This window comes from Bifidobacterium sp. H6bp9 (genome assembly GCF_032193695.1).
Lineage (GTDB): Bacteria > Actinomycetota > Actinomycetes > Actinomycetales > Bifidobacteriaceae > Bombiscardovia > Bombiscardovia kimbladii.
In genome coordinates this window covers 57672-115342 of record NZ_JASTZY010000006.1, presented here as the reverse complement: position 1 = coordinate 115342, position 57671 = coordinate 57672, and the positions used below count along the sequence as shown (strand labels likewise).

Genomic DNA, 57671 nt, shown 5'->3' with positions numbered 1-57671 from the left:
GCCTTCGGCAAGACCGCCGACGAGGTCCGCGCTGAGGGCACTCCCGAGGCCATCGTCCCGGCCCGGGTCTTCACCGGCAACAGGCCCACCACCTCCATCTTCGGCGATGCGCTGACCCCGGCCGCCCTGGGCGAGCTGATCGCCCTCTACGAGCACATCACGCTGACCGAGGGCACGGTCTGGGGCATCGACTCCTTCGACCAGTGGGGCGTTGAGCTGGGCAAGAAGCTGGCCCGCGAGATCACCCCGGCCATCTCCCGGGACGACCAGGCCCTGGCCGAGCAGGATCAGTCCACAAAGTCCCTGATCGCCTTCTACAGGGCCCACCGCCGCTGATGTCATGCCGGGTCCCTGCGGGTCCGGTTGGTGGTATATTATTGGACAGTTGTTTGCCGGAAGGGCAGCTGCCGCATGGGCTCCCTTCCTTTCAGGTCCAGCCGGATGCTCCGGCGGATCGGCACCCCCGACGGCAGACCGCCGGGTTCCGTCCAGGATCGCTTCCTTTGATGGTTGCGGTCCATGTCATGGGTCGATGTGCGGCGGCCATGGAGGAACAGCATGAACGCGATTCAGGAATTTGACGCCAGCCACATGAAGCCTGCGGAGCAGATCCCAGACTTCCGCCCCGGCGATACCGTCGAGGTCAACGTCAACATCACTGAGGGCAACAACTCTCGTATCCAGGCTTTCACGGGCGTGGTGATCGCTCGTCAGGGCTCCGGCGTGCGCGAGACCATCCTGGTGCGCAAGGTCAGCTTCGGCGTGGGCGTCGAGCGTCGCTTCCCTCTGCACTCCCCGCAGATTGACTCCATCAAGGTACTGCGCCACGGCCGTGTCCGCCGCGCCAAGCTCTACTACCTGCGTGGTCTGCACGGCAAGGCCGCCCGCATTGTCGAGCGCCGCGACAACAAGGCCGAGTCCAACAAGTAGGATTCAGCCAGGGCGACCCAGCCCAGGCCAGGCCGCTAACACCCGGGATGTAATGCTCCCGGGTTTTTCCATGCTTGGGTGTGTACGCTATGAGGCATGCGGAATCTGTTTGTGGGCGGGTTCCAGCGGATGACAAGGAGTGGATATGGCCTTTCGGGATGAGGAAGCGACCTCGTCGGGACTTTGGTACCCGGACGGCAGACAGGCCACCTCAGCCCCGGTGCCGCCCCGTCATGCCTTCGACCGCCCCGGTGGACGCGGCTCCACCAAGGGCAGCCACCCGCGTCTGGGCGAACGCGGTTTCCTGCCCGAGTTTCTGTTCGAGCTGGTTGCCTTGCTGGCCGTCGTTGCCGTCCTGCGCATATTTTTGTTCAGCATCTACGTCATCCCCTCCGGTTCCATGGAGAACACCCTTGGCATCGGAGACAGAATCCTGACCACTCACCGGCTGACCAGATCCATGGTGGCCCCCCGTCGGGGGGATGTGGTGGTCTTCACTGATCCTGCTAACTGGCTAGGCGAAGAGTCCACACCCAGCTTCCGTGGCAGTCACCTGGTCAAACGCCTGATCGGCATGCCCGGCGACACAGTGGCCTGCAAGGGTCATGGCGCCCCAGTCACCGTCAACGGTGTCGCCTTGGATGAGAGCTCCTACCTGCGCCCAGGAGTGGAGCCCAGCTCCTTTGCCTTCAAGGTCAAGGTGGACCCTGGGTACGTCTTCGTCATGGGCGACAATCGTTCCAACTCCGCCGATTCCCGTCTGCACAAGGACGACGGACACAATGGCCTGGTCCCCATGGACAACATCAAGGGCACTGCACTGCTGACCTATTACCCGGTGGGCAGCTGGAAGCTGCTCAACAACCAGCACAAGGTCTTCGACTCTGTGCCCGAGCCTACCCAGGACTGAACCGGCTATGAGGCGGATCCTGCCGACCCTGGCCACCGAGGCTGCCTTGGCTGACCAGGGAGCCGAGTATGTGCTGGGCCTGGATGAGGTCGGCCGCGGAGCCCTGGCGGGTCCGGCCATGGTCGGCGTGGTGGCGGTCCATTCCGCTGACCTGCCCCATTTGAAGGTCCCTGAAGGGGTGGCGGATTCCAAGATGCTGACCCCTGCGCGTCGGCTGGCCATGTACCGTGACCTGGAGGACTGGGCTGCCGGCTGGGCGGTGGGGGCCTGCTCCAACCATGAGATCGACCAGTGGGGCATCGTCCATGCCCTGGGCATCGCCGCCCTGCGTGCACTGGCTGAATTAGAGCAGGGGATGGACCTGGGGCCCGGCCGCCGTCTGGCCGCCATCCTTGACGGCCCCAATGACTACATCACCCCGGCCGCCGACAGTTTTGACGCCCCCGACCTTCCGGTTCTGCCCAAGGTCTCCACCCAGGTCAAGGGCGACGCCCACTGTGCCAGTGTGGCCTGCGCAGCGGTCATCGCCAAGGTCACCCGTGACCGGCTTATGGTCCGTCTGGCCGCCTCCGACCCCGCCCTGGCCCCATACCAGTGGGAGCACAACAAGGGCTATGGCTCGCCTGCACACCTGGAGGCCATTCGCCGTCTGGGTCCCAGCCGTCTGCATCGGGTCAGCTGGCATTTGCCCTCGTCCGGTCCCGGCAGGGGCTAATATCGGAACGGTCGACACGGCTATCGTACGGCTATTGGAAGAAGGTCACATGCCCGCAGGCAGCGGGGGCAGGTCACGGTCCAAGCGCCCCTCCATGTTCGAGGTTGCCCGGCTGGCCGGGGTCTCCCACCAGACCGTGTCCAGGGTCATCAACAACTCCAAGGACGTCTCGCCGGCCACCCGGATCAGGGTTCAGCAGGTCATCAGGAAGCTGGGCTACCGACCCAGCAACTCTGCGCGGGCCCTGGCATCCAGCCGCAGCCGGACCATCGGACTGGTGGCCGGCGGAGTCAGTCTCTTCGGACCTGTTTCGTCAATTACGGCCATCGAGACCGTGGCCCGTTCCCATGGACTGTTCATGTCGGTCATGATGGTGGACGAATCAGCCTGCACGCTTGCCGGATTCCAGGAGCTCTGCGGCACCTTCCTGGAGCAGAACGTGGACGCCTTCATCTTTCTGACCCCCACCGACACCATGTTCCAGGCCGCCTGCCAGGTTGAGGTGAGCCAGCCCCGGGTCATCGTCACTTCCACTCATGGCATCACCAGTGTCGAAGAGGCCCTGAGCCGCCGGCGGGGCGACGGTCAGATAGCCCTGACCGGAATCGACCAGTGGGGTGCCGTGCAGCGCCTGGCCCGGCTGCTGGCCTCCCGGGGCCATCGGCGAGTGCTCTATATGGCCGGTCCTGCGCAGTGGCGGGATGCAGCCACCCGGCTGGCCTCCTGGAAGGTGGCCTGCGCCCGTTGCCGCATACGAACGGCCGTGGTCCACGCCCGCAGCTGGGAGGCCGGGGAGTCCTACACGCTGATGAACCACCTGATCGATCAGCGGGGCATGAGCGGCACCTCCCTGCCCTCGGCCGTGGTCACCGCCAACGACAACCAGGCCGTGGGCGTGGCCCGGTCCCTGAAGGAGCATGGCATCCGCATTCCCAGTGACATCAGTCTGGTGGGCTTCGACGACGTGCCTACGGTAGACAACATGTTCCCGCCGCTGGCCACGGTCCGTCCCCGCTTTGAGGATCTGGGGGTGGCCACCATGCGGCAGGTCCTGGCCCTGCTTCACCAAGGGCAGCCGGTGGATTTCCCGGTCACCCATCACGGCGTGGGGCTGATCCAGGCGGACGTGATCCAGCGTCGGTCCCTGGGCTACGCAATCAAGCGCCTCTGACCACTGTCGGCCCGCATCCCGTGAGCTTGCCTGATGCTCTGGACTCAGTTACAATCGGAACCAGACTATGTGAGCGTTAACATATCAGGCAAAGGAGCAGACATGGTTGTTGGCGAACAAGGCGTCATCGTGAGTGAATTAAAGGAGGGCGCGACCAGTCTGGGCATCGAATTCGGCTCCACCCGCATTAAGGCTGTGCTGATCGATCATGACTACCGGACACTGGCCACCGGGGATGTTGAGTGGGAGAACCGGCTGGAGGACGGCCTCTGGACCTACTCCATGGACCAGATCCACCAGGGTCTGCAGGCGGCCTATGCGGCCATGGCCGAGGATGTCCGTCGCCAGTACGGGGTGACGCTGACCAAGATCGGCGCCATGGGGATCTCGGCCATGATGCACGGCTACCTGGCCTTCGACAAGGATGGCCAGCTGCTGGTGCCTTTTCGCACCTGGCGCAACACCAACACCCGCCAGGCCCATGAGGAGTTGTCGCAGGCCTTCAGGATCAATATTCCCGAGCGCTGGTCCATCGCCCACCTCTACCAGGCCATTCTGAACGGCGAAGAGCATGTGCCCAAGGTGGCCTACATCACCACCCTGGCCGGCTACATGCACTGGAGGCTCTCCGGTCGCAAGGTCATCGGCATCGGCGATGCCTCGGGCATGTTCCCCATCGACTCCTCCCGCAAGGAGTTCGACCAGGGCCTGCTGGACATCTTCTCCCAACTGCCCCGAGTCCAGGCCCAGCCCTGGGACATCCACGACCTGCTGCCTGAGCCATTGACCGCCGGCAGCGACGCGGGCGCACTGACCGCAGAAGGGGCCGCCCTGTTGGATCCCAGTGGCCAGCTGCAGCCCGGCGTGCCCATGGCCCCGCCCGAGGGCGACGCGGGAACCGGCATGGTGGCGACCAACGCGGTTCGTCCCCGCACCGGCAACGTGTCTGCAGGCACATCCATCTTCGCCATGGTGGTCCTGGAGCATCCCCTGCGTGACTTCCACCCCGAGGTGGATCCGGTCACCACGCCGGCTGGGGATCCTGCCGGCATGAGCCATGCCAACAACTTCACCTCGGATCTGAACGCCTGGGTGGGGCTGTTCGGGGAATTCGCCAAGGCCGCCGGTCTGGACCTGAAAGGGGATGCGCTCTATGCCACCCTGTTCAACCAGGCCCTTCTGGGAGATAAGGACGCCGGCGGGCTGATCAACTACTGCTTCTATTCCGGGGAGTTCCTGGCTGGCCTGGAGGAGGGCCGGCCCGTCTTTGCCCGCGGCCCCGAGGGACGAATGACCCTGGCCAACTTCATGCGGGCCCAGCTCTTCTCGGCTTTCTCGCCGGTCACTATCGGCATGGATGTGATGACCCGCCAGGAGCATGTCCGGGTGGACACCATGGTCGGGCATGGCGGCATTTTCGCCACGCCTAAGGTAGCCCAGCGGATCCTGGCTGCCGCCTTCAATGCCCCCATCAAGGTCATGTCCACCGCTGTGGAAGGGGGCGCCTGGGGAATGGCTGTCCTGGCCGACTATCTGGGCCATGCCGACCAGACCCTGGCCGACTACCTGGATGCCAATGTCTTTGCGGGTGTCCAGTCCACGACCGAGCAGCCGGATCCGGCCGATGTGAAGGGCTTCAGAACCTTCTTCGACCGCTTCACCAAGGGCCTGCCCATCGAGCAGGCGGCTGTGAAGGCCATCCCCCTGCAGGGATGAGACCGGGAGCCGAAAAACGTCAAGCGGCCGGATCAGCGGGATCGGGCCGGGAAAAGGAGTTGCTGATGGTGTCCTTGGCTGATTATTCGCCCGAGGTACGCGACGAGGTGAAACTGGTACGCGAGCAGGTGGCCACTCTGCATGCGCAGCTGACCAGGTGGAATCTGGTGGTCTGGACGGCGGGCAACGTCTCGCAGCGCCTGCGCTCCGCCGATCTGATGGTCATCAAGCCCTCGGGGGTGCGCTATGAGCACCTGACCCCGGGATCCATGGTGGTCACCGATCTGGATGGCAATGTGGTTGACGGTGCCGAGGCTCCCTCTTCGGACACGCTGTCCCACGCCTATATCTACCGGCACATGCCCGAGGTCTACGGCGTGGTCCACACCCATTCCACCTATGCCACCGCCTGGGCGGCCACCGGCAGGGACATTCCCTGCGTGCTGACCATGATGGGTGATGAATTCGGCGGTCCCGTGCCTGTGGGTCCCTTTGAGCTGATTGGCTCCGAGGCCATCGGCAAGGGCGTGGTTGATACTTTAAAGGATCACCCTGGCTGCCCGGCCGTGCTCATGCGCAACCATGGGCCCTTCACCGTGGGAGCCGATGCCGAGGCTGCCGTCAAGGCGGCGGCCATGACCGAGGAGGTGGCTCACACGGTCTGGGCAGCCGAGCAGATCGGCACGCCCAAGCCCATCGATCCGGCCGACATAGCCAAGCTCAACGATAGGTACCAGCACGTCTACGGCCAGCACTGAGCTGGAAAGCATAAGCAAAGGAGCAGGAAGTATGAGCATGAAAAATCCCTTCGAGGGCAAGGAGCTTTGGTTCGCCGTTGGTTCGCAGGACCTTTACGGCGAGGAGACCCTGCGCCAGGTGGGCGTCCAGGCGGCGGACATCGCCAAGTCCCTCAATGACTCGGGTCGGATCCCGGTCAAGCTGGTCTTGAAACCCACCCTGAAGGATTCGGATTCCATCCTGAACTTCATGGTCGAGGCCTCGTCGAACCCGGCCTGCATCGGGGTGGTGGCCTGGATGCACACCTTCAGCCCGGCCAAGATGTGGATCAGGGGTCTGGAGAAGCTGCGCAAGCCGCTGCTGCAGCTGAACACCCAGCATCATGTGGAGATCCCCTGGGACACCATCGACATGGACTTCATGAACCTGAACCAGTCGGCCCATGGCGACCGTGAGTTCGGCTACATCCTGACCAGGCTGGGAATCCCGCGCAAGATCGTGGTCGGCCATTACACCGACCCCGAGGTTGCCGACAAGATCGGCGTCTGGGCGCGCGCCTGCGCCGGCTGGGATGCCGCCAACAACATGAAGGTCTGCCGCTGGGGAGACAACATGCGCGACGTCGCCGTCACGGAGGGTGACAAGACCGAGGCCGAGCGGGTCTTCGGCGTCTCTGTCAACACCTGGCCGGTCAACGAGCTGGTGGAGCATGTGAATGCTGTCACCGACGACCAGGTCAAGGATCTGATCGAGGACTACAAGCGCAGCTATGAGGTGGCTCCCGAACTTCTGGACTCCCGGTACGACTCCCTGGTGGTGGCCGCCCGCGAGGAGCTCGGCATGCGGGCCATGATGGAAGAGGTGGGCGCTACCGCCGCCGTGGATAACTTCCAGGACCTGGGGGGCCTTCGTCAGTTGCCCGGCGTGGGAGCCCAGCGGTTGATGGCCGACGGGTACGGATTCTCGGCAGAGGGCGACTGGAAGACCTCGGTTCTGATCCGGATCGGCAACGTCATGGGCTACGGTCTCAAAGGCGGCTGCTCCCTCATGGAGGACTATTCCTATAACTTCGTGCCCGGCCATGAGGAGATCATGGGCGCCCACATGCTGGAGGTCTCGCCCACTCTGCTGACCGAGGGACGGCCCCGCCTGGAGATCCACCCCCTGTCCATCGGCGACAGGGAAGACCCAGTGCGTCTGGTCTTCACGGCCACTCCCTGCACTGATGCCGTGGTCGTCTCCCTGGCGGATGTACGCGAACGCTTCCGTCTGGTTATGAACGTGGTGGATGTGGTCGAGCCCGGCGGGTCCCTGGCCAAGCTGCCTGTGGCACGTGCCCTCTGGAAGCCCCGGCCCTCGCTCAAGGTCTCGGCTGAGTGCTGGCTGCGCGCCGGCGCGGCCCACCATACCTGCATGACCACCACCGTGGGTCGCGAGGCCTGGGAGGACTTCGCCCGGATGGCCGGCGTGGAGCTCGCCGTCATCGACGAGAACACCGAGCCGCGCCGTTTTGAGGCCGATCTGCGTGCAGCCGAGCTCTACCATCGGCTGGACAACCGGCACTGATCGCCTGTCTTAGGACAGATTGCAAGGCCCTGCCACAACACACGTGGTGGGGCCTTTGACATTCGGCTTGTCGGTTTGCGTTGTCCCTACTTTGTCGGTACAGTGATGATTAGGCAATGGGAACAGTGGCATGTCCCAAAGTTGACATATTGCCCACCCCCCTGAGTCGGGGAAGTGATCGGTTGGGGAGGCGAAGATGTGCCTGGCCATCCTGTGCCTATTAACAAAGAAGGGAATGCGTGCATGCACATGCAACGAGATAATGAAGGGATAAGGCTCCCTAAGCTTTTAGGCTTGGCGGTTGCCGGAGCGACGCTCCTGGCGGGCATGGTCGTTTTGCCAGCCACCCAGGCTTCGGCCGCTACTGACTATGGATTTACTGCTGAAGATGACTTCGTAGCAGGCGATCTGGATACCACCAAGGTTCCTCAGTTAACGGTTACCAAGTATCTGTCACTGGGTGATAGCTATGCACCTACCGGTTCAGCCAAAGATGTCGATCAGCTGAACAAAAATAACGATCTGACTCCTGCTAAAGGCATACTGTTTAAAGTTACTGAAGTGCAGCCATTACCAGGCAAGAGCTGGGCTGATATCGATGCAAAAAACGACACTACTTATACCCCTAAGGAAGGTACTACGCCATTCGCTGGTGTGACTGACGGTCATGGTGTCATTGACACGTGGTACTCGGCTAATTCAGACGGGTCAGTAACTATTGATTCCACCACTGGGAATATAACTGGTACGAAAGCGGCTTTCCCAACAGGCCCCAATCATTACTACATCCTGTCTGAGGACCAGGATCATTCTCCTGCTTTCTCCGAAGACAACCCACACAAGCTTGACAAGAAGAATTACAAGCCTGCGCAAAATTCTTTCTTCGGTCTGCCTTATGCAACTAATGGGTCAGATCAAGACAAGACGCGTGGTTTTATCTATCACCTGCACCTGTATCCAAAGAATATGAATTCTCAACAGTTCGCCAAGACTGTGCAAAGTGTGAAGGGTCCCAACAAGGCTGTCAAGAATCAAACCACAGCAACTGCGGGTGATACGATTACCTACAAGCTGTCTCAGAAGATCTACAATGATGGTAGTAATTCTGCTACAAACGATGGAAAGCTCGATATCAAGGAATTGGCGGGTAAAAACGCCGATGTAAGGCTTGCCGATCGTATGTCTAGCTCGCTGAAGGGCGATCCATCCACCATCAAGGCTTACATTCGGGGTATTGGTTCTGATGCTGCGCCGGTAGAACTGACCGATACCACTGACTTCTCAAAGGATATAGATACTAATAAAAATCCAGCTCGTTTGAATGATCCTACACAGAAGATGTTTGCAGATGCACCTTCGACTAATGTAACTTACTGGGTATTCAACTTCTTTACAGCAACCGGCGTTTCAAAAGTGAAGTCCGTTGGAACACCAGTGATGGAGCTTGAAGTCACCTATGATGCATTGGTCACCGGCGATGGTGATTCTACAGGTACCGGTGGTGTAGTTAACGATGCAGCATCTGACTTTAGCGATAATAGGAATACTAACGGTGATCCACAGGATCCTGTACCATCTCATACAAACGTTACCAATGCAGTGCTAGCTTTTGGCTCTGTGCAGAGTGATCATCAGAATCCGAAGTATGGAGCTTTGCCTGGTACGGAATATCGTCTGGTTAAGGATGACAGTTCGACAGATAAATATCTGGGTTCCGATGGTAACTTCTATGGTTCGCAACAAACCCCCCCCTGAGGGCGTTCAGATTTACAAGGCTACTGCCAACGATAAAGGCTTGGTTGTCTTCGCGGGATTGCCTATCTTCGAAACTGGTACAAAGGCAGCTGATAAGACAGTCCAAAATACAAGCTGGAAGTTGGTCGAAACCAAGACTCCAGATGATTGGCGCAACCCTGGTGTCCCCTTCGGAACGGTTACTTTTGGGGACGTGGGCTTAACTGAGGAAGCTATTGTTCAGAAATATGGCAATAACGCTACTTTGCAGCCAGACTACTCGAAACTGAGCTTCGGACACTTTGACGTGCCTGTAGGTTCAGTGCCTGCTGATAGTCAGATGCAGTTCAACAATGTTGCAATCTCTAAGTATCTGGCCCACTACAAGACCAATGACGCTGATGCGCCTCTGGCCCTGCCTCTGACTGGTGGTCGTGGCATCCTGCTGTTGCTGGTTGTCGGCGCCCTGATCATGGGCGGTGCCCTGTATGCCCGCAATCGGCGCAATAACGCCGCCCGGGCCTGATGATCACGGTCACATCAAGAATCATGTGAGGTGACCCGATGGCGGACGGTTCCTCCGTGAATCGTCCGCCATTTTCATACGGATCGTTGAACTTCTACGATCCGCACATGTCGGGATGCTGGTCTGGTTTTTGGATCAGCAGAACTGACGCAACCACGTCGTCGAAAGGCGGCCTTGGAAGGGAAGGTTTATGAAGGGAATTGCCTTGCCGAAATGCCTCACCCACCGGGTCCTGCCCTGTCTGATCGCGGCCTTGGCCTGCTTAGGTCTCACCGCTTTCGATATGACGCCGGCGGCAGAGGCGGAGACGGTCAACCCGACCCTGACGGTGCAACTCAAGAGAGGACATTCAGGTCAAGGTGGTCAGAACGACATCCTGCCGAGTGCTCCTGTATCTGCTGGAGCAGGGTATGTCTTTCGCGCCTTGAGGCTGGATGCCGGTACTCTGAAGAGCCGGGTGGAGGCACTAGACCACAATCCTGGCGCTGATAAGGCACAAGCGGCCATCAGCAACGAGGTGGCAGCCAACCCAGATGCTTTCAAGGACAAGACACAACCCGCTGAATACTACGGTGTCTCTGATCAAGAAGGCACCATAACAAACGCATCCGAAGCGAAATCGCAAGGTGTTTGGCTTACAGGAGCTCAGCTCGATTCAGATGTACCCAGTCTGACAGGCGGAAGTCCTGCTGTTTTCGACGGTGACTATTTCCACGCCTCGTACTGGCTGGTCACTCTGGTGGCCACACCCAAGAATGCAAAGGTAAAAGCCGACCCAGTGGTCGTGCAGTTGCCGCTTTACCGCGAACAGGGAGAAGTCCATCCGCTTTATGATGTGACTATAAGCCCTAAGCTTGTGGACGTGCCTCAGGTCGTGCCAGTAGTGCGACCAGGACCAGGCAAGCTTGCCGCTACCGGCGTATCCATGGTAGCGCCTGGCATTCTGCTTATGATCTTGGCCATGATGGGCCTCTACTTGGGGGTTGTCGCCCATTCCTGGAACAGGGATGAACACTAGGTATTTTCGTGCCCATGTCGGTGTGATGCCATCAAAAGGCATTGTAGGCATCTGTGAGGATGCGTAAGGACCGGCGGTATCATATAGGTGCCGCCGGTTCTTGTATGTCAAAAGCTATCAACTGGACTATTTGAAGTGCAGCACGAGGAAGGCTATAGATGGACCAGAATACTGACTCCGCTACTATGAGCCCAGTTCATGCCATCGGCAACGGTGATGTTGCCTATGAGTCCATTCCGACTGAATCGTCCTCGTCTGACGAGCCTGCTGAGCAAGTGAACATGCCGCCTACCTATGCTCCTAGTTCCGATCTGCCGCCTTCCTATCCGCCGTCGGCAACCCCTGAGGATCGCGGAGCTTCGAAATCGGATGATGCAGATGCTATTGCAGCTCCTGTGTCTGTCCCAGGTCAAGCTACAACGTCGGCTCCAATAATTGTCGTTTCAGGCAATCATGCTCAGGACGCAGGCCAACAAGGCGACGTTGGTCAGGCAGCTGCGACTGCATCCAAACAGGCCAAGAACGGTGGCAAGGCTGGCAAGTCAGGGCGGGGATTCGGCCTCCTGGAGACCTTGGCCTTCCTGATTGGTCTGGCAATCTTCCTATACCCGCTGTTGGCGGCCTATGTGAACTATTCCAAGGATTCCTCCGCAGTCGACAACTACGATCAGATCGTGGATGCACTCTCGCCCGCGCAGCGCAGAGCCATGTGGCGTGATGCCAAGAAGTACGACGAGGAATTAGGCAAACCTACGCTGAGGGACCCCTTCAAGTACAAGGAAGTCAAGGAACCACTGGGCCGCTACTACAAAATCCTCAATGTAGATGGCAAGGGCATGATGGCCTATGTGGAGATCCCCAAGATCAATGTCAAGCTGCCCGTGCGGCACGGCACCAGTGATGCCGTGCTTAAGGACGGCACTGGGCACATTGCCACGACTCACGTGCCTACAGACAACCGAACCATCCACTCCGTCATCACCGGGCACACCGGCGAAGTCGGCTACATGCTATTCGATAACCTGACGCAGCTGCGCAAGGGGGACGTCTTCCAGATACGAGTGCTCAAGCGGCATATGAGCTACAAGGTGGACCAGATTAAGATCATCTTGCCTACCGATGTCAGTGCACTGCAGCCAGTCCAGAATTCCAACTATGTGACCCTACTGACCTGTTATCCCTATGGCGTCAACTCCCACAGACTGATCGTGCGTGGTCACTATATTGGCGACGACGTGCCTCCCACCCAACCTGAAGGGGCGCCCATTTACATGGTCTGGGTACTTCTGGCCCTGTTCCTGGCCTGCCTGGTGGGTTGGTACCTGCTCTCACGTCGCCGGCGCAACTGCCGTCACGAGCTGGAGCAAATGGAGCATCTGGAATCTCGAGCGACCGGACCGGGGACCATGGGGGAGCCGCTGGCCACGATCATGGTCAGCCATGAGCAGGAGACCCGTTCAGAAGCCACCCGTCGTCGCCGGCTGATCAAAACCCGACGAATCTGCAGCGCCTTCATGTGGCTGTTGGCTGTGCTCGGCCTGTTCTTCGCTTGGGGCACGGTCGGCATGATGATGAAGATCAGCCTGCTGCCCGTATTCGACCTTGGCTACCACTGGTTCGATACCCACGTGCTGTACTTCTTCAGCATTAGCAAAATATAAGCCGGTGTATGAGCGGGCAGGTTTGACCACATAGGCCTGTTCCGTTGTAACCGGGCTTTTGCCTGGCTCTAAAATGGAGCGAGCACGGCCCGGCAGACGGCTGGGCAACATCCTGGGAAGGTGTGGACCATGACAGCAGTTCCTGACATTCTATTGTCTGACGGCAATCGCATTCCGCAGGTGGGTCTGGGCGTGCTCAGGATCGACGATGATCAAACCGCTGGAGTAGTTCGCTCTGCCTTGGAACTGGGTTACCGCCACATCGATACAGCAGCGGGCTATCTCAACGAAGGCGGCGTGGGCCGTGGTCTTAAGGCCTTCGGCTGCCAGAGCGGACCTGAGCGTGCCAACCTATGGCTGACCACCAAGCTGCGTGACTCCGAACAGGGCTATGACAGCGCTCTGCGCGCTTTCGACCGCCAGCTGGCTCTGCTGGGCACCGACTATGTCGATATGTATATGATCCATTGGCCCACGCCGTTTGATTGGCGGGCCGACCAGGTTTGGCGTGCATTCCATCGGCTGCGCGATGAGGGGCGGGTGCGAACCCTGGGGGTCTGCAACTTCCTGCCCGAGCATCTGGAACGGCTGCACCGGGAGACGGGGGAGTACCCTGCCGTGGATCAGATCGAGCTGCACCCCAGCTGGCAGCAGCGCACGGTAACGGCCTTCTGCAAGGAGCATGGCATCGCCGTCCAGGCATACTCGCCATTGGCGCGTGGCGCAGACCTGACAGCCGGGGGCGGAAGGCTGGAGCAAATCGCCCAGGCCCACGGGGTCACGCCGGCCCAGGTGGTGCTGCGCTGGCACATCGAGAACGGGACCATCATCATCCCCAAGTCCGTCCACCGGGAAAGGCAGGCGGAGAACCTGGACCTGTTCGGCTTCAGCCTGACCCCTGAGGAGCATGCCGCCATCGATGCCATGGACTCCCCGGTGCGTGCAGGACACGACCCGATGACCTACGCCTACGCCTGACCGCTATGATGGATGATTCATGCAAGCAGTCGACATAGGAGGTATCGGCGGTAGATGAGCGGCCCGAGACGCAGAAGATATCGGTATCGAGGCCGCAGCCGGTATGGTTCTGTCTGGCGCACTCCCGCACCGGCCCGCTTCCGTCGCGAATCGCTCACGGAACGGGTGCTGATTCTTCTGGTGGTGGCTGTGGTCCTAGGCATCACCATCGGCCTGATATTGCCAAGGGTCAACAGTGGAGTCGGACGGCTGACCGGCCGATATACGGCAACCGGCGATGCGGCCCAGACCCTGCAGGGTCTGACAGTGGACGATCATTCCCGCCCTGGCCGCCAGTACCGGCGTGAGTCCTTCGGCTTCAAGGAGACCGATGAGGACGGCAACGGCTGCAATGTGCGCGAGGATGTGTTGACCCGCGACCTGACTGACCTGCGTACCACTACTCCCGGCGGGTGCAAAGTGGCCAGGGGTCGTCTGCAGGATCCCTATACCGGGCGAACCATCGAATTCGTCAGAGGGCCGAAAACCAGCTCGGCCGTGCAGATCGACCATGTGGTCGCTCTGGAGAATGCCTGGCGGTCAGGAGCCAGCAAGTGGGACACGGCCCGCCGCTATCGGTTTGGCAACGACCCCTACAATCTTCTCGCCGTGGACGGCCCGGCCAACCAGGCCAAGGGGAGCGCCTCGGCCGACTACTGGCTGCCCGAAAACAAGGATTATCAGTGCTCCTATGTGGCCCGTCAGATTGCAGTCAAGGACAAATACTCCCTGAGTGTCACCAGCTCGGAAAAACAGGCCATGCTGGCCGTTCTGCACACCTGCCCGGGCCAGCCTCTCCCGCAGGATCGCTGATCGTCGGTTTTTGGAGGATAGGCAGAATTGAATGCTAGGTAAGTGCTTATTCGCATAGGAGCTCTATAGTCCGACTCTCTGCACTGAGTTGGATCGTTTAGGTTGTGTTAGTATTATTACTGTTTGATACACAGTTGTATCAACTGCATAGATTTCGATTTGATCAGTGTCTATGACCGCAACTATCAGCAACAGAGAGGTTGACTATGAATGAGAATATTGGCTCGGATATACCCGGAACCGGAAACCGTATTCGGGATCATACGCTGGCAAGGCACAGATTGGCCGTTCTTCTTATCGCTCTAGCGATGATTTTGGGCTTGTCCTTTGGAGCGCCAAAGGCGGTTGCTGCTCAAGGAGCAGGGCAAAAGTCCGATTCTGCAGGCGGAAGTGGGCTGATCGTCAATGACCGTTTTTGGGATGACGCTGACGGTCATCCAATGTATATGCAGGGCGGAGGGATTTTCGATTTCCCGGATCCTGCGACGGGGAAGGTCTCTCATTTTTGGTACGGTGTTCACTTTTCCCAGGCCGAAGCTTATCGCCAGGACCCAACACATGCGCTCACTGGCAATGATTTCATCTCTGTGGATGTCTACAAATCCGCGAATCTGACCGATTGGCAGTATCAAGGCGTGGCGTTGGACAGGGCGCAGGCTGATGCATTCGCCAGTGACTTTGGCGGTCGTCGTGCGGGTTGGGTGTGCAGAATGGGAGTTGCTTATGTCCCTGAGTTGTACACCTATGCCATGCTTATCCAGCATGAAATGCCTACGGATGCAACGGGTCGCAATTTCGACAAAAAGGTGATGATCGCTACAGCCGATTCGCCTGCTGGACCGTTCAAAGCCCAGAGGCGTATTGACATGCGAGATTACGGGCTGGGCACCAGCAATACCGGTGACCAGAGTGTCTTCCAGGATGAGGACGGCACAGGTTATCTGATTTATTCCTATGGCCGTGGCCGTGGCAGTGTCTGGGCGGCCAGAATAGGGGCCAAGGGGGGTAAGGTGGATTTGCTTGAACCTACCAAGCTCTACCAGGGCTTCGGGCGTGAAGGCAATGCGCTCTTCAAGCATGCTGGCCGGTATTATCTGGCTGGTTCCGATCTATTCGGGTGGGATGCATCCCGAATTCATTTTCAGGTAGCAGATCATCTGTTTGGTCCCTATCAGCCCGTCAATCAGACGGTGATCATGGATGGCAGCCGAGCGGATTTCGGCCACATCACTCAGACCGGTTTTTACTACACCTTGCACGGCAGCCGAGCAGAGACCGTCATTCACTGCGGCGATCGATGGGCTGACTTTGCGGGTAATGGGCTTGGATACAACCAGTGGAATCCGCTCAGTTTTGATGATTCCGGCACGCCTCGCTTCAATTCCATGAGTCGGTGGAAGCTGGATGCCGATACCGGCCTTTGGTCGGTTGACGATGCCAATGACTATGTGCTCAACGGTTCCTTCGAAGCGGACAGGGTTTCGGTGGGTGAACAGGGGTATCGGGACAAGGACGGCAACGTGATTGCCGATATCGCCGGATGGCGGCGGGTCAATCCAGATGCCGTGAACAATGTAGCCGATGCTTATGGGCGAGTGGGCGACTATGATCTGCGATTCGCCCCTGGACGATCCCGGAGCGCCTCCATTGTCCAGGATTTGGATGAACCAGGTCATGTTCCCCTGCACGCCGGCCGTTTCCTTTTGAAACTCTCCTATGCGAACCCCAAAGGCATGGATCAGGCCAGGATAGCGATTAAATCCGGCGGGAAGACCTCGGAGATTAACCTGGCTGCCTCTACCGGCACAGACTGGAAGCAAGCCTCCTTGCTGGTCGAACTGCCCGGCGGGCATACCAAAATCACTATTGAAGCCTCCGGCAGTTTGGGCCAGACCCTGCATGTGGATGACGTGTCCCTGACAGGTGTGCCTGAAAAGGGGGATGAGACCAATGACGTGGTCGATCACGACGGAAATGGTACGCCGGCAGGCACTGGAGGTTCCGCGTCCGGTTCTGTGAATTCAGACCAATCCCTACCCGTCCGTCCTGCAGCTGGCGGCGGCGGTCTATCCTCCACTTTGGCTGCAACGGGCATCGCTATCGGCCGCACTCCAATTTTCGTAGCGAGCTGCCTGTTGGCGGGCATTCTGTTCATGGTCGTGGCCGTCTACGGTCGGCGGCGTCTCATTGAGCGGAATTGACAATCCAAGGCTATGGATTATACTGAGAAACACGTTGGTACACAGTTGTACCAACGATTGGAAGGAGCAGGGCGTCAAAACCTTATCAAGGACGTGGTTTTTACAAACATCGAAAGGTTCATCATGAATTCTGCAAGGAAAATCCTGACCATGGGCGTCACCATGGTCGCCTTGGCCTCGTTCGCTGCCTGTGGAAGCAGCGGGTCTGGATCAACATCGAAGCCAGCGGACACCAGCAAGGCCTCTGGGCGCATAGTCTTTTGGGGCTGGGGCAATGGTATCAAGGAGACCATTGCTGCTTTTGAAAAGGCCAACCCCGGCATCACTGTGAAGTACAACAACACGGGCACTGCCGGTGACACCCAAGTGGCCTTGTCCAACGCAGTCGCTGCAGGCAAGGGCATCCCCGATGTCACCATGCTGGAGGATCCTACCGTCCAGCAGTTCGCGATTGAAGACAACCTGGAAAACCTGTCGGATTATGGGGCCGACAAGTTTGCTGACGACTTCGCCCCAGGGCCCTGGAACAAGGTCCAGTACGATGGCAAGCCCTACGCTCTGCCTATTGATGCCGGTCCCGAGGTTTTCTTCTACAACAAGGCGGTCTTCGACAAGGCTGGTATTCCCGATCCCCCAAAGACCTGGGATGAGTACTATCAGGATGCCAAGAAGATCCGAGCTGTGGGTTCTTACATCACCAACAACGCCGGCGACAAAAACGCCTATCAGCCATTCACCGCACAGGCTTGGCAGGCTGGGGCCCACCCATGGAAGGTCGATGGTGACAAGATCACCATCAACATGACCAAGGATGCCGGCATGAAGCGGTATATCGACTTTCAGCAGAAGCTGATCGACGAAGACCTGCTCGATACCAAGACCGCCAACTGGTCCGATGACTGGAACAGGGCGCTTAACGATGGGTCGGTGGCCTCGCTGACCATCGGTGCCTGGATGCCCACCAATTTGGAGTCCGGTGCACCCGACCAGAAGGGCAACTGGAGGGTCGCGCCTCTGCCTCAGTGGAAAGAGGGAGACAGCGTGTCCGCAGAGGACGGCGGTTCGGCTCTTGTTGTGCCCAAGAAAGCCAAAAACAAGGCGGCCGCCTGGAAGTTCGCAGAATACCTGACGCACGGCAAGGGAGCTCAGGTCATGGCCGACCAGGGCAGCTTCCCCTCGCTGAAACGCATCCTGAGCTCGACTGAATTCACCAGCAAGAAGAACGAGTACTTCGGAGGTCAGGAAGTCAACAAGGTTCTGACCGAGGCAGCCAACCTCAAGGTCTCCAAGTTCCAGTATCTGCCCTACAACCCCTTCGCCCAGTCGACCTATGGAGATTCCATCGGCAAGGCCTACATGAAGCAGACCACACTGGAGAAGGCTTTTGAGGACTATCAGCAGAAGCTGGTGGATCACGGCAACCAGCAGGGGTATCAGGTCAATAAGTGAGTGATTATGGAGGCGGCTGACCATGGCCGTCTCCGGGCAGCGACAGGAAAGAAGGAGAGGCATCATGAGTGAAGTCGAAGGTTCGACTGTGCGGGTTCCGGCCCCCGCGCGGGCTCAAGGCCCTGGCGGAACCGGTGGGAGTCGCACTGGGGAGCGGCCTCACAGGCCCGACTGGCGTGGATGGAAGTTCATGGGGCCCTTTGTCCTGGTCTTCGTATTCGTTTTCGTCCTGCCGGTGCTCTATGCCATCTACCTGAGTCTGTATGAGAAGCGCATGATCGGAGGGAACGTCTTTGTGGGTCTGGCCAATTACGCCAGGCTGATCAAGGACGGGCAGTTCTGGTCATCAGTTGGCCGTGTGGCGCTCTTCACTGTGGTTCAGGTGCCCATCATGCTCCTTCTGGCGGCATTGATGGCGCTGGCCCTGGACTCGCTCAAGCTGCACGGCACGCGCTTCTTTAGAATCACCACCTTCTTGCCCTATGCGGTGCCTGCTGTGGTGGCGGCTCTGATGTGGGGGTTCATCTACGGCACCAAGTACGGAATGGTGGGTTCCTTGAATCAATGGCTGGGCACGCATATCGATGTTCTGCAGCCCAGCGTGCTTCTGGCCGCCATCGGCAACATCAATACCTGGGAGTTCACGGGCTACAACATGCTGATTTTCTATTCCTCGCTGTCGACTGTGCCGCACTCGCTCTATGAGGCAGCGGCCATCGACGGGGCCTCGGAGTGGCAGATCGTGCGCAGCATCAAGGTTCCTGAACTCAAGAGCTCCCTGGTCATCACGGTCATCTTCAGCATCATCGGCAGTTTCCAGCTCTTCAATGAGCCCTCGGTGTTGCAGACCATGGTTCCAGGCAATGCGATCACCACCTATTACACCCCCAATATGTATGCCTACAACCTGAGCTTCATGGGCGGTCAGAGCAATTACGCGGCGGCCTTGGCCATCGTCATGGCCATCATTACCATGGTCGCTGCCTACGCCGTCCAGCTCAGGGGAATGAAGGAGCAGATGCAATGAGCACGGTTGATTCGAGGACTGTCGACGGGGCCAAGGCTGAGCGTATGCGTGCTCGACGCGTCGCACGTGATGAGCGCGCGGAACGTCGAAGGGCAGCTCGAACGGGATTCTCCAATCCGGACAATCCGCGGCGCAGCTGGCTGTTGACCCTGGTTGCGGGAATCTTCGCGCTCTATTGCCTGTTTCCCCTGATCTGGCTGGTCATCAATGCCACAAAGACCCAGTCGGACTTCATTGGCACCTTCGGCTTGGCCTTTGGGCACAAGTTCGCCCTCTGGGACAACCTGCGTGAAGTGTTCACCTATGAGGGCGGGATCTTCGGGCGTTGGCTGCTCAACACCCTGCTTTACGTGGTTGTGGGAGCCGGTGGCGCCACCTTGCTGGCTGTGCTGGGTGGATATGCCCTGGCCAAGTTCCGTTTTCCTGGCCGTCGCCTGGTCTTTGCTGTAGTCATCGGAGCCATCAGCGTGCCGGGTATTGCTCTGGCTGTGCCTCAGTTCCTCCTCTTTGCCAAGATCGGACTGACCGATACGCCTTGGGCCATGATCATTCCCAGTCTGATCTCGCCCTTTGGGCTATACCTGATGTGGATCTTTTCCGACCAGGCGGTGCCTACTGAGCTGCTGGAGGCTGCCCGAGTCGACGGGGCCGGGGAGTTCCGTACTTTCTGGCAGGTCAGTCTGCCTCTGCTGGCCCCTGGCATCGTAACCACGGCGCTTTTCACTATTGTGGCCACTTGGAACAATTACTTCCTGCCCTTGATCATGCTCAAGGATTCCAATTGGTATCCGCTGACAATCGGGCTCAACAATTGGAAGGATCAGGCATCGACAGCTGGTGCCCATGCCATTCAGAACCTGGTGGTGACGGGCAGCCTGGTCACCATCATTCCCATCATCGTCGCCTTCCTGCTGCTGCAGAAATACTGGCAATCCGGCTTGGCTGCTGGTGCTGTCAAGGAATAGCAGAAACACGCAGACGGGATTAGGCATGAGCAAAACGGACCATCATGACCGTCGGCAGCCCCAACCATATAGACCTTACCGATGGCCGAAGGAGCCCAACGGTCATTCGGGAGGAATCTGGTTCGGCGGGGATTACAACCCGGACCAATGGCCAGAGCAGGTATGGACCGAAGATGTTGCGCTGATGAAACGGGCCGGCGTCACCATGGTGACACTGGGCATTTTCTCGTGGGCACGTCTGGAGCCCAGTGACGGAGTCTGGGATTTCGGATGGCTGGATCGGGTGGTGACCTTGCTAGGAGAAGCCGGTATCGCCGTAGACATGGCTTCAGCTACGGCCACGGCCCCATACTGGCTTTACCAGGCACATCCTGAGGTGCTGCCCGTGGAGGCGGATGGAACCCTGGTCCATCCGGGGGCTCGACAATCCTGGAGGCCCACCTCGCCTGTTTTTCGACGCTATGCCCTTCGCCTTTGCAGGGTCATGGGAGAGCACTTCCGCGACAATCCGACTGTGGTTGCCTGGCATGTAGGCAATGAATATGGATGGAACAACGCTGCTGACTACTCGCAGGATGCTTTGAAGGCCTTCCAAGGCTGGTGCCGCCGGCGCTATGGCAGCATCGAGGAGCTGAACCGGGCCTGGGGCAACGATTTCTGGTCCCAGCGTCTGCAGAACTTCGATCAGGTTCCCCTGCCTGAACATGCTGGCGTGCGTGATGCCTTCATCAATCCGGCGCTGCGTCTGGATTTCCGTAGATTCTGCTCAGATGCGCTGATGGATTTTTTCTGTGCAGAACGTGATCAGCTGCAGGAGCTCACCCCTGATAAACCGCTGACTACCAACTTCATGGTCTCGACAGACCAATGCGTCCTTGATTATGAGCGTTGGTCCCGCCAGGTCGATTTCGTGGCAAACGACCACTATTTCGCCCATGGACCTGGACACCTGGATGAGCTGCTCTGCTCGGATTCACTGGTGGATGCCTATGCCCAAGGTCATCCTTGGTGCCTGATGGAGCATTCCACATCAGCCGTCAACTGGCGCAATTTCAACGCCTCCAAGCGTCAAGGCGAACTGATCCGGGACGCTCTGGCCCACGTAGCTATGGGGGCGGATGCGATCAACTTCTTCCAATGGCGGCAGTCCGCCTTCGGTGCGGAGGCCTTCCACTCGGCCATGATCCCCCACGCAGGGCCGGATTCGGCGATTTATGCACAGGTTGCCGATTTGGGAGGCATTTTGCGCGGACTTTCCCGGAGCGGACTGGCCGGGACTCAATTGGAACCCTCGTCCATTGCCCTGCTTTTTGATGCCGACTGCCAGTGGTCTATGGCTGATTCGACTCTGCCCGATTGTTCTGTAGATCATTGGCAGCAGGTTTATACCTGGTATCAGGCTCTGCTTGATGCCGGATACAGGGCGGACGTAATGCCACTGAGAGGGCAATGGGCGCGCTATGACGTGGTGGTGTTGCCGGCTCTGATTCTGCTGGATCAGGAGCAAGCCGGCCGTCTGCACGATTATGTGAGCAGGGGTGGCCGGCTGGTGGTGGACTTCGCCAGTGGCATTATGGACGACCATATGCATGTTGGCTTGGGCGGATATCCTGCGGTTTTGCGTGATTTGACAGGTATCGCTTCCCAGGAGATGATCGCCTTGGGCACGAGTGACCAAGGCGGTGGATCCATCCTGGTATCAGAGGGCATTGAGGGCAATATATGGGTCAACGAGCCCTTGAGCATAGAGGATTCGGTAAGGGTGCTGGCTCGTTACCAAGGACGTCGTTCCTTTGATCTCGACATGGCTGGGAAGCCTGCGGTGACCATCCATGGTTACGGTCAGGGCAGCGTTCTCTATCTGGGGACGGGCTTCACCAAAGAATCGCTGGTCTCGGTGATCAATCGGATTGTTCCTCCTGATTTCCTCACTGGCGCAGCAGGGGCAGGGTTGCACAACGGACGTGACGGCGACCCGCGGTTGGTGCACCTGATCAGATCCGGGCCACAGGGCCGTTATCATTTCTATTTCAACCGGGGGTCGACAGTTGTCAGAGATGTGTCCACCATGGGTGAGGCTTTAGTGGTTCAACGAGCAGCCCGGTGCAGTGGGGGTGGTTTATCCGGCAATCGGTACACTATAGGAGTGCATGGTGTGGTGGTCACCCGTCAGTAGATGTGATCGCCATAGTGCCTTGGAGGTTGTCGCATTCTAGGGGGTGTCTATGGCTACGGATGAAGGTCGTCCAGGTAAACGGATCACCCTGCGCGAGGTAGCCAGCAAGGCGGGTGTCTCGCTGAAGACCGCATCCAACGTGATCAACGGCAATGGCCGTATGTCCAATGCGACCCGTGCGCGAGTGCAGCAGGTGATCGACGAATCGGGATACAAGGTCAATGCTGCGGCCCGTAATTTGCATCGGAACAAAACCGGTATCATTACGCTGGCTGTGCCTTCGCTGACACCTCCCTATCTGGCCGAATTGGCTAATAGGGTCATCGACAGCGCTCGCCTGCGGGACTATGCAGTGTATGTCAGCACATATGCCGAGGGGTCTGCCAAGGGAGCGCATGAGATTCTGGCCTCCTTTAACAGCACTATCAGCGACGGCATAATCCTGTCCATGTCGGAGCTTGAGCGGTTCGCCGTGGAGGATCTGGATGTGCGCTACCCCCTGGTTTGCGTAGGCGCGCGGACTACCCATGGGGTGGCGGATCATGTCATGGTCGATGATGCCGAGGCAGCTCGGATGGCCGCAGAGTATCTATTTGATCGGTCGGTGCGTTCACTGGCGGTCATCGGTCTGCATGCGCCGCTTGACCAGAATCAATTGGAGGCTGCAATCGAAGGTAATGCCGAGTTAAGGATGAAAGGCGTGCTTAAGGCGGTTCACGCAAGAGGACTGCAACTGGATGACCGGCTTCTGGGTGTAACCGGTTATGACTGGACCTTGGGCAGCGGGTACCTGACCATGCAACGGATATTAGAGGCGGGCGTGCCCTTCGATGGGGTGGTCGCTCTCAATGATCAGCTGGCTATCGGTGCATTGTCAGCACTGACTGCTTACGGCAGAGCCGTACCTGACCAGGTCCAGATCATCGGGTTTGACAACATCGAGGAGTCAGCTTATCTGCAGACTCCGCTTACTACCATGGATTCCTGTTTGGGGTGGATCTCACGAACCTGCGTCGACCGCGTCCTGGGACGTATCGGAGGCAGAGCTACGGCACCCCAGGATCTTGTTGTCGGATCGCAAGTCATAGCCCGCAAAACCACCAGGTGATCAGTCCTGGGTTTTGGAGTCGGCGGTGGAGGCGGTGACGGCAGGAGCGTCGGTGTGGATGATGTGCATGTGGCGCAGAAGCATACGGGTCATCTGGCGTCCGGAGCCGGCGCCGTTTCCGCGAACGCCGAAGTAGACCAGCAGGACCATGCCCAGGCAGATCAGTGCCGAGATGCGCAGGGCCCACTGCACGCCGAAGATGTTGGCTGCGATCTGGGTGGAGTGACCGCCGCCCAGGGCGTTGTGGCGCAGGGTGGTGATGGTCTCCATGAGGATGACCAGGATGGGTGCGCCGACAGCGCCGGCGATCTGCCGGGCTGTGTTGGTGACGGCCGAACCGGCTGAAACGTCCTTGGGAGCCAGGTTGTTCAGGGACCAGGTGGTCAAGGGCATCAGGGTGAAGCCCATGCCGATCTGGCGGATGAACTGGCATATGGAGACCAGGCCGATCCAGGTATTGGCGCCGATCAGGCTCATGGCGATGGTGCCCAGCAGCAGGACCGAGCAGCCCGTCATAGCCACGGGACGTGCGCCCCAGCGGTCCAGCAGCCGGCCGCCGAAGAACTGGGCGATGGCGGTGCCGATAGCTCCTGGAAGCATGACCAGACCGCTCATGGTGGCCGAGAAGCCGCGGTCAGTCTGGATGTACATGGGCAGGATGACGGTGACCGAGCTGAAGGCGAAGAAGGACATGGAGGCGATGATGGTGCCCACAGTGAAGTTCTTGATCCGCAGCACATGCAGGTCCAGCAGGGGCTTGTCGTGGTGGAGCTGGCGCAGAACGAACCAGACGATCCCGATCAGGCCGACCAGCATGAAGGGCCAGGTCATGAAGGAGGTGATGGGGAAGTTCTCGATGTTGGTGAAGCCGAACATGAGGCCGCCGAATCCGAAGATGGACAGGGCCACTGAGAAGAAGTCCGCCTTGACGCTGGTGTCGCGCTGGCCGAAGTTGCGCAGGCCGAAGATGGACAGGAGCAGCGCCACGGCCCCGCAGATGCTCAGCGTCAGGAAGATGGAGCGCCAGCCGTTGGCATCGGTCTGCCATCCGCCCAGGGTGGGGCCGATGGCCGGGGCCACGCTCATGGCCAGGCCCACGGTGCCCATGGCCATGCCGCGCTTGGACAGAGGATATATGGAGAAGACGGTGATCTGCAGGACGGGCCACATGGTTCCCGTGCCTATGGCCTCAAGGATGCGGCCCAGCAGAACCAGGGCGAAGGTCTGCGACTGCCAGCTCAGCAGGGACCCCAGGGTGAAGACGGCCATGGAGGTGATGACGATCTGCCTGGTGGAGAAGCGTTTGGTCAGAAAACCGGTCAATGGCACCATGACGCCCATGACCAGCTGGAATACCGAGGTCAGCCACTGGCCGGTGGTCAGGGTGATGTGGAACTCGTCCACAATGGTGGGCAGGGCGGAGGCCAGCTGCAGCTGGGTGAAGTTGCCCAGGAAGGTGATGACGGTCAGGATGGCCAGCGACAGGAAGGCCTCATGGGTGAGCTTTCCGTTGACGAAGGCTCCATCCTTGCTGAGGGTCCGCCCTTGCTTGGCGAGCTCCTGCTTCCTCATGCAACCACCACTTCCTTTGGGTTCGGTTTTCACTGCGCATACCGCTCCCTGCGGTGCCGTCCTAGAAAGCAAATCAGGGCATACCGATACCGGTGACACTAAGAAAAGAACAAGAGAGCTAAGCGTCTGACAATGACCTTATAATATACCCAGTTGTGGATTGTGATGGGGTTTTTCCACATGGCTGACGCGGATGTGGCGACCTTGTCCGGCAGTCAGCGTTTCCAGTATGCTGTGTGAGGCGAGCTTCGGTAATGTGAATACGTGAGGATCCAACACGGACTGATGAGGACGGACGTTTGAAATGCAACGGCGGTCAAGGTAGGTAGCATGCACGTACATGGTCGTGGTCGTGGTAGATTCCCGGCCCTCCTCATGTCCCTGGCAATGATGATTCCCCTGGCGGCCTGCGGTGACAATGTCCCTGCCGCAAGCAGCGGAACAGGCAATACTGCAGATCAAGCACTCTTCCAGGGCGAATTCGCCGGCTCTGGCGCATCCTCACAGCAGAGCGCCGACGAGGCCTGGATAGCCGGTTTCCGCAAGCAGCATCCTGGGGCGCGCATCTCCTATGATCCGGCAGGTTCAGGTGCTGGAGTCACGGCTTTCCTGTCAGGCTCGACCATCTGGGCCGGTTCCGATGCACCGCTGACAACAGAGCAGCTTGAGCGCTCGCGTCAGGTCTGCGGTTCCGGCACGGCCATTGACCTGCCCGTTTACGCCACCCCGATCGCCGTGGCCTACAATCTTCCTGACCTGTGGCCCAAGGGCTCAGGCGGCCATCTGCGGATGGACCCGGCTCTGATCGCCATGATCTTCTCCGGAAAGGTCACCAATTGGCGGGATCCACGCATCGCCGCCCTCAATCCGCGAGCCAATCTGCCTGACTTGGACATCACCGTGATCCATCGTTCGGACAAGTCCGGCACTACGAAAAGCTTCCTGTCCTATCTGCACGACACAGCCGGGTCTGCCTGGCCTTATCCAGCGGGCGAGAATTGGCCCAACGACCTGGGGCAGGGCGCCAAGGGCACTGCCGGAGTGGTCATGACCATGAACCAGGCAGAGGGCACCTTCGGCTATGCGGACGCAGCCCAGACCACCGGGCTGGGCACTGTGGCCGTCCAGGTGGGGAAGACCTGGCAGCCGCCTACAGCAAAGACCACAGCCAACCTGCTTGATCTGGCCCAGCGGGATCCCCAGGCCAGCCAGCCCGGACGGGTGGTCCTGGCTGTGGACCATCGCACCAGCCGGGAGCATACCTATCCCATCGTCCTGGTCTCTTACGATGTGGTCTGCACCGCCTACCGACATGATCCGGACGGATCCAAGGCTCGGTTCGCCAAGGCCTGGCTGACCTATCTGCTGAGCGAGCAGGGTCAGCGCATGGCCGCGGCCAATGCGGGCAGCGCCGAGCTGGGGCAGGGGCTGCGCAGTCAGGCCATGGCCTCGGTGGAGACCATCGGAGGGAAGGCATGAGCGAGAAACCGGAGGAGACCGCAACCCTGCACCAGGCCAGACGGGTGGACCGGATCTTCAAGGCCTGCGCCACAGGGGCGGGAATTCTGATCCTGCTGGCCCTGGCTGCGGTCACCCTCTTTCTGATCCTGCGGGCCTTTCCGGCCTTCACCGGGGACCCGGATTCCCGCACCCAGGCCATCCTCTCCCTGAGCGGGGGACGGGCGAGCAGTTTCCTGGGCTATGTGGGGCCCCTGGTTTTTGGCACCATTCTGATTGCCGGTCTGGCCCTGCTCTTGGCCTTCCCTGTCTCCCTGGGCATCGCCCTCTTCATCGGCTACTACGCTCCCGCCCGCCTGTCCACGTTGCTTAGCATGGTAATCGACCTGCTCGCCGCCGTGCCTTCGGTCATCTACGGGCTCTGGGGGGCTCTGGTTCTGGTTCCCAACATCACCGGCTTCTGGCGTTGGCTGTCCGTTCATTTGGGATGGATTCCGCTGTTTTCCGGCCCCGTTGCAGCCCCGGCCCGGTCCGTGGCCACCGTAGCCCTGGTGCTGGCGGTCATGATTCTGCCCATCATCACCTCGGTCACCCGCGACATCCTGATCCAGGCCCCTCGACTCCAGCAGGAGGCCGCCTTGGCTCTGGGCGCCACCAAGTGGGAGATGATCCGGCTCGCGGTCCTGCCCTTCGGTCGCTCGGGGATCATTTCTGCTTCCATGCTGGGGCTGGGCCGCGCCCTGGGCGAGACCATGGCGGTGCTGATGATCCTCTCGCCGGGCCTCAGCTACTCCCTTCGGCTGCTGCAGGCTTCGAAAAGCCAGACCATCGCCGCCAACATAGCCGCCCAGTTCCCGGAGGCGGACTCCCAGGGCGTGGCCCTCCTGGTGGCCACCGGTCTGGTCCTCTTCATCATCACCTTCATCGTCAACTATCTGGCGCGCAGGATCACAGCAAAGGCGGGTGCATGATGGCAAGCCGAACTGATCGCGGTCCAGTTATCGATTTTGACCGCTTCAGGCCAACCAGGTCCTCCATCCGGGCGCGCAAGCGCAAGGACCGGCTGATGACCGTCCTGATCGGGCTCTCCTTCCTGGTGGCCCTGATTCCGCTGGTTTCGGTGCTCTGGGTCAGCCTGTCCAAGGGGGTGCGACGGCTGACACCGGACTTTCTTACCCACAACATGAGCGGTGTGGTAGGGGGCAACCCCACGCCGACCGGAGGCTATGGCGGCATCCTGCACGCGGTAATCGGGACCCTGGAGATCACCTTTGGATCCATGGTCATATCCATTCCAGTGGGCGTCATGTGCGCGGTCTACCTGGTCGAGTACGCCCACGGAGGTCGCCTGGCCAAGGCCATCAGTCTCATGGTGGACGTGATGAGCGGAATCCCCTCCATCGTGGCCGGCCTCTTTGCCTTCTCCATGTTCGCCATGGTGGTCGGACCAGGTACCGTCAACGGACTTGCCGGCTCGGTGGCCCTCTCGCTGCTTATGCTGCCCACGGTGGTCAAGACCTCTGAGGATATGCTGGCTGTGGTGCCCAACGACCTGCGCGAGGCCGCTTATGCCCTGGGGGTGACCAAGCAGCGTACCATCACCAGCATTGTTCTGCGCACGGCCCTGCCCGGCATCGTCTCGGGCACCATCCTGGCTGTGGCACGGGTCATCGGTGAGACGGCGCCCTTGCTGATAGCTTCGGGCTTCATCGCCACCACCAACCCCAACCTCTTCTCCGGGAGGATGACCACCCTGCCGGTCTTCGTCTACAACGAGTATTCCCAGGGGCTGGCCGTCTGCGGGCCAGGTGCCGACCCGGGATGCCTGACCGACATCCACATGCAGCGGGCTTGGGCTGCGGCCCTGGTGCTGATCCTTATCGTCCTGCTGCTCAACCTGCTGGGGCGGCTGGTCTCGCGCATCTTTGCTGTTGGGCGGACCCGTTGAGCGCCGCCATGAGAGAAACGGAGGCCGGAATATGGGCCAACGCATAGACATCAGCCATCTGAACGTCTACTACGGCGACTTCCTGGCCGTTGAGGACGTGAACATGCGCATCCAGGCCAACAAGGTCACCGCCTTCATCGGTCCCTCCGGCTGTGGCAAGTCCACGGTTCTGCGCACCCTGGACCGCATGCACGAGATCACTCCGGGGGCGCATGTGAGCGGGCAGGTGCTGCTGGAGGGTCGCGACCTCTATGGACCGGATGTGGACCCGGTCGAGGTGCGGCGGGATGTGGGTATGGTCTTCCAGAGGGCCAACCCCTTCCCGACCATGTCCATCCGGGAGAACGTTCTGGCTGGTATCCGGCTCAACAAGAAGCACATCGCCAAGTCGGACGCCGACGACCTGGTGGAGTGGGCCCTGCGTGGGGCCAACCTTTGGAATGAGGTCAAGGATCGTCTGGACAAGCCGGGCATCGGGCTCTCGGGCGGTCAGCAGCAGCGGCTCTGCATCGCCCGTGCCGTGGCCGTGCACCCCCAGGTCCTGCTCATGGACGAACCCTGCTCGGCCCTGGACCCCATCTCCACCCTGGCTGTGGAGGATCTGATCAACGAGCTCAAGCGGGACTACACCATCGTCATCGTCACCCATAACATGCAGCAGGCCGCCAGGGTCTCGGACTATACAGCCTTCTTCAATCTCAAGGCCGTGGGTCAGCCCGGCCATCTGGTGGAGATGGACGACACCACCACCATCTTCTCCAACCCGCACGAGCCGGACACCGAGCGCTACATCTCCGGTCGCTTCGGCTGAGACAGAACCGGTCTGCGCCTCCGCCCGTCAGGTATCATGGTTCCGGCATCCACGGAAGGAGCGAGGGCATGGGAGTACTGCTGGAACCGGCCACCCTCTTGGGCATCATCCTGGTGGGCTACCTGTTCAAGCGTTTTGGGCTCTTTCGCCCGCTGGACTACCGGGTGCTGCAGACCGTGGTGTTCGACCTGGTCCTGCCCGGGGCCATCATCTACTCCTTCGCTACCAACCCTCACGATCCCAGCCTGCTTCTGGTCTCGGCCTTCGCCTTCGTGGCCGCGCTGATTCCGCCCTTGGCCATCTTCCTGACCAGCAGGCATCGGCCTACGGCTCAGCGGGCTTTTCTTATGCTCAACGGATCGGGTTTCAACATCGGGTGCTTCTGCTTTCCTATGCTTCAGTCGCTGCTTGGCACAGCGGCTCTGGTGCCCGCCGCCATGTTCGACATCGGCAACTCGGTCATGGTCTCTGCAGGAACCAACGTCATGACCCAGGGGCTTCTGCATATTCGACCGGGCCAGTCCCTGGATCCCGATGCGGGGGAGCCGGTCAAGCTGGATGATCCGGATGCTCGCAAACTCCATCGCAAGGCCGCGGCCATCTCCATATTCAAAGGCTTCTTGAGCTCGCCCTCCTTCGACACTTACCTGGTTATGGTGGGCTTTACGCTGGCCGGAATCTCGCTGCCAGACTGGTCGGCCCAGATCACCCGCCCATTATCGGCGGCCAACGCCTTCTGCTCCATGCTTATGGTGGGCATGCTCATGGACTTGCCTGGCGGAGGGGATGATGTCAAGTCCGTATTGCAGATCCTGGCCTGGCGACTGCCCTTCGGCATCCTGTTCGCAACGGCCGCATGGTATCTGCTGCCCTTCGAACCCTTGATTCGTCAGGCGGTGGCCCTGTGCTGCCTGGCTCCGACGGCGGTTTTTGCCACCATGTTCACCGACAAGGTCTTGGGCAACGCCCGTCTGGCCGGATTCACCCTGGCCCTGACTGCGGTGATCGGCGCGGTCCTCATGGTTTTGGCGCATCTGCTGATGGGCGCCATCTAAAGATTCAGCCCTTCTTCTTGTCCTTCTTGTCGTCTGTGCCCTGGCCGCGGCGCTCCTGCTCCTGGCGCAGGGTGCGGCCCTCACGGGTGCGCTGCTTGTTGACCGTGGCTGCTGCAATCCGCTCGGCAGCACGTTCATCCTGTCCGCGATCGACTTCGCTGTCGTGTACATGCTGATACTGCTTCTGATCGTCCGGATCCCAATGATTGTTCCTGGCCATATACCCCTCCTTGAAAGCGCCGTGCCCTTTAACGCATCCCATGTGGGACGTCTTCAGGGCCGTGCCGGTATGCCGATTATAGGTGGGCGGACAGCTCTGCGGCGGTATTGGAACTCGGGCTATACGCCAAAATGCGTGCGTTTTTCATCCTCTAAGCCCTTATCGGGGTAGGGCTAGAAGCGTCCAGTAGATGCCTGCTCTCCTTAGAAAGCATGAAGACACCGGATTGCCTGGCCTGGGCTACCAGCACAGGTCGCACCCAGTGGCGGTGCTAGCGGTGCGGGGCCCCGATTCCCACGACTAACAATCTGCTCGAATCATGAACTAACGACTGCGCGCCTTGCCCAGGAACCACAATGGGCTGGGCTCGGAACACGAAATCAGAGCCATCTGCCAGCGGGGTCATCAACACGCCGCCGACCCCCAGAGAGATGTCCGGCCGGCCACCCACACTTGCAGTGACCAGAATTTCGAACGGTTGAACGACCTCGCTTGGCAACACAGCCAACAAGATCTGCACCAAGCCACCGCTATCGACTGGAACGAACTGCACACTCCATCAGATACCTCAGCAGCACCGACTAGCCTGCGAATATTTTGGCATATGACCCAAAAAATACGACGCCCCCACATCTCGCGATGTGAGGGCGAAGAACTTATTGCTCTTATATAGTATCATGGCCTTATGCAGACTGCAACTCACTCGATTATGGATCTGGCGATATCAGAGAAGCGCTTGGAACCCTATAAGAACGAGGCTCGGAAACACCCGGGAGTGGAAGCCGCGGACTTATACCGTTGGAATACCTTATTCTCCGGAGTGGCAGTCACGCAGATCTCCTTTGTCGAGATGAGTGTGCGCAATGCAATGGACAAGGAGCTGATGCTTTGGGCTCATGCTAACGGATTCGACGACTGGCTTGGGGAAACGCCGCCGTCCGAATGGTTCGAAGGTCATAAGACCGCTCCTTTGAGCCAGGTGCCGCCTCTTATTGAGGAACTACTGGGCGCAGGCCATATAAGGAAGCTGTGGGACTCATGCCGCAGGGTATACCGGATATGGGAAAAGAATCCTAATCACAAAAAGCATGGCCAATACCCGAACAGGAATGATGCATTCGCGCAATTGATGTTCGGAGGTTGGCAACGGTTACTCGGACCTACGGATTTCACAAGCAAAGACCCAACAGTCCTCAAGTGGGCGGCGGATGCACGACAGCTCTGGAAAGAGGCTTTGTATAAGGCCTTTCCGGAGATGACCCATAACAAGGTCAATGATCGACAACGGGTGAAACTCCTGCTTGATATCGATAGAATTCGCCGCCTGCGCAACAGGGTCTCCCATGGCGAGAACGTCCTAAGTATTCAAACGGACCAGTATCTGGATAAGATGCTCGCAGTCCTGTCGGCCATCGACCCCCACATTAGCGACTGGGTCATGGGCCAAACAGGCCGCACCTACCGGACAGTGGCCAAACTCAAATATTACCCGGGGCTGCTGCAGTCCTACCAGCAAAACGATCCACTCCCCTCTAGTAAGGAAATCGTGGCCTACAAGCTGACCTCCAGTGGTTCCTACAGCGGGGCAGAGGTCATTGAAGCCCAATTGGAGAACTCACAGAGTCATGGAGGACGCACCTTTATGACCGTCGGGAAACCACCGCTAGAAAAGAACAGGTCCCAGCTCAGGGAAATCCTCCTGGTTGATGCTGGAGGCAAGAAAGCGGCCGTAGGTGAAATCGTCGCCTACGGCTATGGGAACAACGCACAGCCGCCGAAAGGATACGAGCCTCCGGCATACGAGAAGCGGTATCAAAAGCGAAAGGCTTGGTTCGCTGTCAGGAATCTATATGAAGTCGACTGCCAAGGCGGACGGGTCATCGGTTACCAAACCAAAGACGGCCAGAAGGTGCCCGGCTGTTTTACAGGGCAGGTAACAATGAGATATGTCTGCCACGACTAAGAGTCCTAACACTCCTATTCCCAAATCAGACTAACCTCATAGCCTCATATGTTTTATGTATGACTTGATGGAACTACAAGAACGCTGCAGGCACTTTCCCAGAAGGCTCCATAAGTCATCACCCCTTATCTCAGATTTTCAGCCAACTCTAGGATTTCGGCCTTCCAGACCCAACACATCGAAGCCCCCATGCTTCCTCACCCACGGCAACCCCTATTAATTTCCAGTCTCAGATCATGCAAGCTGCTGGTAGTACGGAGATTCCGTTCAGAACGTGAAAGAATCCGTAGGCTTCACGACCACGGGATTCAACTGGAGCAAAGTGCTGTGAATTGTTGGGTCATACCTTGAAGCATGACGATAAAGCACACTCTGCTTAGGCGGTAGCCTTTCGCATATTGCACGATTAGTCCGGGCCATACTGGGTATGGCTTGTGGTCATATATTAAAGGAGTCTGTGAATCACAGATCAGGATACGAGTTAGAACTTCCTGGTTTCGTTGGAAGGATCCGAAGCCGATTTAGATCAAATCATGTACCCGGCAACACGGTCCTTCATCAGCAGCATCATTTCACGAGCCAAGCTGCAACAGTCTGGACAGGCATCGCACAAACTCTGTATTTCATGGAAACAAGGTTGCGCACCATTGAAAGCAGAGATGAAAGCTAGAACACTTCTGTCGGGGAAGCTTTTGACATCCCAATAGCTTCTGATTTCACTAGCACAACACCTAGGCACCGCCAGTGACTGGACCGAGTCCCACATATCAGTCAAATACTCTGAAATCGCAGACTAACGGGCACAAATCTTGGCGTATAACTCTAGAGCTCAATAGGGTGGGGGACTTGTAACAGAAAAAGCCGAGAGCTCGTGATATTCTTTCCTTGTCTCATCGCCAAATAAGACAATAAGGAATCGAATATGCATAAGCTATTTCGGCTTTCGGATAATAATACCACAGTCTCTACAGAAGTGGTAGCAGGCATCACCACCTTCTTCGCTATGGCCTACATCATCGTGGTGAATCCCTCGGTGCTTTCTACAGCGGGCATGCCTTGGGGCGCTGTCTTTCTCGCCACCCTGATCGCTGCCATCATCGGCACCCTGATCATGGGGCTGGTGGCCAACGTGCCCTACGGCGTGGCGCCAGGAGTCGGGTTGGATGCCTTCTTCACCTTCACCGTGGTCAAGGGGCTGGGCTTCACCTGGCAACAGACCATGTGCATGGTCTTCCTGTGCGGCCTGATCAACATCCTGGTCACGGCCACCAAGCTGCGCAAGATGATCATCCAGGCTATTCCGCCCCTGCTCCAGCACGCCATCGGCGGCGGCATCGGCGTCTTCATCGCCTATGTGGGTCTGCTCAATGTGGGCATCATCAAGTTCACCCCTGACAAGACCTCGGCGGCCGGCGCCAACCCTGGGCTGACCACCTTCAACACCCCTGGGGTCATTCTCTTCGTCATCGGCTTGCTGCTGACCGTCTTCCTGCTGATTTTCAAGTTCAAGGGTCACCTGGCTTTCATCAACAAGGGCGCCTTTGTCATCGCCATCATCGTGGTCACGCTCCTGGGCATTCCCATGGGGGTCACCAGCATGGCCAAGTCGGTCGATCTGGGTCAGGCCTGGTCACAGCTGCCGCAGACCTTCCTGGCCATTTTCAGTCAGGATGGATTCCCTGCACTCTTCTCCGACCCGGCCAAGCTGCCAGTGGTTCTGGTGACTATCTTCGCCTTCTCCCTGTCGGACACTTTCGACACCATCGGCACCTTTGTGGGCACCGGTCGGCGCTCAGGCATCTTCTCAGCCGAGGACGAGCAGGCTCTGGAAAACGGTCGAGGCTTCAGCTCCAAGATGGATAAGGCCCTGTTCGCCGATGCCACGGCGACCTCCATTGGCGCCCTCTTCGGCACCTCCAACACCACCACCTACGTGGAGTCCGCAGCGGGCATCGCAGCTGGTGGCCGGACCGGCCTGACCTCGGTGGTCATCGCCGCCTGCTTCGCGCTCAGCGCCGTCTTCGCTCCCTTGATCTCGGCTGTGCCTTCGGCGGCCACTGCGCCCGTCCTGGTCATTGTGGGCTGCATGATGATGAGCTCCTTCGCCGAGATTGAGTGGGGCGAGCTGTCTGAGGCCATTCCGGCCTTCTTCACGGCCATCTTCATGGGCTTTGCCTACTCCATCTCCTATGGTGTGGCCGCCGGCTTCATCACCTACTGCCTGACCATGGTCTGCAAGCGCAAGGGCAAGGAGGTTCACCCCATCATCTGGGCGGTCTCTGCCCTCTTCATCCTGGACTTTGTGCTTCAGGCTGTTCTCTAAGCCAGTTTTAGAATTACGAGCTCTCCACAAGCAGCATTCTTCAGAACCATTGTTCAGCAGTGCGGTTCGTCGTCATGCTGTTGTCAGGTTGACCTGACTGTTTGAGGGTGCGCAGAGAGCAAATCAGGCACAGAGACCGCAGCAGGGCCCCGACACCTTTTAGTGGCGGGGCCCTGCTCGTTCGTGCATGTCAGTGCTTGTGCCGAGCGGTTGCTTTTCCGCCTTGTGCGCTTTGTGCTTCAAGGCGTTGCCGGTTGGCGGCCAGGCCAGCGACTGCGGCCAGCAAGCCGGTTAGGATGGTCACTAGGATGCCTGCCTCTCCGGTCAGGGGAAGGATGCCATAGTGGATGAAACGGAAGGCATTGGTCTCATCGTTGGGTTGTGGAGCCCCATTGAGCGTCCAAGCGATGCTGACAGTCGTGTCGCCGGCCTGGTGGTTCGGCGTCAGCACAGTCCAGGCGCCGTCCTTCTGCCCCGTGGAGCTTAGGCTGGTTCCTGAGGTGCCTCCGAATTGTACTGCGGACGGGGTGCCGAGTCTGAAGGGGAAGAGCACGTTGACAGGAGAATAAGTTGTTTGTGTCGCGTTGTTTCCCAGCCTTCCTTGGCTGTTGTTTCCCCACCCCAATGTGCTGCCGTTGGAGGCGATGGCCAGGGTGTGGCCAGTGCCGGCGCTGACCTTGACGAAGTGGTCAATGCCTGATGGATTGCTCATCCTGGTTGGTTTGTTTAGGCTGCCTGTGCCTCCAGTCCCCAACATGCCTGTTGAGTTTTGACCCCAGCCCCAGATGCTTCCATTCTGGTCCAGAGCCAGCGAATTGCCGCTAACTCTGCTGCCTGTCAACTGCGTGAACATGCTGACGTTTGTAGGCATGGCTATCAGAGACGGAGCAGTCCTCGTGGTGGTGTCGCCCAGGCCGAGTTCTCCATTGCTGTTCCCGCCCCAGGACCATATGCGTCCTAGATCATCAAGAGCTGAGGAGCGGCCGCTGCCCGCAATGATCTGAACAAGCTTGAATCCGCCTGTCGGGTTGGTGTCCGGCTTGGCCTGGACGGGTGTGGAGGTGTAGCCATCAAGCGCTACGTCACTCGTATTGCCTAGATCACCGTTCTGGTTCGATCCCCAGCCCCAAGCACGGCCTTGGGTGTCAGTCGCCAGAGAATGCGAACCGCCCGCACTGACCTGTGCATAGCGGAATCCTGTTGCCTCGCCTTGCGGGGTTGCGACCTGAACGGGTCGGGTGGTGATCCCTGTCGTCGCCACAGTGCTAGCAGGAACGCCCAGTTTGCCGAACTCATTGGATCCCCAGCCCCAGGCTCTGCCCTGCCCGTCTACGGCTAGGACATGAGTGATTCCTGCGCTGATGCCAGTGAGACTGAAGCTTGTTGCCGTCATCCCGCTTGGGGCTTGCACGCGAATCGGGCTGGAGCTGTATGCAGATGAGCCATTGGTAGCAACGGCATTGTTGCCCAGCTGTCCGGTGCTGTTAAGCCCCCATGCCCAGACGTGGCCCTGGTCATCCAAGGCCAAAGAGAAGGCTTTTCCTGCACTGACCTGCGTGAATCGGTTCACGCCTGTCGGCTTGGGAATCTGAACCGGTGTCAGGCGGTCCGTTGTGGTCCCATCGCCAAGCTGTCCGTATTTATTGGCACCCCAAGAATAAACGTTTCCATCCGATCCGAGAGCCAATGAATGATCATCGCCGGCGCTGACCTGACTGAACCTAATGCCTCGCGCTGCAGGTGGAACCAGGGTCACCTTGGTCTGACCGCTGTCGGGACCCTGGTTGGGGGATATGGTCCATTGCCCGGCGCCGGCCGTCCAGTGGGCTGTCAGTTTCGTGGGACCCTTGACGGGGGAAGAAAAGTCGTAGGCTACATCGCCGTTGAACCAGCCGTCGAATAAAAAGCCCGGTCGGGTCGGGTCTTGATCCGGTCTGGAAGCCGTCTGGTCCTCGATGACTGACTGACTGGTGGGCTGGCTGCCGTCGGCCTTGTCGAAAGTGACGACATAAATGGGCGGGTCATAGGTGTAATCCAGGATCTCATCGGGTTGCGGACCATAGAGATTCCAGGTAATGGCCGCTTTTATTTGACCTTTCCTATGAGCTGGCGTCGCTACCTGCCAGTTTGTACCTGCTCTTTTGAGATCGCGGCCCAGTGTTCGGTCGAATTTGACCGCAGTAACATCTGGCGAAAGCGGGAAAGCAGCCAAGCTTGGTGTCAGCCTCATTGCCTGGCTATTATCCGTGCCTATAGGAACGTTTGGATCGCCTAGCTGTCCGCCGTTGTTCCATCCCCAGGTGTACAGGTTTCCATCTGATCCTAATGCAGATGATTCTCTCCATCCTGCATTGATCTGAGTCCAAGTGAATTTTTGGGCAGTTGAGGTAGTTGATTGATCGACAATGTGCGGTCTATTGATGTACGAACCATCGGTGTTTATATCTTGGATCCCTAGTTGGCCGTATTCGTTAAGTCCCCAGGAATAGAGATTGCCGTCCGAGCCAATGGCCAGGACGTGATCGTCTCTTACCATGACTCGCGCCCAGGTAAACCCTGACGATGCCCCGTCGGGCGGAGATATGAGAGTGGGTGTCTTTCTGTCTTCTGCATTGCTGCCATCTCCTAGCCGTCCGTACCCGTTCCATCCCCAAGCGTAAAGATCCCCATTCGTGCTGATTGCGAAACAAGATGTATCTCCTGCGCTGAACTGGGAAAAGGTAACGCCGGCGGGTTGGTGGACCGGAACAGGAGTAAATCGCTGAATCTCGGTTCCGTCACCCAAGCGGCCGCTGGTGTTTAAACCCCAGGCGTACAATTGCTTATCTGAGCCTAGGGCCAGAGAATGATACCGTCCAGCACTTAACTGGGTAAAATGACTCCGGCTGGCGTGCTGACAAGTACAGGCTTGCTACTGTACGCAGCTAGATTATCGCTGCCTGTAGGGATGCTGGTGTTGCCGAGCTGGCCGTACCCGTTCCAGCCCCAGGCGTACAGGTTGTGATCTGAGCCTAATGCCAGGGTGTGATCCCATCGGGTGCTTACTTGTGTCCAGGTGAATCCATTTGAAACACCTGCAGGCTTCGGAACCTTGACAGGAGTCAACTTGTTTTCGGTAGTTCCGTCACCAAGTTGTCCGCGGGTATTGTTTCCCCAAGCGTAGAGATTTCCGTCAGAACCGATAGCAAGAGAGGAATGGTCGCCAGCGGCAATGGTAGTGAATGTGAATTGGTCCGATGTATTGGCCGGCTTGTTTATTTTCACTGGAGTTTGTCGCAAAGTGGTGCTGTTATCGCCCACTTGCCCTGAACTATTATCACCCCAGGCATAAAGACTTCCATCCGACCCAAGAGCCAAGGAATGGGTTGCTCCTGAAGTAATTTGAGAGAATTTGATGTTACGGGTCGCTGGGGGAGTCAGCGTCACTGTGGTGCCTCCCAATGCAGTTCCGTGTGCAGGCGCCAAGGACCAATGGCCGTCGCCAGCTGTCCATTTTGCGGTCAGCTTCAAGTTGCTGGTGACGGGCTGGTTGAAGTCGTAGGCTACTTGACCGATGAACCAGCCATCGAAGAAGTATCCGTGCCTGGTTGGATCGGTCGGGCGTTTTGCCAGACCTCCCGAAGGCATAGTCTGAGTGGCAGGGGTCGCTGTGTTAGCCTGAGTCGTGTCAAAGGTGACTGAACATTGATTATTGGCGCAGGGGCTTGCCGACCGGGTGGAAGTGGCAGAGCTTGCTGAGGTTAGTGCAGTGGGGGATGGAAAAGTAGGGGAGGGTGTTGTTTGGATACGGAAATCTGACGTTTGGGCCACTGTTGGCGTGGGAGTATTAGAGGGAGTTTGAGTTGAACCAGGTATGCCTGGGATCAGCCCCCCCCCCCCCATGATTTTCTTTGCTTTGCGATGCTGTTGGGGATGCGGTAGCATCCGCTTGTGCCAGGTCGATTCCCGAGAGATTTGCCAATACGAGCCCTGAGGCGATAATAGCTGCAAGAGAAGCTATGCAGCACGCACGACTCCTAGATGAGGATTGCATACAGTCTCCTTCGAAAGCAACAGTGCATGCAACGTGGCACCTGCATCCCCGACTCAATCCCCAAGACCAGCTTGCATGACGTTCAATAGAAATTAGTCTATCACTGCCTTGGAATATAGGGGTTTCATCCGGGCTTTGCTCTTGCCTTTACGATCGAATTGTAGGCAGGTAATTAACTGATTGCTTCTTAGGCAAAAAAAGAACTTCCGGCAAACCGAAGAAGCCTGCCGGAAGTTCCTGATTGAGTTTTATGAAAAGGGATCAGTACCAGTTGGATGACTGGGAATGAGACCATGCACCACAGGGAGTCCCATAGCGGCCCTGGATGTAGCCCAGTCCCCAGACGATCTGGGTGTGGGCGTCAGTCTGCCAGTTGGGGCCGGCCGAGGCCATCTTGCTGCCGGGCAATGCCTGGGGAATGCCATAGGCACCTGAGGGGTTTGCAGCATTGGTCCGCCAACCGGACTCCTTGTTCCACAGCTGTACCAAGCAGGTGAACTGGTCTTCGCCCCAGCCGCGGGAGGTGACCAGATCATGCGCGATGCTCTGGGCTTCGCCCACAGGGGTCGTGGTGGTAGTCGAACCGGACTGCGCAGGGGCGCCACCGCCAGTGCCCACCAGGATCACCTTATCGACGGGAACGGTCTTGACAAAGGAAGCGAAGATATTGCTGGTTAGGTGCTTGCTGCCGGCTGCGGTGACCAGGCTGGTGGTTTCCATGACGCCGTTCTGTCCCTCGGTCTTGACCTTGGTGGTGCCTGCAGGCAGGGAGTCGGTCTTCTCCTCGATGGTGTTGAAGGGGATGGGCGATTCGTCCGTCTTGACCTGGGCGTTGGCCCGGTCGATGCGGATGACGGTCTTCTCGCTGACCCGGCTGGTCAGTGAGGGGGTAATTTGGTCGCCCGGCTGCAAGGTGATGTCTCCGGCCTCCAAGACCGATTTGACATTGGTGAAGCCGTTGCCCAGCACCACCTTGTTCTTCCCGTTGATCTGCACATTCACATATGAGGTATCGGAGTTGGCGCCGCCCGCACCATTGCGGATGGCCTGCCTGGTGCTCCCACGGGATACCGTACCAAGGCCCTGGGTGGCTGAATACGATGCCACCCCTGCCTTGGCGGAACTCTCGTTGGATGTGTAAAAGTCGCGCGAGACGAAGCCCGCGCCAATAACCATGCCGAGAACGGTGACGCCGGCGGCTAGCCGCAGCCACTGACGCTTGGTCAGAGCCTTGACCGCACTCATCCGTCCTCTACGGTGGTTCGCCATTACTCTCCTCTGTTGGACCGACAGATCCTCAGTGATCAGTCGACTGGTCGGTTCCTATCGACCGCACGCTTCCGGCAGTGCCGAAAGGGTCACTGGACAAACACAGCTCTACTTTAGTGCAAACCTGCCTTGGAACCAACTCGACCGGCTCAGACCTGTGCCGGGGTTGACAAATCGGCCTTGCGTGCCTGGTCGATCAGGTCGTCCAGGTCAGAAGACCTGAGCGCGCCGGCCTGCTTGAAGATGATCTGCCCCTGCTTGGTGATCATCAGCGTGGGCACCGCCTGGATGTCGGCGGCCGCGGCCAGATCCTGGTTCTGGTCGATGTCCACCTTGCCGAAGACGATGTCGGTGTTGGCCTGCGAAGCCTTCTCGAAGATGGGGCCAAAGGCCTTGCAGGGTCCGCACCAGGTGGCCCAGAAGTCAATCAGCACCAGATCGTTGTCCTTGATGGTCTGCTCGAAGTTGTCCGAGGTAATAGTCGTGGTGGCCATAATAACGCTCCTTGAAGTAGTTTGACTGTCGCGCGGGAAGCTCCCGTGCTTAGCAACCGCTTTCAATCATCAGCATTCCATCACGGCTGGAGAAAGCGCCCGAATATGCTCTGGGTGGAGATGTCCGACGGGGTCCTGCGGGCGGTCAAGCCTGGTACGGATAATGGAACCATGCCAGTGCTGAACGACGAGATTCCCGATGATGACGACTTCGATGCCGATCGCGACCGTGGCGCCTTCTCCCACATCACCCCAGAGGACTTCAACCGAGGCTTTTCGGGTTCGAATCCCCCCGGATGGCTGGACCGTGACGCCATCGACCGTGCCCGGCGTTGCCTGCCCATGCCCTATGTAGAGGTAGTGCCGGTTCGCGTGGATGAGATGAGCGCCGTCACCCAGGTGGGCACCCTTCTGCGCGTGGATGATCAGGGCAACATCGAGCGCACCCTGATCACCGGGCGGATCCTCTACCATGAGACCATCAGGGAGGCTCTGGCCAGAAACATCGCCAAGGATCTGGGCCAGCTGGCCCTGCCTGTACTGCCTGCCAGCCCCCAGCCCTTCACCGTGGCTGAGTTCTTCCCCACGCCAGGGGTCTCGGAGTATTACGATCCGCGCCAGCATGCCATCGCTCTGTGCTATCTGGTGCCGGTGGCCGGGGACTGCAAGCCCCAGGATGAGACCTTGGATGTGGAGTGGATCGATCCCAAGGGCGACATGCTGGAGTCCTTCATAAGCCAGATGCCCGGCGGGCACGGCAAGGTGCTGATGAGCGCCCTGACCTGGGCCGGTGCGCTGTGAACAGTGAATCCTTGGAGGCGGGCATGACCATTGCCAATACCGTATATCGACAGGGGGAGGGGCTGCCCTTGGTGCTGGTCCATGCCTTCCCTGTGGACCATCGCATGTGGGATCGGTGTGCGGCCTCGCTGATCGCCCAAGCGGATCGTGCGGGTATGGCCCCCTTCCCCGTCTATGCTCCGGATATGCCCGGGGCAGGCGATTGCCCCCTGCCTGGGCCAGCGTCCTGTGGTCCGGCAGACTCTGATGGCGCCCTGCCTGGCGCCCTGGATGCCATGGCTCAAGCCTTTGTGGACATGATCGCCGCCACGGGGGCGCAGAAGGCCATCTGGGTCGGGCTTTCCATGGGCGGCTACCTGGTAGAGGCCGTGGCCAGGCTTTATCCGCAGACGGTGGCCGGGCTGGCCCTGTGCGACACCACCATGATGGCTGACCGTCCGGCCTCCAGGGCCAACCGCCTGCAGATCGCCAGAACCTGCGAGGTGGAGGGGACGCTGGATCCGGTCATGCACTTCGCCAGGCCCCAGGAGGGCGATTCCACGGTCAAGCGCTCGCCCGCCTTCGTGCAGACCATGACCGAATGGATACAGTCCCAGGACCCCCAGGGCATCGCCTGGCGTGAACGGATGGCCGCAGGCCGCCCGGATCAGAGCGGCCTGGCCGGCAGCATCAGAGTGCCTGCGGCCCTGGTCAGCGGCCGCTGCGATCCCTCCAGCCCTCCACGCACCATGGAGCCTCTGGCTCAGGCCATGCGCCAGGCCGGAACCGATGTCGCTTTTACCGCCATCGACGACTGTGGCCACTTCAGCGCCGTCGAGCATCCCGATCAGGTGGCCGCTGCCCTGCTGGACCTGGTTCAACGCGTAGGGAGGCAAGCATGAGCGATCCTGAAACGGTCTTTTCCCCGCTGGCCCTTACCGGGCCTCTGCCCTTTTTGCCTTTGGCCCAGGGGGACGTGGACTATGACACGGCATCGCGGCAACAGCCCGGGTTGCTTGACCATCTGCTGGAACAGGAAGGCACTGGGGTCATCCTGGTGCGGGGCGAGAAGGTGGCCGTGCCCAGGGGCAAGGGGGCCTTGGCCTCTCGCACCGGGGCCAGCATCCGTCTGGCTACCCTGCCTGCCGCATACTTGCGGGGTCCTCTGGCAGGCTCGACGGGCCAGTCTGAGCCTCCCTGCTACTACCTGGGGGCGGCCGACAATCAGTCCTGGCTGGCCCTGGATCTGAATCTTGCCTGCGCTGGTCGGGCTGTCCAGGACCCTCTTCGTGACCTGGCTCAGGCCGCGGACCAGCGCTTCGACTGGCTCGCCCTGCGCGAGTACGCTCCTCATGGCCGTCCGCGGCAGGTGGGCCTGGCAACCTGCGCGGTCGCCCTGTCCGTGTGGCATGGACGCCAGGCCTTCTGCCCCCGCTGCGGCGCTCCGGTCCATCCTTGCCAGGCCGGATGGGCTCAGATCTGCCAAGGGAGTGCATCAGGAGACAGGCACACGCTCTTTCCCCGCATCGAGCCCGCAGTGATCATGGCCGTGGTGGACAGCCGCGATCGGCTTCTGCTCCAGCACAATCGGCAGTGGGCTCCCGATTTTCGTTCAGTCACTGCTGGATTCGTCGAGGCTGGGGAGAATCTGGAGCATGCAGTCCGGCGGGAGACCCTGGAGGAGGTGGGCCTGAACCTGGGGGAGGTGCGGTACCTGGGCTCCCAGCCCTGGCCCTTCCCATCCTCCCTGATGGTGGCCTTCAGAGCCAGATCCCTGAATACGGACATCCGGGTGGATGGTCAGGAGACCGATGACGCCAACTGGTTCACGCGGGAGGAACTCGGCGCTGCCTTGGCCTCGGGCCGGTTGCGCATACCCCAGACGGCCAGCGTGGCCAGGCACATGATTGAGCAGTGGTATGGCAGCGAGCTCTGACCCATTTGGGAAGTCCCGTGCTTTCGGACCTGGTCCTGTCGTAAGATATTACAGGGAACTGTAAGCAGCGAAAGGTGTGCTATGGCCATGGAGGGGCAAGAAGAGCCTCGTATCTCGGACGTCGACCAGGCCGAAACTGTGACCATGCCGCCGACGGCCGGTGACGGGCCCGACCCTGTGGACCTGTCCGCTGATAAGCAGGCGAATCGGGCACTAGGCGCAGGTCCCGCCCACGAGGCCTCGTCGGGCCGTCATCGGGGGCGTACCATCCTGGCCCTGCTGCTTCTGGCTGTGCTGATTCTGGTAGGGTGCTGGTTCGGCGCCCGTGCCTTCTTCCGTGATCGGGTGGCACCCGGCGTCACCTTGGGCGGAAAGATGATGATGGGCCGGACCAGCGACCAGGTCCGTCAGATCGTCGATCAGCAGGTGCGTGACTCCCAGGTGGAGCTCAAAGGCGAAGGGGCCTCCGCGCGGGCCGGGCTAAAGGACTTGGGTGTGAGCGTGGATCAGGATGCCACGGTCACACGGGTCATGACTGCCAAGGGCTCTGCAGGCCTCTCCCGGCTCAACCCCTTCCATAGCGAAGCTGTACCCTTGGTGGCCGAGCGGGACCAACTGGCCATGAATAAGTATCTGACCGAGCACTTCATCGACCGCCAGGACCGTTCCGTCCCCTCTACCATCGTCTTTGATTCCGGCGCCCACGCTTTCAGGGCCCAGGAGGGGCGTGGCGGCAAGGGGCCCGAGCTGGGCCGTGTGCAAAGTGCTGTCTCCTCCCTGATAGACAAGCCTGGCAGGCGGCTGGCCGTAGGGTTGGTCTACAAGGACGTGGGCATGCCCATCAGCCTGGATACGGCCAATCAGGTGGCTTCTCAAGCCAATCAACGGCTGGCCAAGGACCTGGTCATCAAGGGGACCGATGACGATGTCATGACTGTTCCGGCCGCCACCGTGGCCACCTGGGTCAAGCCGGTGACAGACCTCGGCAAGGGGACCATGGAGCTGGGCTTCGATCGGCAGGCCATCCAGCAGTATCTGGACCAGGAGCTGGCCAGGCATCTGGATCGGGATATGGTCACCGCCGTCAACGTCAAGAACACCAAGGGTGAAGTGGTAGCCGAGACCACCAAGGGTGTGGACGGGGTCCGGGTTTCGGATGTACCCGCCACAGCTGATCTGGTCGTCAAAGCCCTGGTCCAGGGTGACGCGAACCCGGTTCAGGCGCGTGCCGAGGTCACCCCGCATAAGGAGCAGACACGTGTGGCCCGCTACGATGTGCCTGACGGCGACACCTGGATCCGGGTCAACCTGAGCGATCAGACCGCCACCGCCTACCATGGCACCACCGAGGTCAAGACCTTCCCCATCTGCTCGGGCAGGCCCTACGACGGGGACTGGTCAGATACCGGCACCTTCTTCATCAACGTGCGCTACACAGTCCAGACCATGCGCGGCCCCGGCTACGTCTCGCCCAATGTCAGATGGGTCTCCTACTACAACGGCAGCGAGGGCTTCCACACGGCCGACTGGAACTACGGGGGCATCGCCAAGGGCGACCCCACCCACTACGGATCCCACGGCTGCATCAATATGTACGAGCAGGATGCCAAATGGATCTACGACAACGCCCCGGCCGGGACCATGGTCAAGGTGGAGGGGCAGGTTCCGCCAGGTCCGGCCCGGTAGATGCACCTGTCGCGGCAGACGGTCGAGTAGGCTGGAACCATGAGCGATGAACACAGTGATGGAACCTCCCGTTTGGACGTGCCCGACCACCTGCGGTATTCCCAGGATCACGTCTGGATCGACCCCAGTCAGTCTCCTGCGCCTATGGGCGTGACCGAATATGCGGCGGACCAGTTGGGAGACCTGGTATTTTTGGATCTGCCCGAGACCGGCACCCACGTCGATGCTGGCGACGAGGTCATCGAGCTTGAGTCCTCCAAGGCGGTGGAGCCGGTGGTTTGCCCAGTGGCGGGCACCATCGCCTACGTCAACAGGGCGGCCTCGGACGATCCTGAGGTCATCAATTCAGACCCTTATGGGGAGGGCTGGATAGCCAAGATCGACCTGGAGGATGACGAGCCCGATCTGATGAGCGCCGAGGAGTACGGTCAGCTGCTGAAGAGCCTGAACTGACGGTTCGGATATGACCAGGCGATCCGGCCGTGACGGAGGGCCCCTGCGGGTCCGATCGGTCAGCACCACCTTCGATTCAGCTACGCCCGGGGAGGACATCCAGAGCAGACCTGCTCCGGTGCGTCTGCTGAGGCATCTGATAACGGGCGCCTTCGACCTCTGGGTGGGCCTGTCCATCAATATGACAGGCCGCATGGGCTGGTCGGCCGACGTCCAACCTTATGTGGGTTATGGCACTGAGTCATACTCCCGGCTGATCTGTCGCACTATTCTGACCGACGGCCGCAGACGCGAGGATCCGGCCATCCGAGGCATTCGCGGTCTGCTGACCGTACCCGCGCCCCGGACCAGGGTCAGGCTGGCCATCGACAGCACCGCCATCGGGAGGGTGCAGGTGGGCGATTCCTCGGTCTACGATGCCGTCGACCCCAGCCGCAGCCTGAGCGCGGATGCGGTCTTCTCTGACCGATCGGGCTACCTTGATCTGGTGGCCGAGCATCGGCTGACCGCAGGCGTGCACCGGGTCTCCTACCAGGTGCGGGGCCGCAGGCCTGTCGACGCGCCGCTGTACATCGTGCCCGGCCAAACGCCGGTCGGCGTCATATCCGACGTGGACGACACCATCATGATCAGCCAGGTGCCCAATCATTGGAAGGCTGCTTGGAACCTGCTTCTGTCAAATCCGCACCGCAGGTCTTCGGTGCCGGGCATGGCCGTGCTCTACAACCGTATCCGCGACCTGGACCCCCGGATGCCCTTTTTCTACCTGTCGGCCTCGCCCTGGAATGTGGAGGGGTCCATACGCGGCTTCATCCGCGACCACGGCTTTCCGGCCGGCCCCCTGCTGCTGCGGGATCTGGATCCCAGGCCCAAGACCTTCGTGCCCTCCATCGTGCAGCACAAGATGGAGTTCATCCACCAGCTCATGGCTGACTTCCCCAAGATGCGCTTCGTGCTCATGGGCGATGACGGGCAGAGCGACCCCGCCACCTTCGCCCAGGTGGTGCGCCAGTATCCGGACCGGGTCCTGGCCATCGGCATCCGCCAGCTGAGCCCCCAGGAGACCGGGTTGGGATCCTTGTTCAAGCGCACTGCCACCCAGCCGATGCCGGTGACGCAGGTGCCGGTCTTCTACGGGACCACGGGCGCCAACCTGATGCGAACCCTGCTGCCCTATCTGCGTCGTCGCGCCAGAATATAATCGCCCCATGAGTTTTTCGGCCGTCAATCCCGCGCCTCCTCATGCACAACGCCGTCCCGCTGATCGGTGCTTCCATGGGGATCACTTCGAAGATCCCTATGAGTGGATGCGCAACCGGGAGGATCCTGCCACCCAGGCCTATGTGCGCGACCAGAACAGCTACTGCCAGGAACGGCTGGCTGGCCAGAAGGGCCTGCGGGCTACCTTGCTCAAGGAGTTCACCGACCGGGTGCAGCAGACCGACATGTCGGTGCCAACCCGGATGCACGGCTACTGGTACTTCTCACGGACGCTCAAGGGCCAGGAGTACGGGGTGCAGTGCCGTCTGCCTGTGCGCGGCCAGAATGACTGGGATCCTCCGACAGTTCAGGCTTCATCGGCGCCCGGGTCCATGCCGGGCGAGGAGGTCATCTTCGACGCCAACGCCGAGGCGGAGGGCTACGACTTTTTCTCCCTGGGCTGCCTGGATCTGAGCGCCGACGGTCGATGGATGCTCTACGGGCTGGACACCAGGGGCAACGAACGCTACGACCTGCGCATCCGGGATCTTTCCCAAGGCCGAGACCTGCCTGATCGGATCGACCAGGTCTCCTCCGGGGCAGTGCTGACCCCCGACGGCCGATGGGTCTTCTACACTGGCCTGGACAAGGCCTGGCGTCCGGACACGGTCTGGCGGCATAAGGTGGGCACTGCGGCCGACCAGGATGTCCTGGTCTACCAGGAGGGCGACGAGCGTTTCTGGGTGGGGCTGGGCCTCAGCTACGACGAATCCGCCATGCTGATTGCCACCGGGTCCAAGACCACCAGCGAGGTGCTCATGCTGGACCTGAAGGATCCGCAGGGCGAGTTTGTGCCCTTGATCCCCCGCAAGGAGGGGGTCGAGTACGACATCAGCCTGGCCAGATTCGAAGATGCCGGTCCGGCAGGGGAGGACCTGCCGGTGGCTGTGGTCTACCACAATGTAAACAACCCCAACTTCGAGGTGGATCTGATCGATCTGCGCAGCCACCGTCCGCCGTTTCGCCTGGGAGAAGGGGTGCGGCTGGCCCAGGGCAGCCCCTATGGCTGCGAGCGCTCCGGAGGCCTGGCCTCCCTGCCGCCCGAAAAGCCCTTCCATGACCCGGGCAATCCCGCCATTCTTCAAGGCGCTCGCGGGCTGGGAATCGAGGGGCTGGGCATCCACCGCGGCTTTGTGGTTCTGACCTACCGGGCCGACAGCCTGCCTCATATGGCTGTCATCGCCAAGGATCAGGCACTTGAAGATCTGCGGGCTGGTCGGCCCTGGCGCTTCCATGAGGTCCTGCCCGGCCAGGCCAGGGACGGCATTGACCGTCTCTACAGCATCGGCCCCACGGACAATCCCTCCTACCAGGCCCCCGGGCTGCGCTACATCCGGGGCAGCTATGGGACCCCGGCCGAGCTGCGCGAGCTGGACCCGGTCCGGGGCGTGGACCGATTGCTCAAGCGGGCCCGGGTGCTGGGCGACTTCCGGCCCGAGCGCTACGCCGAGCGTCGGGTTCTGGTACGTGTCAGGGATGGGGCTTTGGTGCCGGTGTCTCTGGTCTGGCGTCGGGGCATGCATCCGGAGCTGGATGCCTGCGGGAGGACCGGGCCCGACGATACGGTCATCCAGGCTCCCGGAAACCCTGAACGCCGCCCTTGGCCGGACCGTGATCCGGGCTGGTCTGCACCCATGTTCATCACCGGGTATGGAGCCTACGAGATCAGCCAGGATCCGGGCTTCTCCACCGGTAGGCTCAGCCTGCTGGACCGAGGCGTGCTCTACGCTGTTCCCCATGTGCGCGGCGGCGGGGAGATGGGCCGCGCCTGGTACGAGCAGGGCCGCCGGCTGCACAAGGTCAACACCTTCCTGGACTTCATCGACGTGACTGCCGCCCTGCAGGCCCAGGGTTGGGCGGATCCACGTCATACGGTGGCCAACGGCGGGTCGGCCGGCGGGCTGTTGATGGGGGCCGTGGCCAACATGGCCCCTCAGCTCTATGCCGGCATCGAGGCGGATGTGCCCTTCGTGGATGCGCTGACCAGCATCCTGGACCCGGACCTGCCGCTGACCGTGACCGAATGGGACGAGTGGGGAGACCCCCTGCACGATCAGCAGGTCTACCGGTATATGCGCTCCTACTCGCCCTACGAGAACGTGCCTGACGCTGATAGCAGGCGCCGGCTCTTCGGCAGCGACCACTTCCCTGCCATCCTGGTGACCACATCCATGAACGACACCCGGGTGCTCTACGTGGAGCCGCTCAAGTGGGTGGCCAGGCTGCAGGAGCCGCAGGTGGGGGCCGATGCGCTGATCAGGATCGAGGTCCAGGCAGGCCACGGAGGCATCAGCGGACGTTACCGGCAGTGGGAGGAGCTGGCCTTCGAGAACGCCTGGTGTCTGTCCATCATGGTCCCTCAAAGCTGCTGAACCTGGCCTGTCCGGGATTCGGTCGGGGTCGGGAAAGGGCCCTGGCAGGCTCGTTATGCTCGGGGTATGACAAATAGCAAGCAGAAAACATATCACATTGCGGTCATTGCCGGTGACGGCATCGGCAAGGAGATCGTTCCCCAGGCTCAGGCTGTGCTGGAGAAGGTGACCCGGGGCAAGGCTGATATCCGCTATGAGGACTTCGATCTGGGCGCTGAGCGCTACCTGCGTGATGGAGCCGTTCTGCCCGACGAGGATCTGGACCGGCTCAAGCAGCAGGATGCCATCCTCCTAGGGGCCATCGGCGACCCCCGGATCAAGGCCGGCATTCTGGAGCGGGGACTGCTGCTCAAAATGCGTTTCGAGCTGGACCAGTATGTCAACCTTCGTCCATCCAAGCTCTACAAGGGCGTGGTGTCGCCCCTGGCCAATCCGGGTGACATCGACTTCGTGGTCGTGCGGGAGGGCACCGAGGGGCTTTATGCCGGGGCTGGCGGCTCCATTCGCCGTGGCACCCCCCAGGAGGTGGCCACCGAGGTCTCCATCAACACGGCCTACGGGGCGGAACGGGTCATCCGCTACGCCTTCCAGCTGGCCATGAAGCGTCGCCGTCGCTTGACCTTGGTCCATAAGAAGAACGTGCTGACCAACGCGGGAGACATGTGGCAGCGGCTGGTCGACCAGGTGGGCCAGGAGTATCCCGATGTGGAGCGCGAGTACCTGCACATCGACGCCTCCACCATATTCCTGGTGACCGAGCCCAGCCGCTTCGACGTGATCGTGACCGACAACCTCTTCGGCGACATCCTCACGGACGAAGCGGGGGCTGTGGTGGGAGGCGTGGGCTACTCGGCCTCCGGCTGCATCAACGCCTCGGGCACCTACCCATCCATGTTCGAGCCCATCCACGGGTCCGCCCCCGACATCGCCGGCAAGGGGATCGCCAACCCCACGGCGGCCATCCTCTCGGCCGGGATGCTCCTGGATCATCTGGGCTTCGAGGATGAGGCGGCCAGCATCGAACGGGCCGTGGAGGACGACATCGAACGCTCCGGCTCCACCCAGCGGAGCACGGAGCAGATCGGCAGAGATATCCTAAGCCGTCTGTAATCGGGCCGGATGGCGGCTAGACTGGAGGGCATGACTATGGATGATGCCCCCCAGCCGGACGACCGGCAGTCCAGCGATATGCCGACAGGGAATCCCGGCTTCGGTCCCTCCCCGTTCCCGCAGGTTCCGCCCGAGCATCAGGAACCTGCCGGGGGAGACACCGATGCCAGAGCAGCCCAGACGGGCCAGTCAGGTCCAGATGCAGTTGACGGGCAGCAGCAGGCTTCGGGCTATCCAGCTGGCCCTGATTTTGGCGCGGGGAATCAGAATCCGTATCAGACCGGTCAGTATTCCTCCGGCCAGTATCCCACGAGTCAGTATCCCCATGGTGGGTATCCGACAGGTCAGAGGGGCAATGCCGGATACCCGTTTGCCCCTCAGGAGGGCGAACAATATCCTGGGGCGTATCAGGCAGGGCCCTATCGGCCCGGTCAGTATCCGACGGCCGGGTATCCAGCCGGTCAGCAGTATCCGACCGGTCAGCAGTATCCTGCTGGGCAGTATTCCGGTGGCCAGTATCCTGGGGGCCAGAATCCTCCAAGTCCCTATCAACCGGGACCGGGCTATCCCGGTCAGTACCCGTCTGGCCAGTACCCACCGAGCGGGTACCCGGGCAATCGATACCCAACAGGACAGTATCCAGGCAATCAGTATCCTGGCGGGCAGTATCCGCCGCAGGCTCCTATGCCTTGGCCCTACCCGGGCATGCCCCAGGGCGGGTATCCCGGAGCTATGCCCAGCGGCAGGAGTCCCTATCCAATATCACCCACTCCGCACAGCAAGCTGGCTGCCGGACTGCTCAGCATCTTTCTGGGCTGCTTCGGCGTGGGCAACTTCTACCTGGGCAGAACCGGCCGGGGTGTGGCTCAGCTCATGCTCACCCTGATCGGCTTCCTCTTCTTCTTCATCGGGCCGACCATCGCCATGATTTGGGGGCTGATCGAAGGCATCCTGATTCTGACGTCCTCATCCGGCTCCTTCTGGCATCGTGACGCTCGCGGGTGGGAGTTGACGGATTGAATCCGGCCCTTCTGCGCGGCGTCGGCAAGCAGATGGGCGGTAAGCTTGCGGCCGTAACCCTGACCTTGGGCCAGGGGCCAGACTCCCGTCCAGTCATTGCTTCCTGCAGGATTGACGGCGACTTCTTTACGGAGCCGGCCCCGGCAGCCTCCCGTGAATACGAGGAGGATCGCAGTCCGGTATCCCGGCTGGAATCCGCAATTTGCGGCATCCCGCTGCCCTTGGATCCTGGTCTGGCTCTGAAGAGGCTGGACAAGGTCATGGCAGAGGGGGATGGTCAACGGGTAGTCGGCGTGTCCCCATGGACCCTGGTGACCGCACTGGAGCGCGCCCTGCCGGCTGGGCTGGTCATCCACAGGCATGAAGAGCACGACCAGGCGTTTTTTCAACAGCCGCAGCCGGACGAGGTCGAATGCCGCCGCCGTTGGTCTGGCCTGAAGCTGAATCTGATCAGGGACCGCCCACGGGAGCCGGTCATGCAGATGGCCATGGATCAGGCTCTCAATGATGCCGTAGCCCAGGGCCAGCTGCTGCCCACCCTGCGCATTTGGGATTGGTCGGCGCCGGCGGTGATCCTTGGGCGCTTCCAGTCCCTGAGCCAGGAGGTCCACGCGGAGCGGGCGCGCAGTCTGGGCTTCACCTTGGTTCGCCGATGCACCGGCGGTGGCACCATGGTCATTCAGCCCGACCGGGCCATCACCTATTCGCTCTATCTGCCCCTGGACTTCGTCAAGGGGACCGATCTGATCGACTCCTACCGGATCTGCGACTACTGGCTGGTTCGCGGTCTGCGCATGCAGGGGATTCAGGCCGGATGGCAGGGCATGAATGACATCGCCTCCCCGCGGGGCAAGATGGGGGGCGCCGCCCAGCGCAGGCTGCCAGCAGGCTCCCGCGGACCGGGCGGACTGCTCCACCACACCACCCTTTCCTATTCAGTGGATGCCGATCTGATGGCCCAGGTGCTCAAGGTGGATCCGGCGAAATTCCACGACAAGGCCGTGACCTCGGTCAGAAGCCGGGTGGATCCCATCGACAGGCAGACCAGGCTGTCCCGCCGATCCCTGATCGATGCCCTTCTGGAAACCGTGCCCTCCCTGGTGTCGGATCTACGCATATCGAGTCCTGCGCCCGAGGTCGAGCAACGGGCCCGCACTCTGGCCCAGCAGCGCTACGGCCGTGGGGAGTGGACCGCCCAGATCGCCTGACCGGCAAGGGGGTTGATGTGTATGGGTATAATCGTGCTCAGTCGCGTCGAACCCGGCGTGAGGTCATCAACCATGCGTGAGTCGGTGCAGACCCGCCAGACATGGCGAAAAGGAGTGCAGAGTATGGCGGTTCACAAGCCCAACGAGATTCCCGATGACGGGAACGCCCTCAGGCAGACCGCCCTATTCAAACAGGTGCCCAGGCAGGACGCCGACCAGCTTTTGGACACCATGCACGAGTCCACTTATGCCAAGGGGTCCACGGTCTTCCGACAGGGGGACACCGACCACCGGATGTATCTGCTGGAGGAGGGCAGGGTCAAGCTGGTCCGCCAGTCGCCCGACCGCCGCATCCAGCTGCTCAGCATCCATGGGCGCGGGGAGATCCTGGGCGAGATTCCCGTCTTTGACCCCTCCGGCGGGCCGCGCACCGCCTCGGCTGTGGTCATGGTCAACAAGACCAAGGTGGCTGCCCTGGATCACGATGCCCTCTTCGATTGGCTCAACCAGCATCCCAAGGTGGCTGTGGACATGCTTCAGGTGCTGGCCCACCGCCTGCGGACCGACAACGAGCGCATCTCCGACCTGGTCTTCCTGGACGTGCCGGCCCGTCTGGCCAAGACCCTGCTGGATCTGGCCACACGCTTCGGCGAGCCCTTCGAGCAGGGGCTGATGGTCCCCTACGATCTGACCCAGGAGGAGCTGGCCCAGCTGGTCGGAGCCTCACGGGAGACCGTCAACAAGGCCCTGATGGACTTCTCCAACCGGGGATGGATCTCTCGCAAGGGCCGCACCATCATCATTTTCCAGCCCGGACCTTTGATTCGACGCTCACGCATGTGAACGCCGCTGCCAGGTAGAGCCAACGGCCTAGGATGGAGACCATGCCCGAACAAAAGAAATCCATGTCGGTCAGGCGCTTCTTCACGCTGCTGCTGGCTTACCTCATCTTCTGCGTCGCAGGTGGCGTGGTCGTCTCTGGTTTCCTGTTCCCCGCAGTCTTCGGCATCAACGCCGTCTCCAGGAATCTGATGCCCGCCCTGAAGACGGAGAACATCGACTTCAACGTCAACGATCTGCCCCAGCAGTCCCGCCTCTACGCCTCCGACGGGCATACCGTCATCGCCACCTTCTATGCGCAAAACCGGATCGTGGTGCCCATCAAGGACGTCTCCGACTACATGCAGAAGGCCGTGGTGGCCCGTGAGGATCGTCGTTTCTTCGAACATGCAGGCGTGGATACTCAGGGCGTGCTCAGGGCCTTCATCCAGACCTACATCAAGCAGGGCGACACCCAGGGCGGTTCCTCCCTGACTCAGCAGTACGTCAAGAACGTGCTCATGAACCAGGCCGAGGAAAACAACGACCCCATCGCCGAGTACCACGCCCAGGAGGAGACCATAGCCCGCAAGATGCGGGAGATGCTGATCGCGGTGCAGATGGAGAAGAAGTACTCCAAGGCCGAGATTCTTCAAGGGTACTTGAATATCGCCCAGTTCGGCACCAATGTCTACGGGGTTGAGTCGGCAGCCAGGCGCTACTTCAGCAAGTCGGCCAAGGATCTGGATCCGGGCGAGTCGGCCACCATCGCCGCCGTGACCAAGAATCCCGCACGCTTCGACCCCACCGTCAATATCAAGGCCGCTCAGGAGCAGCGGAACATCGTCCTGGATCTGATGAGGCAGGAGAACTACATCAGCCAGCGCCAGTATGAGGAGAACAAGGCCAAGCCGCTGGATCAGATGCTGCATGTGCAGTCTGCGGACGCCGGCTGCCAGGCGGCCGGGGACGCGGCCTTCTTCTGTGACTACGTGACCAAGCAGATCCTCAACTCCAAGGAGTTCGGCAAGAGCCAGGAGGATCGCAACAAACTCCTCAAGGAGGGCGGCCTGGACATCTACACCACCATGGACGTCAACGCCAACGCCGCAGCCATGAAGGCGGCCCGGGACACCATCCCCGTGGATGATCCGTCCGGCTTCGAAGTCACCATGGCGGCCATTCGCCCGGGCACCGGCGAGGTCTTGGGCTTCGGCATCAACCGCATTTACGACGCCACCCAGAACTCCGGCGGCGGCACCCGCACGGCCATCAACTATGCAGTGGACCAGCAGGACGGCGGCGGCTGGGGCTTCCCCGTGGGCTCCACCTGGAAACCCATCAATCTGGTGGCCTGGATGAAGGCCGGCAAGTCCATCAATCAGCCCCTGCGCACCTCCACCAGCTATCCGCAGGCCGCCTTCGCCTGCAAGACGGCTGACGGTACCCCCTATGGATTCGGCACTGGCAGCTGGCATGTTGAGAACTCGGGCGGCGGCACCACTTCGCCGGAGAGCCCCCTGCAGGGCCTGATCCGCTCGCACAACACCACCCAGGCCTCCATGGCCCAGCAGATTGGTCTGTGCAGCATAGCGGATACAGCCAAGGACATGGGCTACCACAATTCGCCCAAGGACCAGATGGACATCCACTCAGACAACAGCTTTCAGCCGCCTATGACCATCGGATCGGTCCAGGCCTCACCGCTGACCATGGCCAACGTCTACGCCACCATCGCCGCCAAGGGCGTGGCCTGCAGCCCTATTGCCATGACCAAGGTGATCGATAAGAACAAGCGTTCCATCAAGGTGCCCAAGGCCAACTGCCATCAGGCCATCGACCCGGGCATCGCCGAGACCACCGCCTATGCCCTCAACCAGGGCGTGGTCCAGCCCGGAGGCGAGGCGGCCGTGACCCAGCTGGACGGGGGTCGCAAGACCTTCGCCAAGACGGGTACCCATGAGGACAAGTACATGCTGACCGGCGGATTCGTGCCCCAGGTGGCCTCCTTCGTCACTGTGGGCAATGCCGAGGGCCAGGTCTCCTTCAACGGCAAGTCCATCAACGGACGGTCCATGGGCACTTGGTACGGCATGTACATCGCCACCCCGGCATGGAAGGAGTTCATGAACACCTACCTGGCCGCTGCTAACATTCAACCGGACAACTCCTACGGCAACCCCGATGCACGCTTCACTGGCGGGGTCCAGCCTCAGCCTCAGCAGCCGGCTCCGATGCAGCAGCGTCAGATGACCCGTGGCGTAGAAGCGCAGGAGCCGGAGATCGGGGAGTTGACCTCGGAAGAGGCTCAAACAGTGCCCGCGGCCGACTAGTACCTGGCTGGATGACTGCTTGTCGAATCCCGGCTGGGATCCGAGCGAGGCTGTGCTTACAATGGAGACCATCAGGGATTCGTAGACGGGCGGAACCACGAGGGGTACGGCCGTCCGCCGGGAGAGGCAGGAACAGATGGTCCAGGAATATTCAGAGCTGGATGACAAGGCCCCTCGGGCCGACGGCCGGGTTAACGAGGATCAGGCCATGCCGGGGCCGGTGAGCGGCTCTGGCAGGTTGGATGTGTCCAAACCGATCTGGTCCTTTGAGTCGGATGCCGCCGACGGCAAGAAGAAGACTGGCAAGGCTGCCAAGGGGATCAAATCTTCCAAAAAGGACAAGAAGGCCAAGAAGGCGAAAAGAGTCAACAAGGCCAGGAAACCAAAATCGGGAAGAAGACAGGAGAAGGCCCTGCCTGCGCTCTTCCAGCCCATGGAACTGCGCGACCAGCACATCCGCAATAGGATCTGGATGCCGCCCATGGACACTTATTCGTCCCTGCGGCATGACGGGGTTCCTACCAACTTCCACTATCAGCACTATGTGTCCAGGGCCCTGGGCGGCTTCGGAGTCGTCATCGGGGAGGCCACGGCCGTAAACCCCCAGGGGCGGATCTCTCCCTGCGACGTGGGGTTGTGGGATGACGAGCAGACCAGGGCCTGGCAGGGCATCGTCCGGGATGTCAAGGCCGCTGGAGCCGTCCCCATCGTCCAGCTCAACCATTCGGGGCGCAAGGGCTCCTCCGGGTGCTCCTCCATGGGCTATATCAACGCCACCGTGCCCGTGGCCGAAGGAGGCTGGCAACCCGTGGGCCCCAGCCCCATCGCCTTCGGGAGGATGGCGGTTCCGGTCCAGCTCTCACGGGCGCAGATAGCCTCCATTGTGGCTGACTTCCGTTCCGCTGCCGTGCGGGCCGTTCAAGCCGGCTTCCTGGGCGTGGAGCTGCATGCCGCCCACGGCTACCTGCTCTCCCAATTCCTGGATCCCCTGATCAACCGCCGCAGCGACGAGTACGGGGGTGACCTGTCCGGCAGAATGCGCCTGCTGATCCAGGTGACCGATGCCGTGCGCGAGGTCATTCCCTCGGGCATGCCCCTGCTGGTGCGCATGTCCGCCACCGACTGGGCCACTGGCGGTTGGGGTCTGGACGAGACCATCCGCACTGCCAAGGTGCTCAAGCTGCACGGGGTGGACCTGATTGACGTTTCCACCGGGGGGCTGGTGCCAGGCGTGAAGATCCCGGCCGCTCCCAACTACCAGGTGCCCTTCTCCTACCAGGTGCGCAGCCAGGTGCTGATTCCCACCACAGCGGTGGGGCTGATCACCAAGCCCAGGCAGGCTGACCGGATCGTACGCAAGGGTCTGGCCGATGCGGTCGAGATCGGTCGAGCCAGCCTGCGCGACCCCTACTGGCCGCTCAGGGCCGCCTACAAACTGGGGCTGTCCGCTCAGCAGGCCCCCTACCCTGAGCCTTACCGGCGCGGGGCCTACGGCATCGCACGCTGAGAGCGGCCATGGACGCTGTTCGTGGCGGAGCAGGGACCATTGTGGTCATGCCCACCTATCAGGAAGCCGACAATATCGGGGTGATCCTTCCGCAGCTCTTGGCCTGCTGTCCCGAGGTCGATGTCCTGGTCGTCGACGACAACTCGCCGGACGGCACCGGCGCCAAGGCCGAGGATATGGCCAAGCGCGACCCTCGCGTGCACGTCATCCATCGGCATGACCGCCGCGGGTTGGGCCCAGCCTACGTGCAGGGTTTTCGCTGGTCTTTGGGGCATGGCTATGACCTGATCTGCGAGATGGACATGGATGGCTCCCATCGGCCCCAGGATCTGGCCAGGATGCTGGCGGTGGCCCGAGACAAGGCGCATCCGGGTCTGGTCATCGGCTCGCGCCGGGTGCGCGGAGGCCGCACTCAACATTGGCCCTGGTATCGGGACCTGATCTCGCGTGTGGGATCCTGGTATGCCCGCACCGCCCTGGGATCCTCAGTGCGGGACATGACCGCCGGCCTGCGGGTCTATCGAGCGGACGTGTTGAGGCGGATCGACCTGCGAAGGGTCCGCTCCAGCGGCTACGTCTTTCAGGTGGATATGCTGCGCC

At 60.4% G+C, this 57671-nt stretch carries 47 protein-coding genes (2 of these 47 cut by a window edge); 41 read left to right on the top strand and 6 right to left on the bottom strand.

Translation table 11 applies throughout. The features are described 5' to 3' along the window. The 20 genes from pgi to QRX40_RS07725 all read left to right on the top strand — a co-directional run. On the top strand, nt 1-336 hold the final stretch of the coding sequence (pgi, locus tag QRX40_RS07820; RefSeq protein ID WP_024627418.1) for a glucose-6-phosphate isomerase. It extends 1362 nt beyond the left edge of the window; only the last 336 of its 1698 coding nucleotides appear in the window; its start codon lies off the left edge, out of view; its stop codon occupies nt 334-336. Between the two features lie 222 nt (nt 337-558). Further along, nucleotides 559-930, top strand: a complete 372-nt coding sequence (gene rplS / locus QRX40_RS07815; protein WP_024627419.1) for a 50S ribosomal protein L19 — start codon at nt 559-561, stop codon at nt 928-930. A 145-nt stretch (nt 931-1075) separates the two neighbouring features. After that, on the top strand, nt 1076-1840 hold the full coding sequence (gene lepB / locus QRX40_RS07810; RefSeq protein ID WP_052692699.1) for a signal peptidase I: 765 nt from the start codon (nt 1076-1078) through the stop codon (nt 1838-1840). Between the two features lie 7 nt (nt 1841-1847). Then, nucleotides 1848-2555: a ribonuclease HII gene (locus tag QRX40_RS07805; RefSeq protein WP_313837490.1), complete on the top strand. Its 708-nt coding sequence runs from the start codon at nt 1848-1850 to the stop codon at nt 2553-2555. Nucleotides 2556-2604: 49 nt separating this feature from the next. Then, nucleotides 2605-3726 (top strand): LacI family DNA-binding transcriptional regulator, encoded by a 1122-nt coding sequence (locus QRX40_RS07800; RefSeq protein ID WP_313837488.1) that lies wholly within the window; start codon nt 2605-2607, stop codon nt 3724-3726. Nucleotides 3727-3828: 102 nt separating this feature from the next. Then, entirely contained in the window at nt 3829-5442 is a 1614-nt protein-coding gene (locus QRX40_RS07795) for a xylulokinase (protein WP_396184537.1), read from the top strand. A gap of 65 nt (nt 5443-5507) precedes the next feature. After that, the gene (locus QRX40_RS07790) at nt 5508-6200 is read left to right on the top strand and encodes an L-ribulose-5-phosphate 4-epimerase (RefSeq protein WP_045923976.1); all 693 of its coding nucleotides are present in this window, start codon (nt 5508-5510) and stop codon (nt 6198-6200) included. Between the two features lie 31 nt (nt 6201-6231). Further along, the gene (gene araA, locus QRX40_RS07785; RefSeq protein ID WP_313837486.1) at nt 6232-7746 is read left to right on the top strand and encodes an L-arabinose isomerase; all 1515 of its coding nucleotides are present in this window, start codon (nt 6232-6234) and stop codon (nt 7744-7746) included. A gap of 243 nt (nt 7747-7989) precedes the next feature. Further along, nucleotides 7990-9501, top strand: a complete 1512-nt coding sequence (locus QRX40_RS07780) for a hypothetical protein (RefSeq protein ID WP_313837484.1) — start codon at nt 7990-7992, stop codon at nt 9499-9501. After that, nucleotides 9476-10006 carry an LPXTG cell wall anchor domain-containing protein gene (locus QRX40_RS07775; RefSeq protein ID WP_313837482.1) on the top strand — a complete coding sequence of 177 codons (531 nt, stop codon included), beginning with the start codon at nt 9476-9478 and terminating at the stop codon, nt 10004-10006. Before QRX40_RS07780 ends, QRX40_RS07775 begins: the two co-directional genes overlap by 26 nt. A 190-nt stretch (nt 10007-10196) precedes the next feature. Beyond that, on the top strand, nt 10197-11024 hold the full coding sequence (locus QRX40_RS07770) for a hypothetical protein (protein ID WP_101431975.1): 828 nt from the start codon (nt 10197-10199) through the stop codon (nt 11022-11024). A 158-nt stretch (nt 11025-11182) separates the two neighbouring features. Further along, nucleotides 11183-12685 (top strand): class C sortase, encoded by a 1503-nt coding sequence (locus QRX40_RS07765; protein ID WP_313837480.1) that lies wholly within the window; start codon nt 11183-11185, stop codon nt 12683-12685. Between the two features lie 129 nt (nt 12686-12814). Continuing rightward, on the top strand, nt 12815-13663 hold the full coding sequence (locus QRX40_RS07760; RefSeq protein ID WP_313837479.1) for an aldo/keto reductase: 849 nt from the start codon (nt 12815-12817) through the stop codon (nt 13661-13663). A gap of 54 nt (nt 13664-13717) precedes the next feature. Continuing rightward, the gene (locus QRX40_RS07755) at nt 13718-14515 is read left to right on the top strand and encodes an HNH endonuclease family protein (RefSeq protein ID WP_313837478.1); all 798 of its coding nucleotides are present in this window, start codon (nt 13718-13720) and stop codon (nt 14513-14515) included. Nucleotides 14516-14721: 206 nt separating this feature from the next. Next, nucleotides 14722-16716 (top strand): family 43 glycosylhydrolase, encoded by a 1995-nt coding sequence (locus tag QRX40_RS07750; protein ID WP_313837477.1) that lies wholly within the window; start codon nt 14722-14724, stop codon nt 16714-16716. Between the two features lie 123 nt (nt 16717-16839). Beyond that, nucleotides 16840-18165 (top strand): extracellular solute-binding protein, encoded by a 1326-nt coding sequence (locus QRX40_RS07745; protein WP_313837476.1) that lies wholly within the window; start codon nt 16840-16842, stop codon nt 18163-18165. Between the two features lie 64 nt (nt 18166-18229). After that, on the top strand, nt 18230-19192 hold the full coding sequence (locus tag QRX40_RS07740) for a sugar ABC transporter permease (RefSeq protein WP_313837475.1): 963 nt from the start codon (nt 18230-18232) through the stop codon (nt 19190-19192). Continuing rightward, nucleotides 19189-20157, top strand: coding sequence for a carbohydrate ABC transporter permease (locus QRX40_RS07735; protein WP_045923981.1), 969 nt, complete (start codon nt 19189-19191; stop codon nt 20155-20157). Before QRX40_RS07740 ends, QRX40_RS07735 begins: the two co-directional genes overlap by 4 nt. Nucleotides 20158-20182: 25 nt before the next feature. Next, the gene (locus QRX40_RS07730; RefSeq protein WP_313837474.1) at nt 20183-22333 is read left to right on the top strand and encodes a beta-galactosidase; all 2151 of its coding nucleotides are present in this window, start codon (nt 20183-20185) and stop codon (nt 22331-22333) included. Between the two features lie 49 nt (nt 22334-22382). Beyond that, on the top strand, nt 22383-23441 hold the full coding sequence (locus QRX40_RS07725; RefSeq protein WP_045923982.1) for a LacI family DNA-binding transcriptional regulator: 1059 nt from the start codon (nt 22383-22385) through the stop codon (nt 23439-23441). Here QRX40_RS07725 and QRX40_RS07720 read toward each other — a convergent pair whose 3' ends face one another. Next, on the bottom strand, nt 23442-25013 hold the full coding sequence (locus tag QRX40_RS07720; protein ID WP_313837473.1) for an MDR family MFS transporter: 1572 nt from the start codon (nt 25011-25013) through the stop codon (nt 23442-23444). Between the two features lie 330 nt (nt 25014-25343). On the opposite strand from QRX40_RS07720, the gene QRX40_RS07715 reads away from it, so the two are divergent. The 5 genes from QRX40_RS07715 (at nt 25344) to QRX40_RS07695 (ending at nt 30285) form a co-directional block, all read left to right on the top strand. Next, nucleotides 25344-26492, top strand: coding sequence for a phosphate ABC transporter substrate-binding protein PstS (locus tag QRX40_RS07715; RefSeq protein WP_306221770.1), 1149 nt, complete (start codon nt 25344-25346; stop codon nt 26490-26492). Then, entirely contained in the window at nt 26489-27442 is a 954-nt protein-coding gene (gene pstC, locus QRX40_RS07710) for a phosphate ABC transporter permease subunit PstC (RefSeq protein ID WP_313837471.1), read from the top strand. The genes QRX40_RS07715 and pstC overlap by 4 nt, the downstream gene beginning before the upstream one ends. Beyond that, the gene (gene pstA / locus QRX40_RS07705; protein ID WP_313837469.1) at nt 27439-28419 is read left to right on the top strand and encodes a phosphate ABC transporter permease PstA; all 981 of its coding nucleotides are present in this window, start codon (nt 27439-27441) and stop codon (nt 28417-28419) included. Before pstC ends, pstA begins: the two co-directional genes overlap by 4 nt. A gap of 31 nt (nt 28420-28450) precedes the next feature. After that, entirely contained in the window at nt 28451-29230 is a 780-nt protein-coding gene (gene pstB, locus QRX40_RS07700) for a phosphate ABC transporter ATP-binding protein PstB (protein ID WP_045923987.1), read from the top strand. 68 nt (nt 29231-29298) lie between these two features. Further along, complete coding sequence (locus QRX40_RS07695) at nt 29299-30285, top strand: AEC family transporter (protein WP_313837467.1); 987 nt, start codon at nt 29299-29301, stop codon at nt 30283-30285. Between the two features lie 4 nt (nt 30286-30289). On the opposite strand, the gene QRX40_RS07690 is transcribed toward QRX40_RS07695, so the two are convergent. Continuing rightward, nucleotides 30290-30505, bottom strand: coding sequence for a hypothetical protein (locus QRX40_RS07690; protein ID WP_045923989.1), 216 nt, complete (start codon nt 30503-30505; stop codon nt 30290-30292). 685 nt (nt 30506-31190) lie between these two features. Here QRX40_RS07690 and QRX40_RS07685 point away from each other — a divergent pair. Together QRX40_RS07685 and QRX40_RS07680 are read left to right on the top strand one after the other, a co-directional pair. Then, nucleotides 31191-32468 carry a hypothetical protein gene (locus QRX40_RS07685; protein ID WP_144085368.1) on the top strand — a complete coding sequence of 426 codons (1278 nt, stop codon included), beginning with the start codon at nt 31191-31193 and terminating at the stop codon, nt 32466-32468. A gap of 922 nt (nt 32469-33390) precedes the next feature. Next, nucleotides 33391-34791 (top strand): NCS2 family permease, encoded by a 1401-nt coding sequence (locus QRX40_RS07680; protein WP_024627443.1) that lies wholly within the window; start codon nt 33391-33393, stop codon nt 34789-34791. Between the two features lie 190 nt (nt 34792-34981). On the opposite strand, the gene QRX40_RS07675 is transcribed toward QRX40_RS07680, so the two are convergent. From QRX40_RS07675 to trxA, 4 genes are all read right to left on the bottom strand, one after another. Beyond that, on the bottom strand, nt 34982-37633 hold the full coding sequence (locus QRX40_RS07675; RefSeq protein WP_396184542.1) for an InlB B-repeat-containing protein: 2652 nt from the start codon (nt 37631-37633) through the stop codon (nt 34982-34984). A 20-nt stretch (nt 37634-37653) separates the two neighbouring features. Next, nucleotides 37654-38673, bottom strand: coding sequence for an InlB B-repeat-containing protein (locus QRX40_RS07670; RefSeq protein ID WP_313837499.1), 1020 nt, complete (start codon nt 38671-38673; stop codon nt 37654-37656). A 412-nt stretch (nt 38674-39085) separates the two neighbouring features. Further along, complete coding sequence (locus tag QRX40_RS07665) at nt 39086-40093, bottom strand: G5 domain-containing protein (protein ID WP_313837462.1); 1008 nt, start codon at nt 40091-40093, stop codon at nt 39086-39088. 149 nt (nt 40094-40242) lie between these two features. After that, nucleotides 40243-40587 (bottom strand): thioredoxin, encoded by a 345-nt coding sequence (trxA, locus tag QRX40_RS07660; RefSeq protein ID WP_045923993.1) that lies wholly within the window; start codon nt 40585-40587, stop codon nt 40243-40245. A 171-nt stretch (nt 40588-40758) separates the two neighbouring features. On the opposite strand from trxA, the gene QRX40_RS07655 reads away from it, so the two are divergent. The 14 genes from QRX40_RS07655 to QRX40_RS07590 all read left to right on the top strand — a co-directional run. Next, a complete protein-coding gene (locus tag QRX40_RS07655; RefSeq protein WP_101431990.1) occupies nt 40759-41388 on the top strand; it encodes an NUDIX hydrolase family protein in 630 nt (209 codons plus the stop codon). Between the two features lie 23 nt (nt 41389-41411). Continuing rightward, nucleotides 41412-42269 carry an alpha/beta hydrolase gene (locus tag QRX40_RS07650; protein ID WP_313837460.1) on the top strand — a complete coding sequence of 286 codons (858 nt, stop codon included), beginning with the start codon at nt 41412-41414 and terminating at the stop codon, nt 42267-42269. Then, a complete protein-coding gene (nudC, locus tag QRX40_RS07645; RefSeq protein ID WP_313837458.1) occupies nt 42266-43303 on the top strand; it encodes an NAD(+) diphosphatase in 1038 nt (345 codons plus the stop codon). Before QRX40_RS07650 ends, nudC begins: the two co-directional genes overlap by 4 nt. An 81-nt stretch (nt 43304-43384) precedes the next feature. Continuing rightward, nucleotides 43385-44989 (top strand): L,D-transpeptidase family protein, encoded by a 1605-nt coding sequence (locus QRX40_RS07640; RefSeq protein ID WP_313837456.1) that lies wholly within the window; start codon nt 43385-43387, stop codon nt 44987-44989. 39 nt (nt 44990-45028) lie between these two features. Then, complete coding sequence (gene gcvH, locus QRX40_RS07635; protein ID WP_024627451.1) at nt 45029-45442, top strand: glycine cleavage system protein GcvH; 414 nt, start codon at nt 45029-45031, stop codon at nt 45440-45442. 10 nt (nt 45443-45452) lie between these two features. Continuing rightward, nucleotides 45453-46643: a phosphatase domain-containing protein gene (locus QRX40_RS07630; protein ID WP_313837454.1), complete on the top strand. Its 1191-nt coding sequence runs from the start codon at nt 45453-45455 to the stop codon at nt 46641-46643. A 7-nt stretch (nt 46644-46650) separates the two neighbouring features. After that, a complete protein-coding gene (locus QRX40_RS07625; RefSeq protein ID WP_313837453.1) occupies nt 46651-49074 on the top strand; it encodes a S9 family peptidase in 2424 nt (807 codons plus the stop codon). Nucleotides 49075-49140: 66 nt separating this feature from the next. Further along, the gene (locus QRX40_RS07620) at nt 49141-50184 is read left to right on the top strand and encodes a 3-isopropylmalate dehydrogenase (protein ID WP_045923997.1); all 1044 of its coding nucleotides are present in this window, start codon (nt 49141-49143) and stop codon (nt 50182-50184) included. A 30-nt stretch (nt 50185-50214) separates the two neighbouring features. Next, nucleotides 50215-51204 (top strand): NINE protein, encoded by a 990-nt coding sequence (locus tag QRX40_RS08780; protein ID WP_396184525.1) that lies wholly within the window; start codon nt 50215-50217, stop codon nt 51202-51204. Continuing rightward, entirely contained in the window at nt 51201-52412 is a 1212-nt protein-coding gene (locus QRX40_RS07610; RefSeq protein ID WP_313837451.1) for a biotin/lipoate A/B protein ligase family protein, read from the top strand. Before QRX40_RS08780 ends, QRX40_RS07610 begins: the two co-directional genes overlap by 4 nt. Before the next feature lie 123 nt (nt 52413-52535). Beyond that, nucleotides 52536-53255 (top strand): Crp/Fnr family transcriptional regulator, encoded by a 720-nt coding sequence (locus QRX40_RS07605; protein ID WP_024627458.1) that lies wholly within the window; start codon nt 52536-52538, stop codon nt 53253-53255. 41 nt (nt 53256-53296) lie between these two features. Then, nucleotides 53297-55564, top strand: coding sequence for a transglycosylase domain-containing protein (locus QRX40_RS07600; protein ID WP_313837450.1), 2268 nt, complete (start codon nt 53297-53299; stop codon nt 55562-55564). 136 nt (nt 55565-55700) lie between these two features. Beyond that, nucleotides 55701-57071 (top strand): NADH:flavin oxidoreductase/NADH oxidase, encoded by a 1371-nt coding sequence (locus tag QRX40_RS07595; protein ID WP_313837448.1) that lies wholly within the window; start codon nt 55701-55703, stop codon nt 57069-57071. Between the two features lie 8 nt (nt 57072-57079). Beyond that, nucleotides 57080-57671, top strand: the 5' portion of a protein-coding gene (locus QRX40_RS07590; protein ID WP_313837447.1) for a polyprenol monophosphomannose synthase. The gene runs 152 nt beyond the window's last position; only the first 592 of its 744 coding nucleotides appear in the window; it begins with the start codon at nt 57080-57082; its stop codon lies off the right edge, out of view.

What these genes read in the sequence shown, in the direction of transcription:
- rplS (WP_024627419.1), top strand. Translation starts at nt 559, where the DNA reads ATGAACGCGATTCAGGAATTTGACGCCAGCCACATGAAGCCTGCGGAG.
- lepB (WP_052692699.1), top strand. Translation starts at nt 1,076, where the DNA reads ATGGCCTTTCGGGATGAGGAAGCGACCTCGTCGGGACTTTGGTACCCG.
- QRX40_RS07805 (WP_313837490.1), top strand. Translation starts at nt 1,848, where the DNA reads ATGAGGCGGATCCTGCCGACCCTGGCCACCGAGGCTGCCTTGGCTGAC.
- QRX40_RS07800 (WP_313837488.1), top strand. Translation starts at nt 2,605, where the DNA reads ATGCCCGCAGGCAGCGGGGGCAGGTCACGGTCCAAGCGCCCCTCCATG.
- QRX40_RS07795 (WP_396184537.1), top strand. Translation starts at nt 3,829, where the DNA reads ATGGTTGTTGGCGAACAAGGCGTCATCGTGAGTGAATTAAAGGAGGGC.
- QRX40_RS07790 (WP_045923976.1), top strand. Translation starts at nt 5,508, where the DNA reads ATGGTGTCCTTGGCTGATTATTCGCCCGAGGTACGCGACGAGGTGAAA.
- araA (WP_313837486.1), top strand. Translation starts at nt 6,232, where the DNA reads ATGAGCATGAAAAATCCCTTCGAGGGCAAGGAGCTTTGGTTCGCCGTT.
- QRX40_RS07780 (WP_313837484.1), top strand. Translation starts at nt 7,990, where the DNA reads ATGCACATGCAACGAGATAATGAAGGGATAAGGCTCCCTAAGCTTTTA.
- QRX40_RS07775 (WP_313837482.1), top strand. Translation starts at nt 9,476, where the DNA reads ATGGTTCGCAACAAACCCCCCCCTGAGGGCGTTCAGATTTACAAGGCT.
- QRX40_RS07770 (WP_101431975.1), top strand. Translation starts at nt 10,197, where the DNA reads ATGAAGGGAATTGCCTTGCCGAAATGCCTCACCCACCGGGTCCTGCCC.
- QRX40_RS07765 (WP_313837480.1), top strand. Translation starts at nt 11,183, where the DNA reads ATGGACCAGAATACTGACTCCGCTACTATGAGCCCAGTTCATGCCATC.
- QRX40_RS07760 (WP_313837479.1), top strand. Translation starts at nt 12,815, where the DNA reads ATGACAGCAGTTCCTGACATTCTATTGTCTGACGGCAATCGCATTCCG.
- QRX40_RS07755 (WP_313837478.1), top strand. Translation starts at nt 13,718, where the DNA reads ATGAGCGGCCCGAGACGCAGAAGATATCGGTATCGAGGCCGCAGCCGG.
- QRX40_RS07750 (WP_313837477.1), top strand. Translation starts at nt 14,722, where the DNA reads ATGAATGAGAATATTGGCTCGGATATACCCGGAACCGGAAACCGTATT.
- QRX40_RS07745 (WP_313837476.1), top strand. Translation starts at nt 16,840, where the DNA reads ATGAATTCTGCAAGGAAAATCCTGACCATGGGCGTCACCATGGTCGCC.
- QRX40_RS07740 (WP_313837475.1), top strand. Translation starts at nt 18,230, where the DNA reads ATGAGTGAAGTCGAAGGTTCGACTGTGCGGGTTCCGGCCCCCGCGCGG.
- QRX40_RS07735 (WP_045923981.1), top strand. Translation starts at nt 19,189, where the DNA reads ATGAGCACGGTTGATTCGAGGACTGTCGACGGGGCCAAGGCTGAGCGT.
- QRX40_RS07730 (WP_313837474.1), top strand. Translation starts at nt 20,183, where the DNA reads ATGAGCAAAACGGACCATCATGACCGTCGGCAGCCCCAACCATATAGA.
- QRX40_RS07725 (WP_045923982.1), top strand. Translation starts at nt 22,383, where the DNA reads ATGGCTACGGATGAAGGTCGTCCAGGTAAACGGATCACCCTGCGCGAG.
- QRX40_RS07720 (WP_313837473.1), bottom strand. Translation starts at nt 25,013, where the DNA reads ATGAGGAAGCAGGAGCTCGCCAAGCAAGGGCGGACCCTCAGCAAGGAT.
- QRX40_RS07715 (WP_306221770.1), top strand. Translation starts at nt 25,344, where the DNA reads ATGCACGTACATGGTCGTGGTCGTGGTAGATTCCCGGCCCTCCTCATG.
- pstC (WP_313837471.1), top strand. Translation starts at nt 26,489, where the DNA reads ATGAGCGAGAAACCGGAGGAGACCGCAACCCTGCACCAGGCCAGACGG.
- pstA (WP_313837469.1), top strand. Translation starts at nt 27,439, where the DNA reads ATGATGGCAAGCCGAACTGATCGCGGTCCAGTTATCGATTTTGACCGC.
- pstB (WP_045923987.1), top strand. Translation starts at nt 28,451, where the DNA reads ATGGGCCAACGCATAGACATCAGCCATCTGAACGTCTACTACGGCGAC.
- QRX40_RS07695 (WP_313837467.1), top strand. Translation starts at nt 29,299, where the DNA reads ATGGGAGTACTGCTGGAACCGGCCACCCTCTTGGGCATCATCCTGGTG.
- QRX40_RS07690 (WP_045923989.1), bottom strand. Translation starts at nt 30,505, where the DNA reads ATGGCCAGGAACAATCATTGGGATCCGGACGATCAGAAGCAGTATCAG.
- QRX40_RS07685 (WP_144085368.1), top strand. Translation starts at nt 31,191, where the DNA reads ATGCAGACTGCAACTCACTCGATTATGGATCTGGCGATATCAGAGAAG.
- QRX40_RS07680 (WP_024627443.1), top strand. Translation starts at nt 33,391, where the DNA reads ATGCATAAGCTATTTCGGCTTTCGGATAATAATACCACAGTCTCTACA.
- QRX40_RS07670 (WP_313837499.1), bottom strand. Translation starts at nt 38,673, where the DNA reads ATGGGGGGGGGGGGGCTGATCCCAGGCATACCTGGTTCAACTCAAACT.
- QRX40_RS07665 (WP_313837462.1), bottom strand. Translation starts at nt 40,093, where the DNA reads ATGGCGAACCACCGTAGAGGACGGATGAGTGCGGTCAAGGCTCTGACC.
- trxA (WP_045923993.1), bottom strand. Translation starts at nt 40,587, where the DNA reads ATGGCCACCACGACTATTACCTCGGACAACTTCGAGCAGACCATCAAG.
- QRX40_RS07655 (WP_101431990.1), top strand. Translation starts at nt 40,759, where the DNA reads ATGCCAGTGCTGAACGACGAGATTCCCGATGATGACGACTTCGATGCC.
- QRX40_RS07650 (WP_313837460.1), top strand. Translation starts at nt 41,412, where the DNA reads ATGACCATTGCCAATACCGTATATCGACAGGGGGAGGGGCTGCCCTTG.
- nudC (WP_313837458.1), top strand. Translation starts at nt 42,266, where the DNA reads ATGAGCGATCCTGAAACGGTCTTTTCCCCGCTGGCCCTTACCGGGCCT.
- QRX40_RS07640 (WP_313837456.1), top strand. Translation starts at nt 43,385, where the DNA reads ATGGCCATGGAGGGGCAAGAAGAGCCTCGTATCTCGGACGTCGACCAG.
- gcvH (WP_024627451.1), top strand. Translation starts at nt 45,029, where the DNA reads ATGAGCGATGAACACAGTGATGGAACCTCCCGTTTGGACGTGCCCGAC.
- QRX40_RS07630 (WP_313837454.1), top strand. Translation starts at nt 45,453, where the DNA reads ATGACCAGGCGATCCGGCCGTGACGGAGGGCCCCTGCGGGTCCGATCG.
- QRX40_RS07625 (WP_313837453.1), top strand. Translation starts at nt 46,651, where the DNA reads ATGAGTTTTTCGGCCGTCAATCCCGCGCCTCCTCATGCACAACGCCGT.
- QRX40_RS07620 (WP_045923997.1), top strand. Translation starts at nt 49,141, where the DNA reads ATGACAAATAGCAAGCAGAAAACATATCACATTGCGGTCATTGCCGGT.
- QRX40_RS08780 (WP_396184525.1), top strand. Translation starts at nt 50,215, where the DNA reads ATGACTATGGATGATGCCCCCCAGCCGGACGACCGGCAGTCCAGCGAT.
- QRX40_RS07605 (WP_024627458.1), top strand. Translation starts at nt 52,536, where the DNA reads ATGGCGGTTCACAAGCCCAACGAGATTCCCGATGACGGGAACGCCCTC.
- QRX40_RS07600 (WP_313837450.1), top strand. Translation starts at nt 53,297, where the DNA reads ATGCCCGAACAAAAGAAATCCATGTCGGTCAGGCGCTTCTTCACGCTG.
- QRX40_RS07595 (WP_313837448.1), top strand. Translation starts at nt 55,701, where the DNA reads ATGGTCCAGGAATATTCAGAGCTGGATGACAAGGCCCCTCGGGCCGAC.